General features: G+C 72.5%; 52 protein-coding genes (1 of these 52 cut by a window edge). 33 read left to right on the top strand and 19 right to left on the bottom strand.

Annotation, left to right across the window (positions count from 1 at the left end; genetic code table 11):
* The 3 genes from ACY34K_RS28660 to ACY34K_RS28650 all read left to right on the top strand — a co-directional run.
* Nucleotides 1-126 carry the end of an ABC transporter permease gene (locus ACY34K_RS28660; RefSeq protein WP_462752212.1) on the top strand. Its footprint begins 612 nt before the window's first position, so the window shows 126 of its 738 coding nt (coding positions 613-738); its start codon lies off the left edge, out of view; the stop codon is at nt 124-126.
* 5 nt (nt 127-131) lie between these two features.
* Nucleotides 132-1,109 (top strand): ABC transporter substrate-binding protein, encoded by a 978-nt coding sequence (locus ACY34K_RS28655; RefSeq protein WP_462752210.1) that lies wholly within the window; start codon nt 132-134, stop codon nt 1,107-1,109.
* A 96-nt stretch (nt 1,110-1,205) separates the two neighbouring features.
* The gene (locus ACY34K_RS28650) at nt 1,206-2,258 is read left to right on the top strand and encodes a hypothetical protein (RefSeq protein ID WP_462752208.1); all 1,053 of its coding nucleotides are present in this window, start codon (nt 1,206-1,208) and stop codon (nt 2,256-2,258) included.
* A 19-nt stretch (nt 2,259-2,277) separates the two neighbouring features.
* On the opposite strand, the gene ACY34K_RS28645 is transcribed toward ACY34K_RS28650, so the two are convergent.
* A complete protein-coding gene (locus ACY34K_RS28645; RefSeq protein ID WP_462752206.1) occupies nt 2,278-3,444 on the bottom strand; it encodes an NADH-quinone oxidoreductase subunit D in 1,167 nt (388 codons plus the stop codon).
* Nucleotides 3,441-4,727 carry an SAM-dependent methyltransferase gene (locus ACY34K_RS28640; protein ID WP_462752205.1) on the bottom strand — a complete coding sequence of 429 codons (1,287 nt, stop codon included), beginning with the start codon at nt 4,725-4,727 and terminating at the stop codon, nt 3,441-3,443. The genes ACY34K_RS28645 and ACY34K_RS28640 overlap by 4 nt, the downstream gene beginning before the upstream one ends.
* 96 nt (nt 4,728-4,823) lie before the next feature.
* On the opposite strand from ACY34K_RS28640, the gene ACY34K_RS28635 reads away from it, so the two are divergent.
* The 3 genes from ACY34K_RS28635 to ACY34K_RS28625 are packed head-to-tail and all read left to right on the top strand — an operon-like array spanning nt 4,824 to nt 7,325.
* Nucleotides 4,824-6,023, top strand: coding sequence for a sensor histidine kinase (locus tag ACY34K_RS28635; RefSeq protein ID WP_462752203.1), 1,200 nt, complete (start codon nt 4,824-4,826; stop codon nt 6,021-6,023).
* Between the two features lie 15 nt (nt 6,024-6,038).
* A complete protein-coding gene (locus ACY34K_RS28630) occupies nt 6,039-6,716 on the top strand; it encodes a response regulator transcription factor (protein WP_462752201.1) in 678 nt (225 codons plus the stop codon).
* Between the two features lie 3 nt (nt 6,717-6,719).
* A complete protein-coding gene (locus ACY34K_RS28625) occupies nt 6,720-7,325 on the top strand; it encodes an AAA family ATPase (protein ID WP_462752199.1) in 606 nt (201 codons plus the stop codon).
* A 313-nt stretch (nt 7,326-7,638) separates the two neighbouring features.
* Here the strand turns inward: ACY34K_RS28625 and ACY34K_RS28620 are convergent, their stop codons facing one another.
* On the bottom strand, nt 7,639-8,739 hold the full coding sequence (locus ACY34K_RS28620; protein WP_462752224.1) for a DUF5937 family protein: 1,101 nt from the start codon (nt 8,737-8,739) through the stop codon (nt 7,639-7,641).
* Nucleotides 8,740-8,844: 105 nt separating this feature from the next.
* On the opposite strand from ACY34K_RS28620, the gene ACY34K_RS28615 reads away from it, so the two are divergent.
* From ACY34K_RS28615 to ACY34K_RS28565, 11 genes are all read left to right on the top strand, one after another.
* Nucleotides 8,845-9,024, top strand: coding sequence for a hypothetical protein (locus ACY34K_RS28615; protein ID WP_462752197.1), 180 nt, complete (start codon nt 8,845-8,847; stop codon nt 9,022-9,024).
* Between the two features lie 197 nt (nt 9,025-9,221).
* Entirely contained in the window at nt 9,222-10,115 is an 894-nt protein-coding gene (locus tag ACY34K_RS28610) for a Rossmann-like and DUF2520 domain-containing protein (protein WP_462752195.1), read from the top strand.
* Nucleotides 10,115-11,125 (top strand): pantoate--beta-alanine ligase, encoded by a 1,011-nt coding sequence (gene panC, locus ACY34K_RS28605; protein ID WP_462752193.1) that lies wholly within the window; start codon nt 10,115-10,117, stop codon nt 11,123-11,125. The genes ACY34K_RS28610 and panC overlap by 1 nt, the downstream gene beginning before the upstream one ends.
* Nucleotides 11,122-12,831, top strand: a complete 1,710-nt coding sequence (locus ACY34K_RS28600; protein WP_462752192.1) for an L-aspartate oxidase — start codon at nt 11,122-11,124, stop codon at nt 12,829-12,831. Before panC ends, ACY34K_RS28600 begins: the two co-directional genes overlap by 4 nt.
* 2 nt (nt 12,832-12,833) lie before the next feature.
* Nucleotides 12,834-13,850 carry a carboxylating nicotinate-nucleotide diphosphorylase gene (gene nadC / locus ACY34K_RS28595; RefSeq protein WP_462752190.1) on the top strand — a complete coding sequence of 339 codons (1,017 nt, stop codon included), beginning with the start codon at nt 12,834-12,836 and terminating at the stop codon, nt 13,848-13,850.
* A complete protein-coding gene (locus tag ACY34K_RS28590; RefSeq protein WP_462752188.1) occupies nt 13,850-14,656 on the top strand; it encodes a type III pantothenate kinase in 807 nt (268 codons plus the stop codon). Before nadC ends, ACY34K_RS28590 begins: the two co-directional genes overlap by 1 nt.
* A 499-nt stretch (nt 14,657-15,155) precedes the next feature.
* Nucleotides 15,156-15,749, top strand: a complete 594-nt coding sequence (locus ACY34K_RS28585; protein WP_462752222.1) for a hypothetical protein — start codon at nt 15,156-15,158, stop codon at nt 15,747-15,749.
* A 65-nt stretch (nt 15,750-15,814) separates the two neighbouring features.
* Nucleotides 15,815-16,003, top strand: coding sequence for a hypothetical protein (locus ACY34K_RS28580; RefSeq protein ID WP_462752186.1), 189 nt, complete (start codon nt 15,815-15,817; stop codon nt 16,001-16,003).
* Nucleotides 16,004-16,136: 133 nt separating this feature from the next.
* Nucleotides 16,137-16,658 carry a BlaI/MecI/CopY family transcriptional regulator gene (locus ACY34K_RS28575; protein ID WP_462752184.1) on the top strand — a complete coding sequence of 174 codons (522 nt, stop codon included), beginning with the start codon at nt 16,137-16,139 and terminating at the stop codon, nt 16,656-16,658.
* A gap of 9 nt (nt 16,659-16,667) precedes the next feature.
* Nucleotides 16,668-17,216: an amino-acid N-acetyltransferase gene (locus tag ACY34K_RS28570; RefSeq protein WP_462752183.1), complete on the top strand. Its 549-nt coding sequence runs from the start codon at nt 16,668-16,670 to the stop codon at nt 17,214-17,216.
* Between the two features lie 145 nt (nt 17,217-17,361).
* A complete protein-coding gene (locus ACY34K_RS28565) occupies nt 17,362-17,697 on the top strand; it encodes a histone-like nucleoid-structuring protein Lsr2 (RefSeq protein WP_462752181.1) in 336 nt (111 codons plus the stop codon).
* On the opposite strand, the gene ACY34K_RS28560 is transcribed toward ACY34K_RS28565, so the two are convergent.
* Nucleotides 17,676-18,245, bottom strand: coding sequence for an SCO3374 family protein (locus ACY34K_RS28560; protein ID WP_462752179.1), 570 nt, complete (start codon nt 18,243-18,245; stop codon nt 17,676-17,678). The two genes, ACY34K_RS28565 and ACY34K_RS28560, sit on opposite strands and share 22 nt — an antisense overlap.
* 429 nt (nt 18,246-18,674) lie before the next feature.
* Between ACY34K_RS28560 and ACY34K_RS28555 the strand changes: the two genes are divergently transcribed.
* Complete coding sequence (locus ACY34K_RS28555; RefSeq protein WP_462752177.1) at nt 18,675-21,200, top strand: ATP-dependent Clp protease ATP-binding subunit; 2,526 nt, start codon at nt 18,675-18,677, stop codon at nt 21,198-21,200.
* Nucleotides 21,201-21,298: 98 nt separating this feature from the next.
* On the opposite strand, the gene dacB is transcribed toward ACY34K_RS28555, so the two are convergent.
* Together dacB and ACY34K_RS28545 are read right to left on the bottom strand one after the other, a co-directional pair.
* A complete protein-coding gene (gene dacB / locus ACY34K_RS28550) occupies nt 21,299-22,876 on the bottom strand; it encodes a D-alanyl-D-alanine carboxypeptidase/D-alanyl-D-alanine endopeptidase (RefSeq protein ID WP_462752175.1) in 1,578 nt (525 codons plus the stop codon).
* A 53-nt stretch (nt 22,877-22,929) separates the two neighbouring features.
* Nucleotides 22,930-25,965 carry an NACHT domain-containing protein gene (locus ACY34K_RS28545; protein ID WP_462752173.1) on the bottom strand — a complete coding sequence of 1,012 codons (3,036 nt, stop codon included), beginning with the start codon at nt 25,963-25,965 and terminating at the stop codon, nt 22,930-22,932.
* Nucleotides 25,966-26,474: 509 nt separating this feature from the next.
* On the opposite strand from ACY34K_RS28545, the gene ACY34K_RS28540 reads away from it, so the two are divergent.
* Entirely contained in the window at nt 26,475-27,167 is a 693-nt protein-coding gene (locus tag ACY34K_RS28540; RefSeq protein WP_462752172.1) for a M23 family metallopeptidase, read from the top strand.
* 8 nt (nt 27,168-27,175) lie between these two features.
* Here ACY34K_RS28540 and ACY34K_RS28535 read toward each other — a convergent pair whose 3' ends face one another.
* Complete coding sequence (locus ACY34K_RS28535; protein ID WP_462752171.1) at nt 27,176-27,736, bottom strand: TetR/AcrR family transcriptional regulator; 561 nt, start codon at nt 27,734-27,736, stop codon at nt 27,176-27,178.
* 106 nt (nt 27,737-27,842) lie between these two features.
* On the opposite strand from ACY34K_RS28535, the gene ACY34K_RS28530 reads away from it, so the two are divergent.
* A complete protein-coding gene (locus tag ACY34K_RS28530; RefSeq protein WP_462752169.1) occupies nt 27,843-29,390 on the top strand; it encodes an MDR family MFS transporter in 1,548 nt (515 codons plus the stop codon).
* A 772-nt stretch (nt 29,391-30,162) separates the two neighbouring features.
* Here the strand turns inward: ACY34K_RS28530 and cseC are convergent.
* The 6 genes from cseC to ACY34K_RS28500 form a co-directional block, all read right to left on the bottom strand.
* The gene (gene cseC, locus ACY34K_RS28525) at nt 30,163-31,485 is read right to left on the bottom strand and encodes a two-component system sensor histidine kinase CseC (protein WP_462752167.1); all 1,323 of its coding nucleotides are present in this window, start codon (nt 31,483-31,485) and stop codon (nt 30,163-30,165) included.
* Nucleotides 31,482-32,186, bottom strand: coding sequence for a two-component system response regulator CseB (cseB, locus tag ACY34K_RS28520; RefSeq protein ID WP_462752165.1), 705 nt, complete (start codon nt 32,184-32,186; stop codon nt 31,482-31,484). Before cseB ends, cseC begins: the two co-directional genes overlap by 4 nt.
* 12 nt (nt 32,187-32,198) lie before the next feature.
* Nucleotides 32,199-32,936: a hypothetical protein gene (locus ACY34K_RS28515; RefSeq protein WP_462752163.1), complete on the bottom strand. Its 738-nt coding sequence runs from the start codon at nt 32,934-32,936 to the stop codon at nt 32,199-32,201.
* A complete protein-coding gene (locus tag ACY34K_RS28510) occupies nt 32,924-33,502 on the bottom strand; it encodes a SigE family RNA polymerase sigma factor (protein WP_462752161.1) in 579 nt (192 codons plus the stop codon). Before ACY34K_RS28510 ends, ACY34K_RS28515 begins: the two co-directional genes overlap by 13 nt.
* A 203-nt stretch (nt 33,503-33,705) precedes the next feature.
* Nucleotides 33,706-34,617 carry an HhH-GPD family protein gene (locus tag ACY34K_RS28505; RefSeq protein WP_462752159.1) on the bottom strand — a complete coding sequence of 304 codons (912 nt, stop codon included), beginning with the start codon at nt 34,615-34,617 and terminating at the stop codon, nt 33,706-33,708.
* A gap of 25 nt (nt 34,618-34,642) precedes the next feature.
* Nucleotides 34,643-35,287 carry a phosphatase PAP2 family protein gene (locus tag ACY34K_RS28500; RefSeq protein WP_462752157.1) on the bottom strand — a complete coding sequence of 215 codons (645 nt, stop codon included), beginning with the start codon at nt 35,285-35,287 and terminating at the stop codon, nt 34,643-34,645.
* A 180-nt stretch (nt 35,288-35,467) separates the two neighbouring features.
* Here ACY34K_RS28500 and ACY34K_RS28495 point away from each other — a divergent pair, with 180 nt between their 5' ends.
* Nucleotides 35,468-36,292 (top strand): hypothetical protein, encoded by an 825-nt coding sequence (locus ACY34K_RS28495; RefSeq protein ID WP_462752155.1) that lies wholly within the window; start codon nt 35,468-35,470, stop codon nt 36,290-36,292.
* Nucleotides 36,293-36,512: 220 nt separating this feature from the next.
* Here ACY34K_RS28495 and disA read toward each other — a convergent pair whose 3' ends face one another.
* Nucleotides 36,513-37,637, bottom strand: a complete 1,125-nt coding sequence (gene disA / locus ACY34K_RS28490) for a DNA integrity scanning diadenylate cyclase DisA (RefSeq protein ID WP_462752153.1) — start codon at nt 37,635-37,637, stop codon at nt 36,513-36,515.
* 799 nt (nt 37,638-38,436) lie between these two features.
* The gene (gene radA / locus ACY34K_RS28485) at nt 38,437-39,834 is read right to left on the bottom strand and encodes a DNA repair protein RadA (protein ID WP_462752151.1); all 1,398 of its coding nucleotides are present in this window, start codon (nt 39,832-39,834) and stop codon (nt 38,437-38,439) included.
* Between the two features lie 165 nt (nt 39,835-39,999).
* On the opposite strand from radA, the gene ACY34K_RS28480 reads away from it, so the two are divergent.
* Complete coding sequence (locus tag ACY34K_RS28480) at nt 40,000-41,730, top strand: BACON domain-containing protein (RefSeq protein WP_462752149.1); 1,731 nt, start codon at nt 40,000-40,002, stop codon at nt 41,728-41,730.
* Here ACY34K_RS28480 and ACY34K_RS28475 read toward each other — a convergent pair.
* A complete protein-coding gene (locus tag ACY34K_RS28475; protein WP_462752147.1) occupies nt 41,727-42,569 on the bottom strand; it encodes a hypothetical protein in 843 nt (280 codons plus the stop codon). The two genes, ACY34K_RS28480 and ACY34K_RS28475, sit on opposite strands and share 4 nt — an antisense overlap.
* Nucleotides 42,570-42,608: 39 nt before the next feature.
* Here ACY34K_RS28475 and ACY34K_RS28470 point away from each other — a divergent pair, with 39 nt between their 5' ends.
* From ACY34K_RS28470 to ilvD, 4 genes are all read left to right on the top strand, one after another.
* On the top strand, nt 42,609-43,541 hold the full coding sequence (locus ACY34K_RS28470) for a Ppx/GppA family phosphatase (protein WP_462752145.1): 933 nt from the start codon (nt 42,609-42,611) through the stop codon (nt 43,539-43,541).
* 23 nt (nt 43,542-43,564) lie between these two features.
* Nucleotides 43,565-44,383 carry a sugar phosphate isomerase/epimerase family protein gene (locus tag ACY34K_RS28465; protein ID WP_462752143.1) on the top strand — a complete coding sequence of 273 codons (819 nt, stop codon included), beginning with the start codon at nt 43,565-43,567 and terminating at the stop codon, nt 44,381-44,383.
* Entirely contained in the window at nt 44,380-44,985 is a 606-nt protein-coding gene (locus ACY34K_RS28460) for a TetR/AcrR family transcriptional regulator (RefSeq protein WP_462752141.1), read from the top strand. The genes ACY34K_RS28465 and ACY34K_RS28460 overlap by 4 nt, the downstream gene beginning before the upstream one ends.
* A 101-nt stretch (nt 44,986-45,086) precedes the next feature.
* Nucleotides 45,087-46,940, top strand: coding sequence for a dihydroxy-acid dehydratase (gene ilvD / locus ACY34K_RS28455; protein ID WP_462752139.1), 1,854 nt, complete (start codon nt 45,087-45,089; stop codon nt 46,938-46,940).
* 40 nt (nt 46,941-46,980) lie between these two features.
* Here ilvD and ACY34K_RS28450 read toward each other — a convergent pair whose 3' ends face one another.
* Nucleotides 46,981-49,137: a protein kinase domain-containing protein gene (locus tag ACY34K_RS28450; RefSeq protein WP_462752137.1), complete on the bottom strand. Its 2,157-nt coding sequence runs from the start codon at nt 49,135-49,137 to the stop codon at nt 46,981-46,983.
* 144 nt (nt 49,138-49,281) lie between these two features.
* Between ACY34K_RS28450 and ACY34K_RS28445 the strand changes: the two genes are divergently transcribed.
* From ACY34K_RS28445 to proC, 6 genes are all read left to right on the top strand, one after another.
* Nucleotides 49,282-49,617, top strand: a complete 336-nt coding sequence (locus tag ACY34K_RS28445) for an SH3 domain-containing protein (protein WP_462752135.1) — start codon at nt 49,282-49,284, stop codon at nt 49,615-49,617.
* Between the two features lie 53 nt (nt 49,618-49,670).
* Entirely contained in the window at nt 49,671-50,180 is a 510-nt protein-coding gene (locus tag ACY34K_RS28440; protein WP_462752133.1) for a hypothetical protein, read from the top strand.
* Between the two features lie 716 nt (nt 50,181-50,896).
* Nucleotides 50,897-51,688: an ABC transporter ATP-binding protein gene (locus ACY34K_RS28435; RefSeq protein WP_462752131.1), complete on the top strand. Its 792-nt coding sequence runs from the start codon at nt 50,897-50,899 to the stop codon at nt 51,686-51,688.
* Nucleotides 51,685-52,422, top strand: a complete 738-nt coding sequence (locus ACY34K_RS28430; protein ID WP_462752129.1) for an ABC transporter permease — start codon at nt 51,685-51,687, stop codon at nt 52,420-52,422. The genes ACY34K_RS28435 and ACY34K_RS28430 overlap by 4 nt, the downstream gene beginning before the upstream one ends.
* A gap of 62 nt (nt 52,423-52,484) precedes the next feature.
* Nucleotides 52,485-52,970 carry a GNAT family N-acetyltransferase gene (locus ACY34K_RS28425; protein WP_462752128.1) on the top strand — a complete coding sequence of 162 codons (486 nt, stop codon included), beginning with the start codon at nt 52,485-52,487 and terminating at the stop codon, nt 52,968-52,970.
* A gap of 105 nt (nt 52,971-53,075) precedes the next feature.
* Entirely contained in the window at nt 53,076-53,885 is an 810-nt protein-coding gene (proC, locus tag ACY34K_RS28420) for a pyrroline-5-carboxylate reductase (RefSeq protein ID WP_462752126.1), read from the top strand.
* A 9-nt stretch (nt 53,886-53,894) separates the two neighbouring features.
* On the opposite strand, the gene ACY34K_RS28415 is transcribed toward proC, so the two are convergent.
* The gene (locus ACY34K_RS28415) at nt 53,895-54,485 is read right to left on the bottom strand and encodes a cysteine hydrolase family protein (RefSeq protein WP_462752124.1); all 591 of its coding nucleotides are present in this window, start codon (nt 54,483-54,485) and stop codon (nt 53,895-53,897) included.
* Between the two features lie 75 nt (nt 54,486-54,560).
* On the opposite strand from ACY34K_RS28415, the gene ACY34K_RS28410 reads away from it, so the two are divergent.
* Nucleotides 54,561-55,559, top strand: a complete 999-nt coding sequence (locus tag ACY34K_RS28410) for a GlxA family transcriptional regulator (RefSeq protein WP_462752122.1) — start codon at nt 54,561-54,563, stop codon at nt 55,557-55,559.
* Here the strand turns inward: ACY34K_RS28410 and trpS are convergent.
* Entirely contained in the window at nt 55,526-56,524 is a 999-nt protein-coding gene (gene trpS, locus ACY34K_RS28405; protein WP_462752120.1) for a tryptophan--tRNA ligase, read from the bottom strand. The two genes, ACY34K_RS28410 and trpS, sit on opposite strands and share 34 nt — an antisense overlap.
* Between the last annotated feature and the right edge of the window lie 441 nt (nt 56,525-56,965).

Here is a 56,965-nt window from a genome sequence, read left to right as displayed (position 1 = left end):
GAAGGCGCGCTGGCGGTGGCGGCCCGGCTCTGCGACCCGGGTCGGCGCAGGCCCGCCCCCGATCCGGCCCGCAACCCGCCCCCCGAACAGAAGACTCCCGGACCCAGGACACGGAAGACGTGGTGATCGTGATGAGCAGGACCTCGCGCAGGGCGGGTGCGGTAGTGGGTGTGCTGGCCGTGGCCGGCGGTCTCGCCGCGTGCGGCGGCGAAAGTCTGGAGCAGAAGGGCGGCGGTGGCGGCGCGCCGGCAGGCGGTGGCGCGAAGGGCACCCTGGTCGTCGGATCCGCGGGCTTCACGGAGGCCAATGTGCTGGCGGAGCTGTACGCACAGGTGCTGCGCGACGCCGGATACGGCACTTCCGTCAAGACCGTGGAGAACCGGGAGCTGTACGAACCGTCTCTGGAGAAGGGCGAGATCGACGTCGTACCGGAATATGCGGCTACGCTTGCGGAATTCCTGAACGCGAAGGTGAACGGATCGAAGGCGCCCACCGAAAAGCCGGTCGCTTCCAGCGATGTGACCGCCACGGTCGCGGCCCTGGAGAAGCTGGCCGGCCCGCGTGGACTGAAGGTGCTCCCGGCCGGAGAGGCGGTCGATCAGAACGCGTTCGCGGTGACCGCCGAATTCGCCGCGAAGAACAACCTCAGGACTCTTTCCGACCTGGGCGCCTCGAAGCTGAAGGTGAGGATCGCCGCCGGTGACGAGTGCGAGATCCGGCCGTTCTGCGCACCGGGTCTGAAGAAGACCTACGGCATCGACGTCGCGGGCATCGACCCCAAGGGCGTCGGGACGCCGCAGGCCAAGCAGGCGGTGAAGGACGGCATCGACCAGCTCGTGCTGACGACCACGACCGACGCCACGCTGGACAACTTCGGACTGGTGCTGCTGGCGGACGACAAGAAGCTGCAGAACGCCGACAATGTGCTGCCGGTCGTCAATGCGAAGGACGCGGGTTCGGCGGAGATCGCGGCCGCTCTGAACAAGATCACCGAGGTTCTCACCACGGCCGATCTCACCGAGTTGAACAGGAAGGTCGACGCCGAGCGGGCAAAGCCGGCCGACGCGGCGAAGGCTTACCTGGAGTCCAAGGGTCTGATCAAGAAGTAAGCCTCGCGGAGGGGGAGTCGGCCGTCGGCATCACAGTGGCAAAACATTGCCGGGCCGACACCCCACAGGGCACCTACGCACGGTAAATTTCAGGCCATGCCACGTGGACGCCACCGCCATTCCCCACCCTTGCACCGGCTTCTGCCGCCCTCCGCGGTCGCCGGAGCGGCCGTCCTCTGCGCCGGAGGCGCCTGGCTCCTCGCGGATCCGCTGGTCCTGCGCGTCCTGACCGCCGCCGCTGCCGCCGCCGCGGTCACCGGCTCGGTCATGATGCGCAGTTGGGACCGCGCGGCGGGCCGCCGCGTCGCCGAGCTGACCCGGGCCCGGGCCGGCGACCAGTGGAAGACCGAGGAGCGGATAGCCGAGCTGGAGACCGACATCGAGGAGTCCCGCGAGCTGCGTGCCAAGCTCGACGCCAAACTGCGCGCCAAGCGCGTGGAACTGGCCGGGCTGCGCAGCGAGCACGCCGAGCTGCTGCGCCGGTACGCCACGGCGGAGACCGAGCGGGCGAGCGCGCTGGAGGGCCGCCGGCAGCTGGCCCTGGAGGCCGCGACCCCGGCCAAGGAGCTGCCCGCCGCGGGCGGCACGCCCACACCGGCGGCCTACGCCCGGGCGGCCAGGGCGCTGGAGAACCTCACGCGCAACGCCGCCGCCCAGGAGGCCAGGCGCACCACGGAGGAGGCGCGCCGCCGGGATCTGGCCGAGCGCGCCCGGGAGGCGGACGAGCCACAGGGGAAGCACGCGGCGGCCGCCGGGACCGCGCGGCAGGAGCGCCCGTCGTCCGCCACCCTCGCGCGGCGCCCGGTCCCCGCGGCGGCCGCGATCGTCCCGTACACCGCACAGCGCCGCCCGGCCCCCCGGCTGGAGGGCGGGTTCGACTTCTTTGGCACGCAGAGCGCGCAGAGCACGCAAAGTGCGCAGAGCGGGCCGGGCACCCAGAGCGTGTCGAGCACCGGCAAGAAGGCGGTGGCCGCCATCGAGGCCGTGCAGAACGAGGACTTGGCGGACGTGGTGGGCGAGGAGGCCCTCGCCGCGCACCGGAAGACCGGCCCGTCCCCGGAGCGCGCCGTCGGTCAGGTCATCGACCTGACCGCGCACGACGAGACCGAGCAGCTGGACATGGCGCAGCTGCGCGACGCGGTCTCCTGAAGCGCGGTGTCGTCGGCGGCTACTTGTCGATGTCGCCGACGACGAAGAAGAACGAGCCCAGGATCGCCACCATGTCGGCGACCAGGGTGCCGGGCAGCAGCTCCGTGAGGGCCTGGATGTTGTTGTACGACGCCGAGCGGAGCTTGAGCCGGTACGGCGTCTTCTCGCCCTTGGAGACCAGGTAGTAGCCGTTGATGCCGAGGGGGTTCTCGGTCCAGGCGTAGGTGTGGCCCTCAGGTGCCTTCAGGACCTTCGGCAGCCGCTGGTTGATCGGACCGGGCGGCAGCTCGGCGATCCGGTCGAGGCAGGCGTCGGCGAGGTCCAGCGCGTTGTGCGTCTGCGCCAGCAGCACCTCGAAGCGGGCCAGGCAGTCGCCGTCGTCCCGGGTGACGACCTCCAGTGTGTCCTGGAGCTCGCCGTAGGCGAGGTACGGCTCGTCGCGGCGCAGGTCGAAGTCGACGCCGGACGCCCGGGCGATCGGCCCGCTCACGCCGTACGCGTGCACGATCTCCGGCGACAGGACGCCGACGCCCCTGGTGCGGCCGCGGAAGATCTCGTTGCCGAGGACGAGACGGTCGTACACGTCCATGCGGGAGCGGACCTCCGCCACGGCGGCCCGGGTCCGGCCGAGCCAGCCGGCCGGAAGGTCCTCCTTCAGGCCGCCGACCCGGTTGAACATGTAGTGCATCCGGCCGCCGGAGACCTCCTCCATCACGTGCTGGAGATCCTCCCGCTCCCGGAAGGCGTGGAAGATCGGGGTGATCCCGCCCAGTTCGAGGGGGTAGGAGCCGAGGAACATCAGATGGTTGAGGACCCGGTTCAGCTCGGCGAGGAGCGTACGCGTCCACACGGCCCGCTCCGGGACCTCCATGCCGAGCATCCGCTCGACGGCCATGACGACGCCCAGTTCGTTGGAGAACGCCGACAGCCAGTCGTGCCGGTTGGCCAGCATGATGATCTGGCGGTAGTCCCGCGCCTCGAACAGCTTCTCCGCGCCGCGGTGCATGTAGCCCACGACCGGCTCGGCGTGCTGGATCAGCTCACCGTCCAGCACCAGCCGGAGACGGAGGACACCATGGGTGGACGGGTGCTGAGGGCCGATGTTCAGCACCATGTCGGTGCTCTCCGCGGCACCGCCGACGCCGACCGTGGTCTCCATGGGCTGCCTCGTCTCCCTCGCCGTCATGGCGGACAGTATCCCTCGCCGGGCACCCGCTGGAGCAGCCAGGTGAAGTCCCCGAGTCCGCCCCGGGCGGTCAGCTCGGCCGCCTCACCGGCGACGGCGAGAGCGCGTACGTACGCCGCGGGGTCGCTCGACGCCAGGGCGAGCGGCGGCCGGGCGCCGTCCACCCCGAGCCGCCGCAGCACCTCCCGCTGGGACAGCAGCTCGGCACCGCCGCCCGGGTACCACGGCAGACCGGTGCCCTCACCGTCGGCACCGCCGGCGGGTGCCCCGGCCGCCCCTCCCGCCTCCGTGCCCGCCCCTCCCGGCTCCGCGTCCGGTCTCCGCGCGGCCCGCGCCCCGGCGGGGCGGGCGGCCGGAGCCTCAGGACCGGGGGCGGTGGCCCGTCCGCCGGGGGCGGGCGCGGGCTGCCGGTCCGTGGGACCGGAAGGGGGTCCCGGCGTCCGGGCGGCGGCGCGGGCGCCCGCGTCCGCGCAGGCGTCCAGGGCGACGTGTGCGGTGATGTCGCAGCTGCCGTCCGGCGCCGGCGGCACCTCGCGCCCGGCGCGGAAGCCGGTCAGCGTGCCGAACGGTGGCCGGGCCTCCCGCCGGTGCGCGTAGTCGACCGCCACCGCGAGGCCCGCCGACAGCGACGCCACCGCCCGCGCCCACGCCTCGTCGCGCGGGCGGCCGATCTCCGCCCGCTCGCCCGGCTCCCGCAGGGGCCACCAGCGGGCCAGCCACACCGCGTCGGCCCCCGCCACGGGCGGGCCCAGCCGCTCGGTGCCGTCCGCGCGGACCTCGACGTACCGGGGCGTGCCCGACTCGTCGGCCTGTGCCACCTCCACCGGGACGTTGTCCAGCCACTCGTTCGCGAAGAGCAGTCCGCGCACCCCCGCCGGGGGCCGCTCCAGCCACGCCACGCGCGGGTCCAGCCCGGCCGGCCGGGGGGCGCGCTCCACGGCGTGCGCCCGTACGCGAAGACCGGCCGGAGCCGCCGCGAGGACCCCCGTCAACAGCTCACCGCGACCCGCCCCCACATCCACCAGCGCGACCTCGTCCGTGCCGAGGTCGTTCGCGACCCGCGTCAGCAGGCGGGCCACCGCGGAGGCGAACAGCGGGGAGGCGTGCACGGACGTGCGGAAGTGGCCGGCCGGGCCCTCGGGCCGCAGGTAGAAGCCGCCGGGCCCGTACAGCGCCGCCTCCGCGGCGGCCCGCCAGCCGGTCCAGCCGTCGCCCCCGGCCCCGGCGGAAGCGGACGGCGGGCCGTCTCCCGGCGCGCCGTGTTGACACGTCTCATCCGTCACGGGCACCAGTCTCCACCTTCCGGAGTAGCTTCCCGTGCCACGGATCGGACCTCCGGTTGACCCCTGCACCTATCGGGTTTCCCTACGCTGGGTTACGTGCAGCGCCTCTACGACTTCATCCGCAGACACCCCACGGGCGTCGACAGCTTCTGGGCTGTGATGCTCTTCGGGTTCGCGATGCTGTGGGTGGCCCAGGATCCGGAAGGCGCCGAGCCCCGCCTCGCGGCCGCCGTGATCGTCCTCCTCCTCTGCCTCGCCATCGCGCTGCGCCGCCGCGCGCCCGAGAAGATGCTGGTGCTCGTCGCCGCGATCGGCGTGGCCCAACTGGCACTGGGGATCGATCCCAACGTCGCGGACTTCGCGATGCTGGTGGTGATCTACACGGTCGCCGCGCACGACGGCCCCCGCTGGGCCTCGCGGCTCGCGCTGGTCGGCGGGTTGTCCGCGGCGCCGCTGTCGCAGTTGCGCTGGCCGGAGGAGAACATCTCCATGCCCGGCAAGATCTTCTTCACCGTCGTGATGACGGTGCCGTTCGTCCTCGCCTGGGTCCTCGGCGACTCGATCCGCACCCGCCGCGCGTACTTCGCGCAACTGGAGGAGCGTGCCTCCCGGCTGGAGAAGGAGCGCGAGGCGCAGGCCAAGGTCGCCGTCGCCGCCGAACGCGCCCGTATCGCCCGCGAACTGCACGACGTCGTCGCCCACAACGTCTCGGTCATGGTGGTCCAGGCCGACGGCGCCGCGTACGTCCTGGACTCCTCGCCCGACCAGGCCAAGCAGGCCCTGGAGACCATCTCGACCACCGGTCGCCAGGCCCTCGCCGAGATGCGCCGGCTCCTCGGCATCCTGCGAACCGGCGAGCACCAGGAGGCCGGCGAGTACGTGCCGCAGCCCGACGTCCAGCAGATCGAGGAACTGGTCGAACAGGTCCGCACCGCCGGCCTGACCGTCGACTTCAGGATCGAAGGCACCCCGCGCCCCCTGCCGAGGGGCGTCGAGCTCACCGCCTACCGCATCGTCCAGGAGGCGCTGACCAACACCCGCAAGCACGGCGGACCGAACGCCGGGGCGAGTGTGCGGGTGGTCTACTTCGACGACGGAATCGGCCTGCTGGTCGAGGACGACGGCCGGGGAGCGGCGCACGAGCTGTACGAGGACGGCGGAGCCGACGGGCAGGGCCACGGACTGATCGGCATGCGCGAGCGCGTCGGTATGGTCGGCGGCACCCTCGACGCGGGGCCGCGCCCGGGCGGCGGCTTCCGGATCAGCGCCCTGCTTCCCCTCAAGCCCGCCCACTGAACCGAAGGACCCCTTATGCCGATCCGCGTGATGCTCGTCGACGACCAGGTGCTGCTGCGCACCGGCTTCCGCATGGTGCTCGCCGCCCAGCCGGACATGGAGGTCGTGGCCGAGGCGGGCGACGGGGCCGAGGCCATCGAGACCCTGCGGTCCACCGCCGTGGACGTGGTGCTGATGGACGTCCGGATGCCGAGGCTCGACGGCGTCGAGGCGACCCGGCGCATCTGCGGCCGGCCCGACGCGCCCAAGGTCCTCATCCTCACCACCTTCGACCTGGACGAGTACGCCTTCTCCGGGCTCAAGGCGGGCGCCAGCGGCTTCATGCTCAAGGATGTGCCGCCCGGCGAACTGCTGGGCGCGATCCGCTCGGTGCACAGCGGCGACGCGGTCGTCGCGCCGTCCACCACCCGGCGCCTGCTGGACCGTTTCTCCCCGATGCTGCCGTCCACCGGCAAGGAGCCCGGGAACGCGGCCCTGGAGAAGCTGACGGACCGTGAGCGCGAGGTCATGATGCTGGTCGCCCAGGGTCTGTCGAACGGCGAGATCGCCGCCCGGCTCGTGCTCTCCGAGGCCACGGTCAAGACCCACGTCGGCCGCATCCTCACCAAGCTGTCCCTGCGCGATCGCGTCCAGGTGGTGGTGCTGGCCTACGAGACGGGCCTGGTGCGTGCCGGCGGCGGCGCGGCGGGCTGACCCGTGCTGCTGTGGATCAACGGTCCCTTCGGCGGGGGCAAGACACAGACCGCGTACGAGCTGCACCGGCGGCTGCCCGGCAGCGTGGTGTGCGACCCCGAGCACGTGGGCTTCGGACTGCACCGGATGACGCCGCCCGCGCTCCGGGGGGACTTCCAGGACCTGCCCGCCTGGCGGCAGGGGGTGTACGAAGTGCTGGACCTCGTGCTGCGGAGGCACGACGGCGGGCCGGTCATCGCGCCCATGACACTGGTCGATCCGGTGTACTTCGAAGAGATCATCGGCAGGCTCGGGGCACGGGGTCACGACGTCCGCCACTTCGCGCTGCTCGCCGAGCGCGCGACCGTACTGCGGCGGCTGACCGAGCGGGGACTCGGTCGCGGGCTCAAGCGGGAGAGCTTCGCCGTGGCCGGACTGGACCTGTGCCTGGAGAGGCTGTCCGCACCCGCTTTCGGGGAGCACATCCGTACGGACCGGCTGACCGTGCCCCAGGTCGCGGACCGGGTGGCGGCCTCGGCGGGGCTGCGCCTCCGGCCGAACACGGACGGGCAACTGCGGCACCGGCTGCGACGCATCGGCGTGGGCCTCCGGCACATCCGCTTCGACTAGGGCGTGTTTCGCAAGGAGCGTCGTCCGCCCGGAGGGCGGGGCCCCTGTCAGACGGGACTCTCGGAACACGCCCCTGGAACGCGCCCGCCGGAGTGGCGGCGGCCCCGGCCCGCGGGGCGGCTCCGCCGGCATGCGGTGCCCCGGGTTCCTTCCGGTGCCCGAAGGGCTACGGAGACATGGAGGACCGGCGGCGACGGCACGGCTCCCACCCCGGCGAGCCCCGGGGGTTGCGCACTCGGCCCTCGTCGGGCGGACGGGCCCGCGCGGACCGGTCCGCAGCCCCACCGGCCGGCCCGCTACGCGCCGCGACCGCTCAGCGCAGCACCGTCTCCAGGAAGTCGCTGCCGATCCGGGCGACCGCCGCCACGTCCAGCTGGTGCAGGACGTACCGGCCGCGGCGCCGCGTCGTGATCAGCTGTGCCTTCTTCAGGACCGCCAGGTGGCGCGAGACCTCGGGCGAGGTGATGCCGTACGCGTCCGCCAGCTCTCCCGTCGTGTACGCGGCGCGCGCCAGCTGTCGGCACAGGCGCATCCGCATCGGGTGGGCCAGCGCGTCCATCCGCCGCTGGAGGAGCTCGACGGAGGCCGGACCGGACAGCTCCGGGTCGCCCACCGGGTAATGGACGACGGGCCGCCAGCCGGGGGCGTGCAGGACCCACAGGTGGGGCCAGCCGAAGCTGGAGGGCACGAACGACACCCCGGTGCCCGCCGGGCCCGCCGCGGTGGCGGTCGTCCGCCCGTCCGTCAGCTTGTCCACCTCGATGCGCTGCCCGCCGCCCTCCTCGCCGAGCGTCACGGCGGGCGACACCGCGCGCAGCGTCTCGGCGAGGCCCTTGCGGCGCAGCAACTCGGTCTTGTGCCGGGCGTCGGCGGCCAGCCGCGGCTGGACCCGGCGCCAGGTGTCGGCGAAGAACGCCTCGTCGCAGTCCTCGAACAGCCTGCGCAGCCAGGTGCGCACACGCGCCGGGTCGTCGAGCAGCCTGCGGGTGAACTCCAGCTGCTTGGGCCCCCGGTTGGCGGCGAGCTCCAGGGCGCGCTCGGGCCGGACCGGGACGCCGGTGGCGTACTGGGAGCAGGTGAACTCCAGCGCGGCGGTGATGAACCGCTCCTCGTCCAGCCGGTCCATCATGTCCAGTTCCTCGGCGAGCGTGGCGCCGGTGCGGCCGTCGCCGTCCCTGATGCCGGCGAAGGGCATCAGCACGTCGGAGAACGCGGTCGTCCACAGGAAGTTCGCCTCGTGCAGCCGGTCGGCCAGGTCCGGCTTGAGGCCGGCCGCGGTGGCGGTCGCCCAGCCGTGCAGTCCGGGGTGGTGCCCGGGTTCGGACAGGGCGTGCAGTGCCACGCCCAGCTCGGCGAGGGGCGAGATGTCGAAGACGATGCGCTCGGCGGGCAGGCCGGTGATGTCGATGGTCACGGTCACGCACCCCATGGTGAGGGGTGCCGGTCGGGTCCTCGCGCCGATTGACGGGCCTCGTCAATCGGCGCGGCGCCGCCCGCCCGGCGGGCGCAGCCTGGCGTAATGAACGCCCTGCAGCAGCACATGATCGACCTGTACCGTTCGGCCCAGCACGGCCGGCCGCTCCCGCCTCCCCCGGGCCGCGACGACCGCGACGTCCTGGCCGCGGTCCTCGGCCGCCGCCGCTCCACCACGTCCGCGACGGGACGTCTCGCGCGCCGCCGGGCCCGCCGGGCGAAGTAGCGCCGAGGCCCGTGTTCGCCGGGCGCAGCAGCCCGCCGGGGCCTGTCCAGGGCCCGCGGACCGGCTCGTTCGCACCGGGGCGGACCCCTCTGTGCCCACAGGCTGTGGACAGGGACAGGACTCCCCGTAACGCTGGCGTAGCATGACGAGAAATCGTCCGGTACCCCCCGCGGACTGGAACGGAAGGCCGTCGCCGCGTGAACGCAATCGAACACCGCCCCGCCCGGCTCACCGTCGGCGTCGTAGGCGCCGGACGGGTCGGGCCCGCCCTCGCCGCATCCCTGCGGCTCGCCGGGCACCGCCCCGTCGCCGCGTCCGGGGTGTCCGACGCGTCCCTGCGCCGCGCCGCCGAGCTGCTCCCCGGCGTCCCCGTGGTCCCGCCCGCGCAGGTGCTGGAGCGCGCCGAGCTTGTCCTGCTGACCGTCCCCGACGACGCCCTGCCGGGCCTGGTCGAAGGCCTCGCGGAGACCGGGGCGGTGCGCCCCGGCCAGCTCCTGGTGCACACCTCGGGCCGGTACGGCGTGGGGGTGCTCGACCCGGCCCGCCGCGCCGGCGCCCTCCCGCTCGCCCTGCACCCCGCCATGACGTTCACCGGCACCGCCGTCGACGTCCAGCGGCTGGCCGGCTGCTCCTTCGGGGTCACCGCCCCCGAGGAACTGCGGCTGGCCGCGGAGGCGCTGGTCATCGAGATGGGCGGCGAGCCCGAGTGGATCGAGGAGTCGGCCCGCCCGCTCTACCACGCGGCCCTCGCCCTGGGCGCGAACCACCTGGTCACCCTGGTCGCCCAGTCGATGGAGCTGCTGCGCACGGCGGGCGTGGCCGCCCCGGACCGGATGCTCGGCCCCCTCCTCGGCGCCGCCCTGGACAACGCGCTGCGGTCGGGCGACGCCGCGCTCACCGGCCCGGTCGCGCGCGGGGACGCCGGGACCGTCGCCGCGCACGTCGCCGAGCTGCGCAAGCACGCCCCCGCCACCGTCGCCGGGTATCTCGCCATGGCGCGTATGACCGCCGACCGGGCACTCGCCCACGGACTGCTGAAGCCGGAGCTCGCCGAGGACCTGCTCGGCGTGCTCGCCGAGGGAGACAAGTGATGGGCCACGCCTTCGAGCTCGTTCCCACCCGCGACGACCTGGAGTACGTCCTGGAGCACCACGCGCCACGCGGCCGCACCGCCGTGGTCATGACCATGGGCGCGCTCCACGACGGCCACGCCACGCTGATCCGCACCGCGCGTGAGCACGTCGGCCGCAAGGGCTTCGTCGTCGTCACCGTCTTCGTCAACCCCCTGCAGTTCGGCGCGGGCGAGGACCTCGACCGCTACCCCCGCACCCTGGAGGCCGACCTCAAGACCGCCGAGCAGGCCGGCGCGGACGTCGTGTTCGCCCCGTCCGCCGACGAGGTCTACCCCGGCGGGGAGCCCCAGGTCCGGATCACGGCCGGCCCCATGGGCGAGCGGCTCGAAGGGGCCTCCCGCCCCGGCCACTTCGACGGCATGCTCACGGTCGTCGCCAAGCTGCTCCACCTGACCCGCCCCGACGTGGCGTTCTTCGGCCAGAAGGACGCCCAGCAGCTGGCGCTGATCCGCCGCATGGCCCGCGACCTGAACTTCCCCACCGAGATCGTCGGTGTCCCCACCGTGCGGGAGCCGGACGGGCTGGCGCTCTCCAGCCGCAACCGCTACCTCTCGCACGCCGAGCGCCGCACCGCCCTCGCCCTGTCGGGCGCGCTGTTCGCCGCCCGCGACCGGCTCGCCGCCCAGCAGGCCCTGCGCGCCCGCGCCGCGACGCTGCCGACGTCGGAGAGCCGCGCGGAGGCGCTGTCCCGGCTCGGCGAGTCCCGGGCGGCGGCCGACGCGCACGCCGTCGCCCAGGCGGGCCCGGGTGTCGCGGACGCGGTTCGGGCGGCGGCCCGCGCGGTACTCGCGGAGGCGGAGAAGGCCGACCCGCCGCTGCGGCTCGACTACCTTGCGCTGGTGGACCCGGCCGACTTCACCGAGGTCCCCGACGACCACACCGGTGAGGCGATCCTCGCCGTCGCCGCGAAGGTCGGCACGACGCGGCTGATCGACAACCTTCCCCTCACCTTCGGAGCCCCCGCATGACCGGCATACGACTCCAGGCGCCCGCTCCCGGCTGGGCCATCGACGCGGACGTGGTCGTGGTCGGCTCGGGCGTCGCCGGGCTGACCGCGGCCCTGCGCTGCACGGCCGCCGGGCTGCGCACCGTGGTCGTCACCAAGGCCCGTCTGGACGACGGCTCCACCCGCTGGGCCCAGGGCGGCATCGCCGCGGCGCTGGGCGAGGGCGACACCCCCGAGCAGCACCTGGACGACACCCTCGTCGCCGGCGCGGGCCTGTGCGACGAGGAGGCCGTGCGGACCCTGGTCACCGAGGGACCGGACGCCGTACGCCGGCTGATCGCCACCGGCGCCCGTTTCGACACCGACGACGCCGGGGCCATCGAGCTCACCCGGGAGGGCGGCCACCACCGGCGCCGCATCGCGCACGCCGGCGGCGACGCCACGGGCGCCGAGATTTCCCGCGCCCTGGTCGACGCGGTCCGCGACAGGGCCGTACGCACCATCGAGAACGCCCTGGTCCTGGATCTGCTGACGGACGCCGACGGCCGTACGGCGGGTGTCACCCTGCACGTCATGGGCGAGGGCCAGCACGACGGCGTCGGCGCCGTCCACGCCCCGGCCGTCGTCCTCGCCACCGGCGGCATGGGCCAGGTCTTCTCCGCGACCACCAACCCCGCGGTCTCCACCGGCGACGGCGTCGCGCTCGCGCTGCGGGCCGGCGCCGAGGTGAGCGACCTGGAGTTCGTGCAGTTCCACCCCACGGTCCTGTTCCTCGGCTCGGACGCCGAGGGCCAGCAGCCGCTGGTCTCCGAGGCGGTACGGGGCGAGGGCGCCCACCTCGTCGACGCCGACGGCGTGCGCTTCATGACCGGACAGCACGAGCTGGCCGAGCTCGCGCCCCGCGACATCGTCGCCAAGGGCATCATGCGCCGGATGCGGGAGCAGGGCACCGAGCACATGTACCTGGACGCCCGGCACTTCGGCGCCGAGATGTGGGCCTCCCGCTTCCCGACGATCCTCGCCGCCTGCCGCGCGCACGGCATCGACCCGGTGACCGAACCCGTCCCGGTCGCGCCCGCCGCCCACTACGCCTCGGGCGGCATCCGCACCGACCTCCACGGCCGCACCACCGTGCCGGGTCTCTACGCGTGCGGAGAGGTGGCCTGCACCGGCGTCCACGGCGCGAACCGGCTGGCGTCCAACTCGCTCCTGGAGGGGCTGGTCTTCGCCGAGCGCATCGCCGACGACATCGCGGCCGCCGCGGCCCGGTCGGACGCGCCGGTGCCCCAACCCGCGCCCGTGCCCCACCCCGCGCCCGTCGTCCTGCCGCTGCTCGACCCGGCGGCCCGCACCCGCATCCAGCAGATCATGACCGCCGGTGCCGGAGTGCTGCGGTCCGCCGAGAGCCTCGCGGAGGCCGCCGAGCGGCTGGACGCCGTGCACGCCGACGCCGCGGCCGGCGCCGAGGAGCGCAAGGCCGCCGAGCCCGGCGTCGAGTCCTGGGAGACCACCAACCTGCTGTGCGTCGCCCGCGTGCTGGTCGCCGCGGCCCGCCGCCGAGAGGAGACCCGCGGCTGCCACTGGCGCGAGGACCACCCCGGCCGCGACGACGCCGCCTGGCGTCGCCATCTCGTCGTCACCCTCACCCCGGACCGGGCCCTGGACGTCCGCAGTACCGAGACCCAAGACTTCCCCCCGATCGCCGCCGACGCCCCCATGGAGCCGTAACCGTGAGCACGCCCGAAGAACGCCCGCAGCCCGTGGACGTACCCCTGATCCAGATCGGTGCCCCCGCCGCCCAGGCGGGCGGCTGCGGCGACGGCTGCGGCTGCGGTGACGAAGAGGTGTACGAGTGCGGGCTCGACCCGGCGCTCGCCGCGCTCCTCGCCGACGCCGGGCTCGACCCCGTCCTCGTCGAGGACGTCGCCTACCGCGCCATCGAGGAGGACCTGGACGGCGGGGTCGACGTGACGACCGCCGCGACCGTCCCCGAGGACGCCGTCGCCACCGCCGACTTCACCGCCCGCGAGGCCGGCACCGTCGCCGGCATCCAGATCGCCGAAGCGGTGCTCTCCGTCGTCTGCACCGAGGCGTTCGAGGTCGAGCGGCACGTCCAGGACGGCGACCGCGTCGAGGCCGGCCAGAAGCTGCTCTCCGTCACCACCCGCACCCGCGACCTGCTGACCGGCGAGCGCAGCGCGCTGAACATCATGTGCCGGCTGTCCGGCATCGCCACCGCCACGCGCGCGTGGGCCGACGCGCTGGAGGGCCACAAGGCCAAGGTCCGCGACACCCGCAAGACCACGCCGGGCCTGCGCGCCCTGGAGAAGTACGCGGTGCGCTGCGGCGGCGGCGTCAACCACCGCATGTCGCTCTCCGACGCGGCCCTGGTCAAGGACAACCACGTGGTCGCCGCGGGGGGCGTGGCCGAGGCGTTCAAGGCCGTGCGCGAGACCTTCCCCGACGTACCGATCGAGGTCGAGGTGGACACCCTCCACCAGGTGCGCGAGGTGCTGGACGCCGGCGCCGACCTGATCCTGCTGGACAACTTCACGCCGGCGGAGACGGAGGAGGCCGTCACGCTCGTCGCCGGCCGCGCGGTCCTGGAGTCCTCCGGCCGTCTGACGCTGGAGAACGCCGCGGCCTACGCGGCGACCGGTGTCGACTACCTCGCGGTGGGCGCCCTGACGCACTCGTCCCCGATCCTCGACATCGGCCTGGACCTGCGAGAGGCGGAGCAGGGCTGATGCTGCTCACGATCGACGTCGGCAACACCCACACCGTCCTCGGCCTCTTCGACGGCGAGGAGATCGTCGAGCACTGGCGCATCTCCACCGACGCCCGCCGCACCGCGGACGAGCTCGCCGTGCTGCTGCAGGGCCTGATGGGCATGCACCCGCTGCTCGGCGACGAACTGGGCGACGGCATCGAGGGCATCGCCATCTGCGCGACGGTCCCGTCGGTCCTGCACGAACTGCGCGAGGTGACCCGGCGGTACTACGGCGACGTGCCCGCCGTCCTGGTCGAGCCCGGCATCAAGACGGGCGTGCCGATCCTCATGGACAACCCCAAGGAGGTCGGCGCGGACCGCATCATCAACGCGGTCGCCGCGGTCGAGCTGTACGGCGGCCCGGCGATCGTCGTCGACTTCGGCACGGCGACGACGTACGACGCGGTCAGCGCCCGCGGCGAGTACACGGGCGGTGTCATCGCCCCGGGCATCGAGATCTCGGTCGAGGCCCTCGGGGTGCGCGGCGCCCAGCTCCGCAAGATCGAGCTGGCCCGCCCGCGCAGCGTGATCGGCAAGAACACGGTCGAGGCGATGCAGTCGGGCATCGTGTACGGCTTCGCCGGCCAGGTCGACGGCGTGGTCCACCGCATGAAGCGCGAGCTGGCCGGCCCCTCGGGCGACCCGTCGGAGGTGACGGTGATCGCCACGGGCGGTCTGGCGCCGATGGTCCTGGGCGAGGCGGAGAGCATCGACGAGCACGAGCCGTGGCTGACCCTGATCGGGCTGCGCCTGGTCTACGAACGCAACGTCTCCCGCATGTGACCCCTGGGGTGGTCCCGGGGTCGCTCGTCGCCGGGCGGCGGCCACCGGGCCTTCGGCTGACGGTGCCCCCGACACTCGTCCACCCCCGGGTGGCCTTGGGACGCTGGTGGCCGGGCAGCGACCACCGGGCCTCCGGCTCACGGTGCCCACGACGCAGGGTCACCCCCGGGTGGTCCCGGGGTCGCTCGTCGCCGGGCGTCGGCCACCGGGCCTCCGGCTGACGGTGCCCCCGACACTCGTCCACCCCCGGGTGGCCTTGGGACGCTGGTGGCCGGGCGTCGGCCACCGGGCCTTCGGCTGACGGTGCCCCCGACACTCGTCCTCCCCCGGGTGGCCTTGGGACGCTGGTGGCCGGGCAGCGACCACCGAGTCTCCGGCTCACGGTGCCCACGACGCAGGGTCACCCCCCGCCGCGCCCACCGGCTCACCGTTAAACAAATTTTGTCCGATTAGCGCGTATTGTCGGTCCATGCCCACGCCATACGGATCCCGCGGCGGCCTGGCGTTCGGCGCAGACGAGCTGCGAGTGCTCCGACGCGCCCTCGCCCACGCCCTCCACCCGACCCCGCTCGACGACGAGGACGTCCAGGACTGTCATCGGCTCGCCGGCTCCGTGGACGAGGCCGTCCGCGAGGCCGGCCGGCTGAGGGCCTTCGTCCTCGCCGACCTGGCCCGCTACCGGGACGCGCTCCCCGGCTCGGCCAGTGGCTATCTGGAGCTCCTCCAGGACGCCCTGGCCGCCGGGTACGACCCGCGCCCCGAGGACCTCGCCGCACTGCGCACGCTTCGCACCTCGCCGGCCGGTGCCGCTCTCCTGGCCCACTGCCACATGCTGGCCGAACGGGCCGTACGGTCCCGGCTCACCGGACCCCGTACCGCCCCGGCCCCGCGCACGCCGCTGCTGGCGCTCCCCGGCGGCCGTGCGGCCGCCGACCGGCCGAAGCCGAAACCCACGCCGGCCAAGCCGACCCCCAGTACCAAGCCGGGCGCCGCTCCGGCGCCGCACGAGCGTCCGGTGCCCAAGCCCTCCGAGGTCTTCCCGCCACGGCGCCGCCCGGCCCCGCCGCCGTCCGAGCAGCGCGCCGCCGGATAGGGCGCGGGCCGGACAGGGCGTGGCCGGTCCGCCCGGCCGGGGAGGGCCTCGCTACCCTGGACGCCATGGACTACGTATCCGCGCTCCTTCCCCCCGTGGTGATGGCCGCCTTCTTCATCGGCGTCGTCGTGACGATCGTCAAGAGCCAGGGCGGTCCCAACAAGGCCAAGGAGGACGCGGCCGTGGACGCGGCGCTCGCCCGCGCCGAGGCCGCCCGTCAGGCGGACGGCACCGCCACCCCCGGCCAGGCCTGACCTCCGGGCGCCGCCGGCGCCGCGCTCCGGCTCGTTCCCGGAACGCACCGAGGACGCACGACAGCCCCTGTCGTGCGTCCTTTTTGCTACGTCAATAGCTGGTCACTCCGGCTTCTCCCACTATGGTGGCAATGTGCCCCGTCAATTGGGAGAGCTCGAAGACGCCGTCATGACTCGCGTCTGGCAATGGAACCGCCCTGTCACCGTCCGGGAAGTCCTCGAGGATCTCCAGCAGGAACGGTCCATCGCCTACACCACGGTCATGACGGTAATGGACAATCTCCATCAGAAGGGCTGGGTGCGACGGGAAGTCGCCGGCCGCGCCTATCGATATACCGCGGTCTCCACCCGTGCCGCCTACTCGGCCGCACTGATGAACGAAGCCTGGTCGAAGAGTGACAACCCCGCGGCCGCTCTCGTCGCCTTCTTCGGCATGATGTCCGCCGAGCAGCGCGAAGCGCTGAACGACGCGGTTCGGATCGTGCAACGCGACACGCCGGAAGATCCCGCGTCCGAAGGGCCGGAAGGAGAACCCGGACGGGAACGCGAAGTCGCACGCCGGGCGGAACCCGAAGTCGAACCCGGCGCCGAACGGGAAGAAGCCGAACCAGAAGCCCGCCGGGGTGCCGACGGCGGGGCCGCCGCAGGGCGATAGCGTCCAGCCATGTCCTCCTCCGCGCTTCCGCCCACGCCGCCCAATCCCGCCGCAAAAGCCGTGACCGTCCGGCGGGCCAGGACCAGCGATGTGCAGGCGGTCCGACGGCTCGTGGATCCCTACGTCACACAAGGCATCCTGCTCGACAAAGCGACCGTGACGCTTTACGAGGACATCCAGGAGTTCTGGGTCGCGGAACGCGACGAGGACGGTGCCGTCGTCGGCTGCGGCGCACTCCATGTGATGTGGGAAGACCTTGCCGAAGTGCGCACTCTCGCGGTCGACCCCCAGTTCAAGGGCGGCGGCGTCGGCCATCAAGTGCTGGACAAGTTGCTGCACACCGCCCGCTGGCTCGGTGTGCGCCGGGTATTCTGCCTGACCTTCGAAGTCGACTTCTTCGCGAAGCACGGCTTCGTCGAGATCGGGGAGACTCCGGTCGACGGAGATGTCTACCGCGAGCTCCTGCGTTCCTATGACGAGGGCGTCGCCGAGTTCCTGGGTCTCGAACGAGTGAAGCCGAACACCTTGGGCAACAGCCGGATGCTTCTGCACCTGTGATTCGCGCCAGCGAACCGGATCCCTATGTCCGAATCGCGCACGTTTCCCGCGTTCTCGCGGATCTGAACCTCTCCCAGGGGTTTGTGTTTTCCAGGGAAAAGCGGTTTCCTTTCCGCGTACTGCATTTTCGATGAAAGGAAATCCGGTGGCACAGAAGGTTCAGGTCCTTCTTGTCGACGACCTCGACGGCGGCGAGGCGGACGAGACCGTGACGTTCGCGCTGGACGGCAAGACCTACGAGATCGACCTCACCACCGCCAACGCGGACAAGCTCCGTGGTCTGCTCGAGCCGTACACCAAGAGCGGGCGCCGCACCGGCGGCCGTGCCGCGGCCGGCCGCGGCAAGGGACGGGTGGCCGCCGGCGGCAGCCCCGACACCGCGAAGATCCGCGCGTGGGCCAAGGAGAACGGTTACAACGTGAACGACCGCGGCCGCGTCCCCGCCGACATCAAGCAGGCCTACGAGGACGCCAACCGCTGAGTGCCCCCGGCACCCAGCAGCCGGACCCGGTGACATTCCGATGCCGCCGCGTCCACGAGCCGTACGAGACCGGGGGCGCCGGCGCCGCCCCCCACGGCCGGCAGGGCCGGGAGCGTCGGCTCCACCTCGCGCCCGGGCTCGGGAGGGCGCAGCCACACGGCGGCGTCGGGCGCACCGGATCCGCTCCATCCTGGGGGAATCGGAGCGGCCATCCGGCCGCCCGGGCCCCAGGCGGCCAGATCCAGGGTGATGCCGCCCCACTCGAGCCAGTCGAGCAGCCCGGGCACTTCCTCCGCGCCGCCCGCGGCCACCAGCATCCGCATCCTGCGCCCCACGAGGGCGACCGGCCATGTGCCGCCCAGTCGCCGCAGCACGGCGAACCCGGCCGCGGCGGGCAGCTCCAGGACGTCGAAGCGGAGCCCGGTGAGCAGCTGTACCGGCGGACCCTCGGTGGTCGCCCAGCCCAGCCGGTGTTCGTACCACCACGTGTACCCGTCCTGCTGCGGCGTGCGTGGCGACGGGAGCTGAACAGGGGCGGTGAAGGCCATACCCCGGGAACTCTTCGAACCCCCTGATGGTTACGCAGTGTCAATCACTGATTGCGCTCCGTATTCAGAATGGGGGCGTGAAGGCGCGCGAAGAGGCGCAAGTGTGTTCGCCCGTAGCTGAGGGAACCGGGGTGCGCCGCATGGAGTGTCAGTCCTTACGGGTAAGACATTCCTAGTGGGGAGGGGCGACACGCAGGATCTGGCGTCTCACGTTCGCCATCGGCGTACTACTGGTGAGGGTAAGTGCCTGGCCTGCGGGAACATCGTCTCGCACCATCGGGTTGGAGCATTTGTCGGCGTTCGGGTCAGGAGGCCAGAGACGGGTGTCGGCAGTTGGAATGAGCGGTCCCCGCTTGCGGGACTAAGCTGCGGAAGGACAGGGAGGGGACCGACCCCTTACTGCCTGACCGCTCTGAGGAGCGATTAACGATGTTCGAGAGGTTCACCGACCGCGCGCGGCGGGTTGTCGTCCTGGCTCAGGAAGAAGCCCGGATGCTCAACCACAACTACATCGGCACCGAGCACATCCTCCTGGGCCTTATCCACGAGGGTGAGGGTGTCGCCGCTAAGGCCCTGGAGAGCCTCGGGATTTCGCTCGAGGCGGTCCGCCAGCAGGTGGAGGAGATCATCGGCCAGGGCCAGCAGGCGCCCTCCGGCCACATCCCCTTCACGCCCCGTGCCAAGAAGGTCCTGGAGCTGTCGCTCCGCGAGGCCCTTCAGCTCGGCCACAACTACATCGGCACCGAGCACATCCTGCTCGGCCTGATCCGCGAGGGCGAGGGCGTCGCCGCCCAGGTCCTCGTGAAGCTGGGCGCCGATCTCAACCGGGTGCGGCAGCAGGTCATCCAGCTGCTCTCCGGCTACCAGGGCAAGGAAGCCGCCACCGCCGGTGGTCCTGCCGAGGGCACGCCCTCGACGTCCCTGGTCCTCGACCAGTTCGGCCGGAACCTCACCCAGGCCGCTCGTGAGTCCAAGCTCGACCCGGTCATCGGGCGCGAGAAGGAGATCGAGCGGGTCATGCAGGTGCTGTCCCGCCGTACCAAGAACAACCCGGTCCTCATCGGCGAGCCCGGCGTCGGCAAGACGGCGGTCGTCGAGGGCCTGGCGCAGGCCATCGTCAAGGGCGAGGTGCCCGAGACCCTCAAGGACAAGCACCTCTACACCCTGGACCTGGGCGCGCTGGTCGCCGGCTCCCGGTACCGCGGTGACTTCGAGGAGCGCCTGAAGAAGGTGCTCAAGGAGATCCGCACCCGCGGCGACATCATCCTGTTCATCGACGAGCTCCACACCCTGGTGGGTGCGGGTGCCGCCGAGGGCGCCATCGACGCGGCGTCCATCCTGAAGCCGATGCTCGCCCGAGGCGAGCTCCAGACCATCGGCGCCACGACGCTCGACGAGTACCGCAAGTACCTGGAGAAGGACGCCGCGCTGGAGCGCCGCTTCCAGCCCATCCAGGTCGCGGAGCCGTCGCTGCCGCACACCATCGAGATCCTCAAGGGTCTGCGCGACCGGTACGAGGCCCACCACCGGGTCTCCATCACGGACGAGGCCCTCGTCCAGGCCGCGACGCTGGCCGACCGGTACATCTCGGACCGCTTCCTGCCGGACAAGGCGATCGACCTGATCGACGAGGCCGGCTCCCGGATGCGCATCCGCCGGATGACCGCGCCGCCGGACCTCCGCGAGTTCGACGAGAAGATCGCCGGTGTCCGCCGCGACAAGGAGTCCGCGATCGACTCCCAGGACTTCGAGAAGGCAGCCTCCCTCCGCGACAAGGAGAAGCAGCTGCTGGCGGCGAAGGCCAAGCGGGAGAAGGAATGGAAGGCCGGCGACATGGACGTCGTCGCCGAGGTCGACGGCGAGCTGATCGCCGAGGTCCTCGCGACCGCCACCGGCATCCCGGTCTTCAAGCTGACCGAGGAGGAGTCCTCGCGACTGCTCCGCATGGAGGACGAGCTGCACAAGCGCGTCATCGGTCAGAAGGACGCCATCAAGGCCCTCTCGCAGGCGATCCGCCGTACGCGCGCCGGCCTGAAGGACCCGAAGCGCCCGGGTGGCTCGTTCATCTTCGCCGGTCCGTCCGGTGTCGGTAAGACCGAGCTGTCCAAGACGCTCGCCGAATTCCTCTTCGGCGACGAGGACGCGATGATCTCCCTCGACATGTCGGAGTTCAGCGAGAAGCACACGGTTTCCCGTCTCTTCGGTTCCCCGCCCGGATACGTGGGTTACGAAGAGGGCGGCCAGCTCACCGAGAAGGTGCGCCGGAAGCCGTTCTCCGTCGTCCTCTTCGACGAGGTCGAGAAGGCCCACCCCGATATCTTCAATTCCCTTCTCCAGATCCTGGAGGACGGTCGCCTGACCGACTCCCAGGGCCGGGTCGTGGACTTCAAGAACACGGTCATCATCATGACGACCAACCTCGGGACCCGGGACATCTCGAAGGGCTTCAACCTGGGCTTCGCGGCACAGGGCGACGTCAAGACCGGCTACGACCGGATGAAGGCGAAGGTCAACGAAGAGCTGAAGCAGCACTTCCGGCCCGAGTTCCTCAACCGTGTCGACGACACGGTCGTCTTCCACCAGCTCAGCCAGGAAGACATCATCCAGATCGTCGACCTGATGATCGCCAAGGTGGACGAGCGCCTGAAGGACCGCGACATGGGCATCGAGCTCAGCGGTTCCGCCAAGGAGCTCCTCGCCAAGCACGGCTACGACCCCGTGATGGGCGCCCGGCCGCTGCGCCGGACGATCCAGCGCGAGATCGAGGACGTGCTGTCGGAGAAGATCCTCTTCGGCGAGCTGCGCCCCGGTCACATCGTGGTCGTGGACACCGAGGGCGAGGGTGAGGAGAAGAAGTTCACCTTCCGCGGCGAGGAGAAGTCGGCTCTGCCGGACGTTCCGCCGATCGAGCAGGCGGCCGGCGGTGCCGGGCCGAACCTGTCGAAGGACGCGTGACGCTCACGCCGAGCTGAACGGCTGAAGGGGCTGCCCCGGACCGTGCGAACGGTCCGGGGCAGCCCCTTTTCCGCACCCTCTTCCCGCTTCCGTGCTTGTCAGCAGGACTTCGGCTTCTGCCAGGAGCACTCCAGACCGGTGGGGAGCTCGCCGGTCCGTGCGCCGCGCGGGGTCACCGCGCTGATCGTGCCCCGGGCGGTGTCGGACGTGGCGAGGGTGACCACGATGGCGTCCTCGATGCTCTTCACGGACGACGCGAGGTAGTGGTTGAGGACGACGGAGTAGACGAGGTGGCGGCCCGCGGCGTCCGTGACGTAGCCCGACAGGGCCGACGCGCCCGTCAGCGAACCGGTCTTCGCCCGGGTGTTGAGCGCGGCGGGGGTGTTGCACATCCGGGTGCGCAGGGTGCCGCCGACCGCCCGGTCGGGGTGGCAGGCGACGGGGAGGGACGCGTACCAGTCGGTGAACCAGGGGGCGTCCTGGACGGCCACCAGCAGCCGGGCCAGCTGTTCGGCGGGGAAGAGGTTCATCCGGGACAGGCCCGAGCCGTCGACCTGGCGGATCGTGCCCGTCTCGACGCCCTCCGTCTTCAGGTACGCGGCGACGGCGGTGAGGCCCGCGCTCCAGGATCCCCGGCCCGATGTCTCGTGCCCGATCGTCTTGGTGAGCGCCTCGGCGTGCATGTTGTTGGACAGCTTCATGAAGGGGCGCATCAGCTCCTTCAGCGGCATGGAGGTGTGGACGGCCAGCACGCGCGCGGCGGCCGGTGTCGCCCCACCGAGCCGGGGAGGCGCCGCGACGCGCACCCCATGGGCAGCGAGGGCGTCGCCGAACACGGCGGCGGCATAGCCGGTCGGCTCCCAGACGGTGATCCACTCCTTGGTGGCGGAGCCCCGGAGGGGGACGGCACCGGTGAGGCGGATGGTGTTGGTGCCGTGGACCCGCTCGACGGTGAGGGTGTCGGGCTGCCCGGCGGCGACGGTGGTGGCGCGGTTGTCGATGCGTACGTACGCCGTCGCGGGGGTGACGGTCACGCCCGGTCTGCCGCCCACCCCGCCGGCCGGGGTGGCCTCGACGACGACCGTGCCGGAGTCGTAGTCGGTGTCCGGGGCGACCGTGAGCGGGGAGATCTGCGCGGAGTAGTACGACGACTCGTCGTCGGCCGCCCAGGAGCGGCCCAGTCGCTGGGTGTCGAAGCGGGTGTCGTCGGCGACGATCCGGCCGGTGACCCGTTTGATGCCGGCCGCGGCGACCTCGGCGGCGAGGCCGTCGTAGTCCTTGGCGAGGGTGGTGGGGTCGCCGGTGCCGCGCAGATAGAGGTCCCCGTGGAGCACCCCGGCCCTGGGCCGTGCCGTGGCCAGCACCTCGGTGCGGAAGCGGTGGTCGGGGCCGAGCAGCGCCATGGCCGCGAGGGACGTGGCGATCTTGGTGTTGGAGGCGGGCATCAGCCGGTCGCCCCCGTCGCGCTGGTACAGCGTGTCCCCGGTGGTCGCGTCGGCGACCACGACGCTCACGGCGCCGCCGTCGAGCCGGGGGTCGGTGAGGATCGTGTCGATGGCGCCCTTGAGCCCGGTGTCGGACGGCCCGGCACCGGCGGGCGGTGAGCCGAGGGTGCTCCCCGCGAGCAGGGCGGCGAGTCCGAGGGCCAGGGCGGTCACGCGCGTCACGTGTCTCATGGGGAGGAGGATGACGGAGCCGGATGGGGCTGGGAAGAAGGCCTGCCGTGGAGTCAGGGAGTGACCTGGACGGTGGGCGGCAAGTGTTCCGTGCCCGTGACGCCGGCGTCGCAGTGGAGCCACTCGAGGTGGCGCAGAGCCGCGAAGGGCGTCGCGTCCAGCGCGTGCCCGGAGGGGCCGCTCTCGACGATCAGTTCCTCGACCCGGGGGAAGGTGCGGACCACCTGCTCAGTCGGCACAGGGGCCCGGTCTTGGCCGAGGGCGAGCCAGGTGATGCGGGGAAGGCGCAGGGAGGCCGGGGCCGAGGCGAGTGCCGTCGCGGTGCAGCGGAGGGCGTTGAGCTCCGGCAGTTCCTCGATCACCTGCCAATCACCGGCCGACAGCGCGCCGACCCCTTCCAGCCCGAGCAGACCGAGCGCAGGGCGTCGGCGCAGCCCGCCCAGCCCCTCGGCGGGGAGGGGAGTCATCCCGAGGGCGGCCAGAGGCGCGTCGGCGGGCAGCGAGTCGAGGTGCCAGGTCGCCCACTGCTCGAGGACGAGATCCAGTGCGGTGAGCCGGTTCAGGGCACCGAGGGCGCTCAGGTCCGGTCCCGGCCCGGAGCGCCGCAGGGAGAGCGAGGCCGGGTCGCAGTGCGTGAGCAGCTCGGCGAGCCGGGTGTCGGAGACCTTCTCGCGGATCTCCAGCCGGGACGGCCGCAGGTCCCGCCGGAGCAGCTCCGTGACCTGGTCGTCGGAGGTGACCGTGAAACGGAGACGGTCCTGGCGCAGCCGCGCCACGATCTCCTCGGCGTAGGCCGCCGTCTCGAAGCGTGACCAGCCCCACATGAGTTGGGAGCGCACGCGCAGCGAGGCGTGGTCGACGAAGCGGGCGAGATAGGGGAGGGCCGCGTCGGCCTGGATGTGGGTGGCCGTGATGACGGCCGCCAGCGCCTGCTCCTCGTCCAGGCTCTCCGGCCCGGGCAAGAGGTCGAGCACCACCGGTCCGACCGCCGCCAGCTGCCGTGCCTCCTCCGCCGTGCGGGGCGGGACGACGTCCGCCGTGCGGTCCAGGATCGCGCGCCGGACGTCCGGGTCGAGCTCCGTCGCGTGGTCCAGGGCCGCCGCCGCGACCATCAGGACACGCAGCCGGGTGCGCCGGTCCGCCACCCTGTCCGCGGCGGCGAGCAACTCCGTGAAGATCTCGGCGCATTCACGGGGCCGCGCATGGGCCACCGCCATACGGATCACGTCCTCCCACTGGTCGTCGGCCGCGTGGTCGGTGAGGACGCCGATGTGCCAGTCGTCCACGAGAGCCTTGGCGGCCAGGTAGTCCTGGAAGGTCCGGTGGACGAAGTCGACGGTGCCCGGCCCCGGTTCGCGCAGCAGGCCGCTGCGCTGGAGCAGGTGTGCGAAGACCCTTTCCGGCTTGCCGGCGGCGGCCGCCTCCGGAATGGCGGGGATCGCGTCGAGGACGATCGCCTCGGCGCGCGAACGATCGATCTCCGTACGGCCGTTGACGGTCAGCCAGTACGCGAGCCGCTGTATGAGCCGGATCTGCGGCGCTTCGCCGAGTCCGACGCCCGTCGTGTCGCCCATGTCCCGCTCGCGGTCGCGGCGGGCGAGCAGCATGGACAGGGCGGCGTCGTACAGGGCGGCCCGGCCGCGGGGGAGGAAGCCGCGCCGGTCGCGGTGCAGGGCGCAGACCAGTCCGCACATCAGCGGGTTGGTGGCGAGCCGGGCGAGGTCCTGCTGGGTGCGCAGGGCGTCGAGGAGCGGCTGTTCGTACGTCGCGGCCGCCGGCCCGGCGGCCACGTGCCAGCGGCGCACGAAGGAGGCCACCTCCGTGCGGTTCATGGGGGAGAGGGCGAGCTCGGCGAAACCGTCCGCGGTCAGCCAGTCGTCGCGGACGGCCGACGGCCGGGAAGTGACGAGCCAGCGGTTGCCCCCGTCGTACGTGACCAGCAGGTCCCGCAGCCAGCGGCGGGTGCGCTCGCGTTCCGCCTCCGGGACCTCGTCCACACCGTCCACCAGGATCAGGCCGCGTCCGGCCGTGAGGACGCGGTCGACCCAGCCGTCGGGCGGGCCGAGCGGGCAGCCGACGGCGGAGAGGAAGCGATCGGGTGCCGGGAGCCGCTCCCCGTGCCGGGTGAGGGTGCGCAGCGGCAGGACGAAGGGGACGCGGTCCCGCAGATACGCCATCCGGTCGTCCAGGTCGGGCCGGGAGGCCGACACCGCGAGCCATTGGACGAGGGTGGTCTTGCCGGAGCCGGCCACACCGCGCAGCAGTACCCGTTCCGCCCGTGCGAGCGCCTGGTCGGCGGAGGTGCGACGCTCCGGAAGGTCACGGACGGCCGTTGCGCCCTCCTCCGACCGGTCCGGGAGGCGCTCCGTGACCCGGGCGTCCGGCTCGCTCGCCTCCAGCGACAGGTATGCCGCGTCCAGCGCCCACGCGTCGGGTGTGTTGTGCAGATCGATGCCGTAGATCGTCAGGTTGCCGTGCTTCTTGGCGATGTGGGCGTGGTAGCGCCGCTCGAAGGCCGCGTCGCGGGCGTCGGGCCGGGGCGTACGGGAGATCAGCTGGTCGATCTTGGCGATCAGCTCGGCCTGGGTCCGGCTCTGCTCGACCAGGGTGCGGGCGACGAACGTGGAGCGCTGGCTGAAGAAGTGCAGGATGTGCAGGCAGGCCCATGCGGTGACCGAGTCGAGGAAGTGCGCCGCGTCGGCGGAGAGCCCGTCCGGTCCGGGTCCGGCGGCCCTCAGGCGCCGGGCCAGCTCGTGGTGGCCGAGGCGGACCGCTTGTACGTCGTCCATGTCGAGGTCGCCGAGGGCGAGGAGCGTGCGGGCCAGGGTGTCGGTGACGGCTTCCGCCTCGTCGTGCGGGAAGGGCGGCTCGGCGGGGACGGCGAGCGCGTCCGCGACGAGCCTGCCGGCCAGCTTGCGCACGTCCCGCTCGCCGAGCGTCCGCTGCTCCCCCCGGAAGGAGACCAGCCGGGACAGCCGCACGCTCCGTTCGGTGAGGCCGGCACCGGGACCCTCCTGCACGAACAGCTTCTTGATCAGCGGTGTGATCGCTCCCGAAGCGAGACGCGTGCCGATGAGTGCTGGATCCACGTGGGTCCCCCCGGAGCCGTGCGGTAGCCGTGGTCGCGAGCCGTGGCCGGGTGGGCCGCAGCATGATCGGCGACGTGCCGAGCGTATCCGTGGTCGCGGACCGCGGTCCCGGAAACGGCCGCCGAGGGGCCCTGGGCCGTGACAAGGCGCACAGGCGTTTCGGGCGGTACTACGCGGAATAGTGCATCAGCGGCCTGATCGGGCGGCTTCGGGGCGGTGCCGGGGCCGGTCGGTGGGCACCGGTCACCGGATGGGCCGGGTGGGCCTGCCGGAAAGCCGCAGGCGGCACCCATGGGCGGCGGAGCAAACCTTACTTTCTAAGGACATTTCGGGCGCTAAGCCTTGGATGGTGGCCGGCGTCAAGCGGTCAGCTCACACCGGCTCCACTACGACCAGATGTCGTAGTTGGGGGGTTTGAGGCGAGATGGGTGCACGGGTTACCAAGGATGAGCCCACCGCCCGGCGCGCCACTCGCGCCGGGTCCGCTCTTGTCCGGAGGTCTTCCCCGTATGTCGAAGCGCACCCACTCCACCCGCAACGCCGTCGTCGCCCTGGCCGCCGTCGGCATGGGAGCGTCGATGGTGTTCGGAGGCGGTGCCGCCTTCGCCGCCGAGAGCAAGACGACTCCCGTCGCCGGCACCGCCGCCGCCGTCGCCGCCCAGGCCGACGCGCAGGCCAAGGCCGCCCAGCAGATCGCCGCCGCCCAGAAGGCCGCCGCCGCGAAGAAGGCCGCGGCCGCCCAGAAGGCCGCTGCCGCGAAGAAGGCGGCCGCGAAGAAGGCGGCCTCCTGGGTCAAGCCGGTGCTCGGCTACACCCTGACCGCCAGCTTCAACCAGGGCGGCGCCATGTGGACGAACAAGCACTCCGGCCAGGACTTCGCCGTGCCGGTCGGCACCCCGGTCAAGGCCGTGCACTCCGGCATCGTCGTGAAGGCCGGCCCGAACGGCGCCGGTGACGGTCCCGCGTACGGCAACGCCGTCGTGATCAAGCACGCCAACGGCAAGTACTCCCAGTACGCACACCTGTCGAAGATCAACGTCGGCATCGGTGAGACCGTGCGGACCGGCGAGCTCATCGCCCGGTCCGGCAACACCGGCAACTCCTCCGGCCCGCACCTGCACTTCGAGATCCGTACGACCCCGAACTACGGCTCGGCGCTCAACCCGTCGAAGTTCCTGCGTGCCGAGGGTGTCACCATCTGACCTCCGCGTTACGGACGGCCCTGATGGGCCTGTGTCACCAGATCGATGGCGACCTCCAGGACGGCTTCACGCTTCTCCTCGGGGTCGCCTTCGACGTGCTGCATGAAGAACATCCCGGCGTGCATGGTGAACAGCGCGCTGATGCAGCGCACCCGGTCCGCCATGCTGAACTCCGGCTCCTGCACCAGCCGCGTCAAGGTCACCATGCGCTCCTTGAACGTCTCGCCGATGGCGAGGTCGCGCACCGTGGCCTGGTTCTCCTGCATGAAGCGGAACAACGGGGCCGCGCCCAGAAGTGCCCGGTGGTAGCGGCGCAGGATCTCCTGCTTGGTCTCCAGGGTCCGCGGTTGGCCGCCCGCCCAGTCGATGAGCTCGTCGATGGGCCGCGTCAGGTCCTGGAAGAGGCTGATGACGATGTCTTCCTTGGTCTTGAAGTGGTAGTACAGCGCCGCCTTCGTGACCCCGAGCCGCTCGGCGATCTCACGCAGAGAGGTCTTCTCGTAGCCCTGCTCCGCGAAGAGTTCCAGGGCCACGTCCTGAATGCGCTGGCGTGTGTTGCCTCGGGCCATGGTCCTCAGGTCCTCTCAGAAACTTACTTGACGCCCGGCTAGTGACGGGTCTACGGTCCCCAGTGTAGTGAACTAGCCGGGCGGCAAGTAAGTGTGGAGTGGAGAAATGACCGACACGGGGAAACCGCAGCGGAGCGTACGGGTGGTGTTGCTCGCGCTGATGATCGCGATGCTGCTCGCGATGCTCGACAACATGATCATCGGGACCGCGATGCCGACGATCGTCGGCGAGCTCGGCGGCCTGGAACACCTGTCGTGGGTCGTCACCGCATACACGCTGGCCACCGCCGCCTCCACTCCCATCTGGGGCAAGCTCGGCGACCTCTACGGCCGCAAGGGAATCTTCCTCACCGCGATCGTGATCTTCCTGCTCGGCTCGGCGCTCAGTGGCATGGCCCAGGACATGGGCCAGCTGATCGGCTTCCGTACCGTCCAGGGCCTGGGAGCCGGCGGCCTGATGGTCGGCGTCATGGCGATCATCGGTGACCTCATACCGCCCCGGGAGCGCGGCAAGTACCAGGGCATGATGGCCGGCGTCATGGCGCTCGCCATGATCGGCGGCCCGCTCGTCGGCGGCACCATCACCGACCACTGGGGCTGGCGCTGGTCCTTCTACATCAACCTGCCGCTCGGCGCGGTCGCGCTGGCCATGGTCACCGTCGTCCTGCAGCTGCCGAAGCGGGAGCGCACCGGACGGACCCGCATCGACTTCCTCGGCGCCGGCCTGCTGACCCTCGGCATCACCTCGATCGTGCTGGTCACCACCTGGGGCGGCACCGAGTACGCCTGGGCATCCGCCCAGATCCTCGGCCTGACCGCGGTCGGCGTCGCCGCGCTCCTCGCCTTCCTGTACGTGGAGACGCGCGCGGCCGAACCGATCATGCCGCTGCACATCTTCCGCAGCCGCAACTTCACCCTCATGTCGGTGATCGGCTTCTTCACCGGCTTCGTGATGTTCGGGGCCGTCCTCTTCCTGCCGCTGTTCCAGCAGTCCGTGCAGGGCGCGTCCGCGACCAACTCGGGCCTCCTCCTGCTGCCGATGCTGCTCTCGATGATGGTCGTCTCACTCATCGCCGGCCGGGTGACCACCAACAGCGGCAAGTACAAGATCTTCCCGATCGCCGGCGGCGCGCTGATGGTCGCCGGACTGTTCCTGCTCGCCCAGATGGACACCGGCACGTCGCGGCTCGTCTCCGGCCTCTACATGGCCGTGCTCGGCGCGGGCATGGGCTTCCTCATGCAGATCACCATGCTCGTCGCGCAGAACAGCGTCGAGATGAAGGACATGGGCGTCGCCTCCTCCTCGACCACCCTCTTCCGCACGCTCGGCTCCTCGTTCGGTGTCGCGATCATGGGCGCGCTGTTCACGGACCGGGTCCAGGACGAGATGGCGGCCCGCGGCGGCGGCGCGGCCACCCAGCAGTCCGCGCAGCTCGACGCGGCGAGCCTGGCGAAGCTGCCGGACCCGCTGCGCGAGGCGTACGAGTTCGCCGTGGCGTCCGGGACACACGCGGCGTTCCTGGTCGGCGCGGGGGTTGCGGTGATCGCCTTCGTCGCGGCGTTCTTCGTCAAGGAGGTGCCGCTGAAGGGTGCGGGGCCGAAGACTCCGGCGTCCCGCGACGCCGAGACCGAACTGGCCGGCGCCCCCGCCTGACCCCGGGGCTCCGCCCCGGACCCGCGGCACCGCACCCGCAGAGTGCGGGCCACCCCCGGGGCTCCGCCCCCGGTCCCGCAGTACCGCACCCCCACGGTGCGGGCCCACCCCCGGGGCTCCGCCCCGGACCCCTGTTCGTCTTCGGCCCGGTGGTCCCGTTGTGCCCACCCGTTCCGCCCTGCGGAACGACTGCCCACAACGGGTCGGCCCCGGAGGGCGCCCACCCTCCCCAAGGCTCTCGGCTCCGCTCGAGCAGGGGGACCCCCATCGCCCTGCGGAGCGACTGCCCGCAACGGGTCCGCCCCGGAGGGCGCCCAACCCCAAGCTGCCCACAACGGGGTGCACCCGGACCGCCAACCGAAGTGGCGGGCCCCAACCACACACGAGCCGCACCTGACCGTCGGCGCTGGGGTGGGGCCGTGCAGGGTCGTCCCCGCAGGGGATGGCGGCCGGGAAACGGCTCCCCTACAGAGGGGGCACCCCCACGGGGCCGGCGGCGGGGAGAGTCGAGCCCGGAGGGGCCACACCCCCACCCACCGGCAGCCACCACACCCGCACCCGGGAAAGGGCAGACCCGCCCACCGGGTCGGCACCGGGCCCGCACCCGGGAAAGGGCAGACCCGCCCACCGGGTCGGCACCGGGCCCGCACCCGGGAAAGGGCAGACCCGCCCACCGGGCCGGTACCGCACCCGCACCCGCATCCGCACCCGCAGGGCCCCGCACCCGGGAAGAGGCAGGGGCAACCGCCCATCGGGACGGCACCCCGTCCCTTCAGTGCGTGTCCGGGAACTGGATCATCGGGAAGCTGCCCGTCGCCGTCGGCGCGTGCTCCGGCAGCCACAGCACCGCGATCGCCCCGCCCGTTCCCGGCGCGGTGCCCTCCGGCGCCGCGTTGCGGAACGTCAGCCTGGCCCCCAGCACCCGTGCCTGACCGGCCGCGATCGTCAGCCCGAGACCGTGTCCCTGGCCCGCGCGGTCGCTCGCGCCCGTGCGGAACCGGCTCGGCCCTTCGCGCAGCAGTTCCTCGGGGAAGCCGGGCCCGTGATCGCGGACGCGCAGCACGCGGCCCTCGACGGTGACCTCGACCGGCCCCTTGCCGTGTTTGGCGGCGTTGGCGAGGAGGTTGCCCAGGATCCGCTCCAGCCGGCGCGGATCGGTGTTGACCCACGATTCGTGCACGACCCGCACGATCACCTCCGGGTCGAGCACGCGGACCCGGCGGCTGACGAACTCGCCCAGCGCGATCTCCTGGAGTTCGGCGCGTTCCGATGCGCTGTCCAGGCGGGCCACCTCCAGCACGTCCTCGACCAGCGTGCGCATCGCCTGCGCGCGGTCCCGCACGAGTTCGGTGGGGCGGCCGGGCGGCAGCAGTTCGGCCGCGGTGAGCAGTCCGGTCACCGGGGTGCGCAGTTCGTGCGCGATGTCCGCGGTGACGCGCCGTTCGGCCTCGATGCGCTCGCCGAGCGCGTCGGTCAGGGCGTCCACGGCCCGCGCCAGTTCGTCGGTCTCGTCGCGTACGACACCGCCGATGGCGTCGCGTACGCGCACCTCCGTGTTGCCCTGGGCGACCTTCCCGGCCGCGGTCGCGGCTTTGCGCAGCCGACGGGACAGCTGTCCGCCGATGAGCACGCCGAGGGCGCAGCCACCGAAGACCACGGAGACCGAGCCGACGACCAGGGCCTCGTCCAGGTCCTTCATGATCGTCGTACTGCGGCTGGCGAACTGGGTGTGGAGGGACAGCACGTCGCCGTTGGCCAGGGGCACCGCGGCCCACACGTCCGGGGCTCCGGTGGGGTGTTCCTGGACGTACGTCCCGCGCCGTCGCTCCCGCATCAGCTCGTCGAGCTCGGGGGGCAGCGCCGGGTCGTTGACCTTCGTGCCGAGCCGGGGCTCCTTGGGCGGCTTCTGCGACTCGTACATCCGCTGCGCGAACAGCAGGCGCTCCATCTGCACCTCGCGCGCGTTGTCGAGCATCGACACCCGGGCGGCGTTGTGGACGACGAGGCTCAGCGCGACCGCGATGAGCGCGCCCACGGCCGCGATGGCGATGGAGATCTTCCAGCGAACCCCGGTGCGCAGGGCGAAACGCTTCATGCCTTGAGCTTGTAGCCGAAGCCGCGGACCGTCTCGATCCGGTCCTGGCCGATCTTGGTGCGCAGGCGCTGGACGTGCACGTCCACGACCCGGGTGTCACCGCCCCACCCGTAGTCCCAGACCCGCTCCAGCAGCTTGTCGCGCGACAGGACGGTGCCCGGCGCGGACGAGAACTCCAGCAGCAGCCGCATCTCGGTGGGGGTCAGCGCCACCGGCGTACCGCCCCTGCGCACTTCCATGCCCTCGGTGTCGACCTCCAGGTCGCCGAAGACCAGCACACCGTGCTGCTCGTCCTCCGCGTCCGCGTCGGCGCCGCCGGCCGGCCCGCCGGCGTGCCCGAAGCGGCGCAGCACGGCGCGGATGCGGGCCATCAGCACCGCGCCGTCGAACGGCTTGGTGACGTAGTCGTCGGCCCCGGCCTCCAGGCCCAGCACGACGTCGATGGAGTCGGCACGCGCCGACAGCATGATCACCGGCACGGTCGACTCGTCGCGGATGCGCCGGCACAGGCTCACGCCGTCCATACCGGGAAGCATGACGTCCAGCAGCGCGATGTCGGGCTGCCGCGCGCGGAAGGCCTCCAGGCCGGACAGCCCGTCCGGCATGGCGGTCACGGCGAAGCCGTCCCGCTCCAGTGCCAGCTGCGTGGCCTCGCGGATGACGTCGTCGTCCTCGACGAACAGCACATGGGTCTCGGCCATCGACGTGATCTCTCAGTTCTCGCTCGGCGCGCTCGGCTCGTCGGGGCCGTCGATGCCCCCGTCGCCGACCGCCTTGCTGTACTCGTTGTGCACCCGGTCGTGCTCCGTGAACTTGTTCCCCATCCAGCGGTACGTGATCACGTCCTCGCCGGACGGGTATGCCACCGGATCGCCCTTCGCGTACATCTGCTGCGTGACGATCAGATCGCCACGGTCGATCGCGGAGTACACGGCCGGCTCCTCGAAGGCGAACACATTCTCGTACTTCTGGTCCTGGAACCGGTACACGTAGGTGCCGATCCCCACGGCGTCGGCACACGTCAGCACATTCACCACGACGTCGGGCGTGCCGGTGTTGGTCAGGTTCCCGTACGACGTGTCGACGGGGTAGTCGTCCGCGGTGCAGGGCCGGAGGTCGTCCTTGACCTGGGCGCTGACCTTCGGGTCGCTCTTGAGCAGCTCGACCGCGTTGATCTTCTTCATCGGCGGGGTGGAGGACGAGGCGGTCGGCGCCGGAGAGGGGGCACCCTGGTCCGTGCGGGCCGCGCCCTCGTCCCGGGTGCCCGTGCCGCCGGTGGAGCACCCGGCCGTGAGCAGGCCGATGGCGGCGAGCACGGCCGTTGCCGTAGTGCCCGCCGCCCGGATCCTCTGCCCGCCGGCCGTGCCGGCGGTTCTGGTCGTACCGGTTGTGCCAGTGGTGCTGGTATCGCTCAGGTGACCGCTGTCGTGTCTGGCGCTCAGGCCGCGCACCGCTCCCGCCCCCGTTCGTGACCGCGTCCGACCGTACGCGCCGCACGGTCCGTACGCTCCAGGGCACGGGCGTCGATGTCCCGGCTCTCCAGCTCCTGGCGGAGCCGCGCGAGCGCCCGGTGAAGCGTGCTCTTCACCGTACCGGTCGACATGCCGAGTGCGGCGGCGGTCTCCTCGGTGCTCATCTGCTCCCAGTGCCGCAGCACGACGACGCTGCGCTGCTTGGGGGCGAGCACCTTGAGTATGTCCATCAGCAGGGCGCGGTCGGCGTGCTGCTCGGTGGCGTCGTCGACGGAGGCGTCCGGCAGCTGCTCGGTGGGCACCTCTTCGAGCTTGCGGGCACGCCACCACTCGGTACGCGTGTTGATCATCACCCGGCGGAGGTAGGCGTCGGCCAGCGCCTTGTCCGCTATCCCGTCCCAGCGGCCGAAGGTCCGGGCCAGCGCGGTCTGCAGCAGGTCCTGGGCGTCGACCGGGTCCGGGACGAGACGCCTCGCGCTGCGCAGCAGGGCGTCCTGCCGAGTGCGTACGTACTCCTCGAATTCGAGCACCTCGCCGTGCGACATCCCGAACCGCCTCCGTTCCCCGTGAGTGACACATCCCCGTGGTGAGCAGTGCGTTCACGCAGTGCTCTGCTTTACGTCGAAGACGCTACGGAGCTCTTGTCACGGGGTTGTCCGAGGCAGCCGTCGGCGGATGCACGGCTGTCCATCGGTTGTGTAACAGCGATGCTGTAACAGCGGTGGGTGACAGTGTCGTGACAGGGACCTCAGCCCAGCGGAAGGCGGTACAGGCCGCCCTCCAGCGGCTCCACCAGGCCGTCGGCGACCAGTCCGTCCAGCGCCCGGGCGCGCTGCACCGGCTCGTCCCACACCGCGTCCAGCACCGCCTGTTCCACCGGCGCCACCGCGTCGCGCAGCACGGCGAGGAGCTTGCCCCGCACCTGGCGGTCCGTCCCGGCATAGGTCTGGCCGCGCCGCGGCGGGCCGTCGTGCGCCGGCTTGCCGGCCAGCCGCCAGGCGCAGCTACGGGCGATCGGGCAGCGCGCGCAGTCCTCGTTCTTCGCCGTGCACACCAGCGCGCCCAGCTCCATGGAGGCCGCGGCCCAGCGGGCCGCCCGGGCCTCCTCGGCCGGCAGCAGCTCCCGCGCCAGCCTCCGCTCGGCGGCGGTGGTGGCGTTCGGCGGGTACTGCACCCCCGTCACCGAACGGGCCAGCACCCGCCGCACATTGGTGTCCAGCACGGCGTGGCGCTGCCCGTACGCGAACGAGGCCACCGCGGCGGCCGTGTACTCCCCGATGCCCGGCAGCGCGAGCAGCAGGGTGTGATCGTCCGGTACGACGCCCTCGTGCCGCTCGGTGATGGCGACCGCCGCCCCGTGCAGCCGCAGCGCACGGCGCGGGTAACCCAGCCGGCCCCAGGCGCGGACCGCCTCACCGGGCGCCTCGGCGGCCAGATCGGCGGGGCGCGGCCAGCGGGCCAGCCACTGCTCGTACACCGGCAGCACCCGGCTGACCGGTGTCTGCTGCAGCATGAACTCGCTGACCATCACGCCCCACGCACCCGCCTCGGGGCGGCGCCAGGGCAGGTCGCGGGCGTGCTGGTCGAACCAGGCGAGGACGGGGGCGTGCAGCTCCTCGGCGGCGGGGCCGCCCGGGGCGGGGGTGTCGGTCGCAGTCATGGCACCCCCGATCCTGGCACGTTCCTCAGGAGCGGCGGTGCATCGGTTCCCGCCGCCGCTGCGGCACGGGTACGGCCGGACCGGGCCCGGCCAGCCAGTTCGCGGCTCCCGACCTGCTCAGACGCATCGTCTCGACCAGCGACCGGGTCGGCCGGGTCAGCAGCGTGACGAAGACGGTAGCGGCGACGGCGCCCAGCACCAGCCCGGTCGCCACGTCGTGCGGGTAGTGCACCCCGACGAACACCCGCGAGAACGCCATCAGCAACGCCATCGGCACGGTCAGCCATCCGATCCCGCGCCACGCCAGCACCAGCGCGATCGCCGCGGCACCCGCGATGGCCGAGTGGTTGCTCGGGAAGGACCAGTCGCCGTACGGCGGGCACTCCACCAGCGAGGGGGCCGCGCCCGCGACCGCCCGGCACGGACGCTCCTCGTCCACCACCGACTTCAGCAATTCACTGACCACGTACCCGAAAGCCGTGCCGAGCGGCGCGAGGACGGCCAGCGCCACCGCCTTGGAACCGGAGGGCCGCGCCCGCCACCAGGCGACGAGGAACAGCACACCGAACAGCAGCAGACCGGCCTCGGTCCACACTTCGGCGAGGAGCTGCACCCACCCCGGGGTGTCGTGGGCGAAATCGGTGATGTCGCGATAGAGGTCCTGACTCATGGTTACGGACGGTACCTGGCCGCCGGAAGCGGCCCTCCGCCGCGTCGCCCGTACCGGAGGACGGCGGGGGTGCATCCTGTGGGCTGTTCGATGCACCACAGGATGTGATCATCGGCAAAATTGGTGTACAGGCGGCGGGTGGGGCGGGAGTTGGCGCGGATCTCTCGTACAGTTCGGTCCGTGGGATCTCTGCGCAATCCGGTCGGGCCGCTTCCCTCCTCCATCTACTGGCGACGGAGGGCAGTCGCGGCGAGTCTGGTCGCGCTGCTCGCGCTGCTGATCGTATGGGTCGTCAGTTCGGGTGACGGCAGCGGCAAGAAGGGGAGCGACAGCTCCAACGGGTCCACACCCGCGCCCTCCATCACGCCGGGGGACGACCCTTCCGGCCCGGCGATCAGCGAACAGCCGGGCGGTCGCGACGAACCGGGCACGCCCGGAGGGAGCGGCGAGGCCGGCACCGGCGGCGGTGGCGCGGACGCGGGGGCGGACTCCGGCAAGAACGGCGACAGCACGTCCGCAGGCGGTGCGGGCGACGCCGGAACGGGGGGCGGCGGCAGCGGGAGCGGCGCGAACTCCGGCCAGCAGGTGCCGGCCAACTCGCCCCTCCCTAACTGCGGACCCGGCGACCTCCAGTTGACCCTGCGCAGCGTGCGGAACGCGTACGCGCCCGGCGAGAAGCCACGGTTCCAGCTCGTCGCCAAGAACACCTCCACCACCACCTGCAAGGCGGACTTCGGGCCCAAGGCGGCCGTACTGACCATCAAGGACGACGAGGCCGACCAGGTCTGGTCGTCGAAGGACTGCCCGCGCGACGCCGCCGCCCTGCTGCTGCGCGTCCCGGCCGGTGGGACGATCACGCACACCGTCGAGTGGGACCGCAGGCCCAGCGCCCCGCAGTGCGCGACGCCGCCCGCGGCCGCCTCGGGAGCCGGCACCTATCTGGTGGAGGCCACCGTGCCGGGCGCGAAGGTGCTGCCGGCGTCGTTCCAGCTGACCAAGGACTGACGGACTGGCCGACCGGCGGGCTGATCGGCCGGCGGGCCGGCCACCGGCTGGCTGATCGACGCGCGGCTGGCCGCCCGGCTGGCTGACGGCTGACGGACCTCGGCCTGGGACCGACGGGCTGACGGCAGACCCACTGGCGGATCGGCCGACCGACGGGCCGACCGGGCGGACGGGCTGACGGACCTCGGCCCGGGACCGAGGGGTCCCGGTATCCGGAGGATCAGACGTAGCGCTCCAGGATCGACGACTCGGCGAGCCGCGACAGGCCCTCGCGGACACTGCGGGCACGCGCCTCGCCGACACCGTCGACGGTCTGCAGGTCGTCGACGCTCGCCGCGAGCAGCTTCTGCAGCCCGCCGAAGTGCTCCACCAGCCGCTCGATGATCGCGCCGGGCAGCCGCGGCACCTTCGCCAGCAGCCGGTACCCGCGCGGCGAGACCGCCGAGTCCAGCGTCTCCGGCGAGCCGCTGTACCCCAGGGCACGGGCCACGATGGGCAGCTCCAGCAGCTCGGCGTGGCTGAGCGCGTCCAGCTCCGTCAGCGCCTCGGGGACCGTACGGGAACGCTTGGCCGTCGGCTCCGGCACGTAGTCCCGGATCACCAGCTCGCGCTCCGGCTCGACACCCGCGATCAGCTCGTCGAGCTGCAGGGCGAGCAGCCGGCCGTCAGTACCGAGCTCCACCACGTACTCGGCGATCTCGGTGGCGATCCGGCGGACCATTTCGAGGCGCTGGGCCACGGCCGTCACGTCCCGGACCGTCACCAGGTCCTCGATCTCCAGCGCGGAGAGCGTGCCCGCCACCTCGTCGAGACGGAGCTTGTACCGCTCCAGGGTCGCCAGCGCCTGGTTGGCTCGCGACAGGATCGCGGCCGACTCCTCCAGGACACGGCGCTCGCCGTCGACGTACAGCGCGATCAGCCGCATGGACTGGGAGACCGACACGACCGGGAAGCCGCACTGCTTGGACACGCGGTCCGCCGTGCGGTGGCGGGTACCGGTCTCCTCGGTGGGGATCGACGCGTCCGGCACCAGCTGCACGCCGGCCCGGAGGATCTTGGTGATGTCCTTGTCGAGGATCAGCGCGCCGTCGAGCTTGCACAGCTCGCGGAGCCGGGTCGCGGTGAACTCCACGTCCAGCACGAACCCGCCCGTGCACATCGACTCGACGGTCTTGTCCATGCCGAGGACGATCAGACCACCGGTGTTTCCGCGGAGGATGCGCTCCAGGCCGTCCCGCAGGGACGTGCCGGGCGCGACCGCGCTCAGCGAAGCGCGCATCAGTGCTTCATTGCCGGAGCCTCCGCCGGACTTTCCGGGTGCTGCTGCCCGGTCGTTGGCTGCCACTGCACTCCTCCGGCTCGTACGGATGGGCGAGACCAGGGCAAAGTCTAGCGACCGATGCCCCGCGCCGGGCGGCCCAGCGCCCATGCCGTCCCTCACGCCGCCGCGCGGGGCGCACGCGCGGCGCCCCGCGGGTGCACGGGGTGCGGTGGCTGCCAGTGGGTGGGGCCGGCCGTTTCCGGGTGAGGGTGCGGTGGCTGCCGGTGGGTGGGGCTGGCCGTTTCCGGGTGGGGGTGCGGCGCCTGCCAGTGGGTGGGCCCAGCCCGTTCCGGGTGCGGGTGTGCGGCCTGCCGGTGGGTGGGGGGTGCGGCCCCTCCGGGCTCGACTCTCCCCCAGAGGGGGCACCCCCACGGGGCCGGCGGCCCGAGGTCACTTGGTGAGGGAGCCGTTTCCCGGCCGCCATCCCCTGCGGGGACGACCCTGCACGGCCCCACCCCTGCGCCGGATGCCGACTGCGGATCGGTGCGGGCCGGGGCCCGTCGCTCCGGTGGGCGGCCGGGGTGCACCTGTTGTGGCCCGCTGATCCGGTTGTCGGCCCGGGTGCACCTGTTGTGGGCAGTCGTTCCGCGGGGTGGTGAGGGTCTCCCCCTGATCGAGCGGGAGCCGAGAGCTTGGGGGAGGGTGGGCACAACGGGCCCGTCCGCAGACAGCCGGGCCGGGTCCGGGGCGGAGCCCCGGGTTCGGGAAGGGACGGGGTGGGGGGACAGGCCGGCCACAGGCGGGGCCGGGTCCGGGGCGGAGCCCCGGTTCGGTGGGGGGCCGCGCCGCGGGGTGCGGGGCGTCGGGCCGGGACCGGCGGACGTCAGGACTGCGGCGCCTCCGCCTTGCGCCGCGAGCGAGGCAGCACCCTCAGCGCCTCCCCCATGTCCGCCACCTCCGTGACCCTCATCCCCGCCGGCACCTTCCCCGGATCCCCCGGCACCAGCGCGTGGGTGAACCCCAGCCGGTGCGCCTCGGCCAGGCGCCGCTGTACGCCTGTGACCCGCCGTACCTCGCCCGCGAGCCCCACTTCGCCGATGGCGACGAGGTTCTTCGGCAGCGGGGTGTCACTCGCCGCGGAGGCGAGGGCCAGCGCGATCGCCAGGTCCGCGGCCGGCTCGGAGAGCTTCACCCCGCCGACCGTCGCGGAGTAGATGTCCCGCTTGCCGAGCGCGCTGATCCGGCCCCGCTGCTCCAGTACGGCCAGCATCATCGAGACGCGGGACGTCTCCAGGCCCGAGGTGGTGCGGCGGGGGGAAGGGATCTGGGAGTCGACGGTGAGTGCCTGGACCTCGGCGACCAGTGGGCGGCGGCCTTCGAGGGTGACGGTCAGGCAGGTGCCGGGCACGGGCTCGGCGCGGCGGGTGAGGAAGAGCCCCGACGGGTCGGCGAGGCCGGTGATGCCCTCGTCGTGCAGTTCGAAGCAGCCGACCTCGTCGGTGGCGCCGTATCTGTTCTTCACGCCGCGGACCAGGCGCAGACGGGCGTGCCGGTCGCCCTCGAAATGCAGGACGACGTCCACGAGGTGTTCCAGGAGGCGGGGGCCCGCGATCGCGCCGTCCTTGGTGACGTGGCCCACGAGGAGTGTGGACATGCCGCGCTCCTTGGAGGCGCGGATCAGGGCGCCCGCGACCTCCCGCACCTGGGCCATGCCGCCCGGCGCGCCCTCGATCTCGGGGGAGGCGACGGTCTGGACGGAGTCCAGGATCAGCAAGGAGGGCTTGACCTCGTCGAGGTGGCCGAGGACGGCGGACAGGTCCGTCTCGGCCGCGAGGTAGAGGTGGTCGTTGAGCGCGTTGATCCGGTCGGCGCGCAACCGGACCTGGCTCGCGGACTCCTCGCCGGTCACATAGAGGGTGCGGTGCTCGTCGTTCGCCGCCTTCGCCGCGACGTCGAGCAGCAGGGTCGACTTGCCGACACCGGGCTCACCGGCGAGCAGGACGACGGCGCCCGGGACCAGTCCGCCGCCGAGGACGCGGTCCAGCTCGTCGACGCCGGTGCTGCGGGCGGTGGCCTGCCGGCCGTCGACCTGGCCGATGGGCAGCGCGGAGGTGGTGACCCGGCCCACGGCGGTGGTGCGGACGGCGGGTGCGCCGTACTCCTCGACCGTCCCCCAGGCCTGGCACTCGGGACAGCGGCCGAGCCATTTGGCGGTCGTCCAGCCGCACTCGGTGCAGCGGTAGGACGGCCGGTCCTTGGAGGATTTCGTACGGGCAGCCATGCGCAAACCGTAGCGGTCCCCACTGACAACGCGGTTCGCCCCTATCGCCCTTCCTTCTGCGGAAGCAAAACCTCCTGTCCCCTTTTGAGGGATACGTTCACCCGTAGGGATTAAAAGAGCCGAATGGGTGCGAAGAGTGTGCCTTCACCTGCCTACGGTCGCCGGGTGACGAGCAGCAGGCTGGAGCCCCCCACGCACACGACCGGCGCACACCGGGCGCAGGGACGCGCGCCCCGGAGCGGATCCGGGACCCTGGCGCAGCGCCCGCCCGCGCGTTACGAGCCCTACCTGGACGGACTGTTCACGTACTGCCTGTCGGTCCTCTGCGACCACGACCGCGCCACCGCGGCCCTCGGCGAGGTCCTGGCCATCTCCGAGCGGCAGTTCGGGCGATGTCCGGGCGGCGACGAGCAGCGCAAGGCCTGGCTGTACGCGCTGGCCCGCTGGGCCTGCCTGCGCGAGCTGGCCGAGCAACGGCGCCGGCGGCAGGGGGCGCACGCGGGGCGCACACCCGTCCGGGAGACCGCGCCGCGCGTGCCCGCCGAGACCGCCGAGCGCCACCGTCGCGAGCTGTCCCTGCTCGCCTGGCCGGAGGCCGCCGGCACCACCCCGGAGCAGCGCGAGGCGCTGGAGCTGGCCGTCCGGCACGATCTGACACCGGGCCAGGTCGCCGCCGTCCTCGGCATGGAGCAGGTCACCGCGCGCGAGTTGCTGTCCGCCGCCGCCTGCGAGGTGGAGCGCACCCGCGCGGCCCTCGCCGTGGTGGAGACGGGCACCTGCCCGTCGATCGCCCGGCTCACCGGCGATCACCAGGTGCTGCTCTCCGCCGCACTGCGCCGCGAGCTCGTCCGGCACGTCGACGACTGCCCCCGCTGCAGGCGGACGGCGGAGCGCGCCGGCGCGGTCGGGCCGTGGCCCGGTTCGTCCGTCACCCCGGCGAGGCTGCCGCTCGTCGAGGCGCCGGGGGCCGCCGCGCACACGGCGATGCTGCGCGTGCCGCGCGCCCGGGCGGCCGGGCCCCGGTTCGGGCGCGACGGGTTCCCCGTGGACCCCAAGGACCACGCGGCGCGGCGCGACCGGCTGCGGGCCCGGGCGGTGACGACGACGGTGGTCGCCACCGTGATCGCGGCGCCCGTCCTGGCGCTGTGGGCGGCGTACCGCGGCGCGCCGCTGACCGGGGAGGCCCACGACACCTCGTCGGTCGCCGTGAGCGACGTGGACGAGCAGGGCGTCCGGGAGGAGCCGCGTGAGGGGCACTACGAGAACGCGGGCAACGCGCGGATCGACCCCGGCCCCCCGTTCAAGTCGGGCCGCGGCGCCTCCGACGTCTCGGTGGAGGTGATCAGTGCGGGCGCGCCCGCGCCGTCGGCCCCTCCCGGGCGGCCCGGTCCCGGCCGCATCACCGTCGAGGCCCAGCCGGCCGGCGGCGGCCGGACGGTGCTCACCCTTACGGCCTCCGGCGGCGGCCCGGTCCAGTGGTCGCTCTGGACGGACGCGCCCTGGCTGTACGCGAGCCGCACCTCGGGCACGCTCGATCCCGGCCGGTCCGTGACGGTGTCCGTCTCCGTCGACCGCGCCCGTCAGCCGAACGGGCCGTGGTCCGCGCGCGTCGGGGTCGACCCGGCCGGCGCGGTGATCGCGATCGACGGGCACGGTCCGGCCCGGCCGCCGTCGCACGACCCGCGCCCCACGACCCCGGCCCCGCACCCGCCGGCCCCGCCGAGTCAGGACCCGGACCCGACGCCGCCGTCCCAGGGTCCGGACCCGGACCCGACGACCCCGCCGCCGAGTCAGGACCCGACGCCGCCGCCGTCCCAGGACCCGCCGCCCGCGGAGCCGCCCGCCGAGCAGCCCCCGGCGACGGGCCCGGCCGCGGATCCGGTGCCGAGTCCCTAGTTCCGCGGGTCCGCGGGGTGTGGGGCCACCAGCGGCAGCTGCGAGGCCAGCCGCGCCTCGCACAGCTCCACCAGCACGTCGTAGGCCTCCTTGCCCATGAGCTCCGTGAGCTCGGGCCGGTAGGTCACGTAGACGGGCTCGCCGGCACCGTGCGCGGAGGTCGCCGAGGTGCACCACCAGTGCAGGTCGTGTCCGCCCGGGCCCCAGCCCCGGCGGTCGTACTCACCGATCGACACCTGGAGGACCCGCGTGTCGTCCGGCCGGTCGATCCAGTCGTAGGTGCGCCGCACCGGAAGCTGCCAGCACACGTCGGGCTTGGTCTCCAGCGGCTCCTTGCCCTCCCGCAGGGCCAGGATGTGCAGCGAGCAGCCCGCGCCGCCCGCGAAGCCCGGGCGGTTCTGGAAGATGCACGAGCCCTTCCAGCGCCGGGTCTGGCGCTCGCCGTCCTCGTCGAGCTGCACCCAGCCCGACTCGGTCCCGACGTCGTGGAACTGCCACAGCTCCGGGGTGAGCCGGTCCACGTACGAGGCGACGCGCTGCTCGTCCTCCTCGTCCGAGAAGTGGGCGCCCAGCGTGCAGCAGCCGTCGTCCGCCCGGCCCGCCTGAATGCCCTGGCAGCCGCTGCCGAAGACGCAGGTCCAGCGTGACGTCAGCCACGTCAGGTCGCAGCGGAAGACCTGCTCCTCGTCGGCCGGGTCCGGGAACTCGACCCACGCCCGGGGGAAGTCCAGGCCCTTTTCATCAGGTACGTCCGGCTTCGATGGGGTGACGAGGATCTTGTTGTGCTTCTTGTCGGCCTTGGGCGTGTCGCCCGGCTTCGCCTTCTTCGTCTTTGGCACACACCAAGCGTATGCGCCGGGCGCAGTAGCGTTCGGTCCATGAGACTCGGAGTCCTCGACGTCGGTTCGAACACGGTGCACCTGCTGGTGGTGGACGCCCACCCGGGCGCCCGGCCGCTGCCCGCCCACTCGCACAAGGCGGAACTGCGCCTCGCCGAACTCCTCGATCCCGACGGTTCCATCGGCAACGGCGGCATCGAGCGGCTCGTCACGATCATCGGCGACGCCCTGCACACCGCCGAGGACAAGGGCTGCGAGGCGGTCCTGCCGTTCGCCACCTCCGCCATCCGTGACGCCGGCAACGCCGACCTGGTCCTCAAGCGCGTCAAGGACGAGACCGGCGTCGACCTGCAGGTCCTCACCGGCGAGGAGGAGGCCCGGCTCACCTTCCTGGCCGCCCGCCGCTGGTTCGGCTGGTCCTCGGGCAAACTGCTGCTCCTCGACATCGGCGGCGGCTCCCTGGAGATCGCCTACGGCATGGACGAGGAGCCCGACGCCGCGGTGTCCCTGCCGCTCGGCGCCGGACGGCTGACCGCCGGCTGGCTGCCGGGCGATCCGGCGGACCCGGCCGACGTGAAGGCGCTGCGCCGCCATGTGCGCGCCGAGATCGCCCGTACGGTCGGCGAATTCGCCCGGTTCGGCCGTCCCGACCATGTCGTCGCCACTTCCAAGACGTTCAAGCAGCTGGCCCGGATAGCCGGTGCGCCCGGCTCGGGCGAGGGCCTCTACGCGGAGCGCGTGCTGAGTCGAACGTCACTCGAAGAATGGGTTCCGCGGCTCGCCGTCATGACCGTCAGGGAGCGCTGCGGACTGCCCGGCGTGTCCGAGGGCCGCGCCCCGCAGCTGCTGGCGGGAGCGCTGGTCGCGGAGGGTGCGATGGACCTCTTCGGCATCGACGAACTGGAGATCTGCCCCTGGGCGCTGCGCGAGGGCGTCATCCTGCGACGGCTGGACCACCTCCCTCCCGAGTAGCCCGGGCCCGTACTCTGTCCCTCGTGGCAGAACCAGTCGTGCGCATCCCGGATGCGAAGGTCGCGCTGTCCACGGCCTCGGTCTATCCCGAGTCGACGGCGACGGCCTTCGAGGTCGCTGCCCGCCTGGGCTACGACGGCGTCGAGGTCATGGTGTGGACCGACCCGGTCAGCCAGGACCTCGAGGCGCTGCGGCGCCTCTCCGACTACCACGAGGTGCCGATCCTCGCGGTCCACGCGCCCTGTCTGCTGATCACCCAGCGCGTCTGGTCGACCGACCCCTGGGTGAAGCTGCAGCGCGCCCAGGCCGCCGCCGAGAAGCTCGGCGCGACCACGGTCGTCGTCCACCCGCCGTTCCGCTGGCAGCGCCAGTACGCCCGTGACTTCGTCTCCGGCATCTGGCGGATGGCCGACGAGACGGATGTGCGCTTCGCCGTGGAGAACATGTACCCGTGGCGCTACAGGGACCGCGAGATGCTCGCGTACGCGCCCGAGTGGGACGTCACCAAGGACGACTACCGCCACTACACGATCGACCTCTCGCACACCGCGACCGCCCGCACCGAGGCCCTGGACATGGCCGTCCGCATGGGCGACCGGCTCGGGCACGTCCACCTCGCCGACGGCCGGGGATCGGCCAAGGACGAGCACCTGGTGCCCGGCCGCGGCACCCAGCCGTGCGCCGAGCTGCTGGAGCACCTGGCGCGCACCGGCTTCGACGGGCACGTGGTCATCGAGGTCAACACCCGGCGTGCCATGTCCGCGGCGGAGCGCGAGGCCGACCTGGCGGAGGCGCTGGCCTTCACCCGGCTGCACCTGGCGTCGGCCGCCCGGATCCCATGACCGAGCCCCGCAGAGGCCGCGGCCGCCCGCCCCGGGCCGCCGCGGAGGGCCCCGGCGCCCGTGAGCGCATCCTCCGGGCCGCCCGCGACGAGTTCGCCGAGCGCGGCTACGACAAGACCTCGGTGCGCGGCATCGCCAAGGCGGCCGGTGTCGACGCCGCCCTCGTCCACCACTACTTCGGCACGAAGGACGAGGTCTTCGCCGCGGCCATCGAGGTCTCCTTCGAGCCCGCGATGGTCATCCCCGCGGTCATCGGCGAGTCCCCCGAGGGCGTCGGTGAGCGACTCGCCCGCTATTTCATCGGGGTCTGGGAGAACCCGGCGACACGCGCGCCCCTGCTGGCGATCATCCGATCGGCGCTGACGCACGAGGCGGCGGCGAAAGTGCTGCGCGGCTTCGTGCTGCGGCGGCTGCTGGAGCGGGTCGCCGGAGACCTGCACGTACCGGACCCGAAGTTCCGGGCGGAGCTGGCGGCCTCCCACATGATCGGGATCGCGATCATGCGCTACGTCATCCGGGTGGAACCGCTGGCCTCGGCGGACCCGGAGGAGATCATCGAACTGGTCGCCCCCACGCTCCAGCGGTATCTGACCGAGGCGTGAGCCGCGCGTCCCGCTATCCGGACACCATGTCCAGATCTTGGAGCCGGGGCGTACGCTCGAAGAAGACATCTCCCTGTCCCACCTTCGAGGAGCGAGCGACGATGCCCGAGCTCAGGTCCCGCACCGTCACCCACGGCCGCAACATGGCGGGCGCCCGCGCCCTTATGCGCGCCTCCGGTGTACCGGGCGCGGACATCGGGCGGAAGCCGATCATCGCCGTCGCCAACTCCTTCACCGAGTTCGTCCCCGGCCACACCCACCTGGCCCCGGTCGGCCGGATCGTCTCCGAGGCGATCACGGAGGCCGGCGGCATCGCGCGGGAGTTCAACACCATCGCCGTCGACGACGGCATCGCGATGGGCCACGGCGGCATGCTCTACAGCCTGCCCTCCCGCGACCTGATCGCGGACAGCGTGGAGTACATGGTCGAGGCGCACTGCGCCGACGCCCTGATCTGCATCTCCAACTGCGACAAGATCACCCCGGGCATGCTGATGGCCGCCCTGCGCCTCAACATCCCCACGGTCTTCGTCTCCGGCGGCCCGATGGAGGCCGGCAAGGCCACCCTCGTCGACGGCACGGTCCGCACGCTCGACCTGGTCGACGCGATCTCCGACGCCGTCAACGACAAGATCTCGGACGAGGACATCCTCCGCATCGAGGAAAACGCCTGTCCGACCTGCGGCTCCTGTTCCGGCATGTTCACCGCCAACTCGATGAACTGCCTGACCGAGGCCATCGGCCTGTCCCTGCCCGGCAACGGCTCCACCCTGGCCACCCACACCGCCCGCCGCGCCCTGTACGAGAACGCCGCGCGCACCGTCGTGGAGCTGACCGACCGCTACTACGGCCGGGGCGACGAGTCGGTCCTGCCGCGCAACATCGCCACCTTCGCGGCCTTCGAGAACGCCATGGCCCTCGACATCGCCATGGGCGGCTCCACCAACACGATCCTGCACCTGCTGGCCGCCGCCCAGGAGGCGGGCGTCCCGTTCGGCCTGGCGGAGATCGACGCCGTCTCGCGGCGCGTCCCCTGCCTGGCCAAGGTCGCGCCGAACGTCGCCAAGGACCGCACGTACTACATGGAGGACGTGCACCGCGCGGGCGGCATCCCCGCCCTGCTCGGGGAGCTGCACCGCGCGGGTCTCCTCAACGAGGACGTCCACTCCGTCCACAGCCCGACACTCGCCGACTGGCTCAAGACCTGGGACGTGCGCGGCGGCTCCCCGTCCCCCGAGGCCGTCGAGCTGTGGCACGCGGCCCCCGGGTGCAAGCGCTCCGCCGAGGCTTTCTCCCAGTCCGAGCGGTGGGAATCCCTCGACCAGGACGCCGAGGGCGGGTGCATCCGCTCGGCCGAGCACGCCTACTCCAAGGACGGCGGCCTCGCCGTCCTGAAGGGCAACCTCGCCGTGGACGGCTGTGTCGTGAAGACCGCCGGCGTCGACGAGTCGATCTGGACCTTCGAGGGCCCGGCCGTCGTCTGCGAGTCGCAGGACGAGGCCGTCGACAAGATCCTCCGCAAGGAGATCACGCACGGCGACGTCGTCGTCATCCGCTACGAGGGCCCCAAGGGCGGCCCCGGCATGCAGGAGATGCTCTACCCGACGTCCTTCCTGAAGGGCCGGGGCCTGGGCAAGACCTGCGCGCTGATCACCGACGGCCGCTTCTCGGGCGGCACGTCCGGCCTGTCGATCGGCCACGCGTCCCCGGAGGCGGCGAGCGGCGGCACGATCGCGCTGGTCGAGGACGGCGACCGCATCCGTATCGACATCCCGAACCGCTCCATCGAGCTGCTCGTCGACGACGCCACGCTGGCCGCCCGGCGTGAGGCGCTGAACGGCGCCTACGCGCCCAAGGCCCGCGACCGCAAGGTCTCGGCCGCCCTGCGGGCGTACGCGGCGATGGCCACGAGCGCGGACAAGGGCGCGGTCCGGGACGTCACCAAGCTCGGCTGACGCCCCGCTTCCTCCTCCGGAGCCCAGGGCCCGGCGTGGTTCACCACCGCGCCGGGTCCTTCGCGTCCACGGCGAAGACCGACCCGTCCGGCGCGCTCGCCACGACCCGGCCGCCGGCCACGACGGGCGCGGGCAACGAGGCCGCGTAGCCGAGCCTGCCGCCGCGCAGCCGTGGTCCCGTCTGGCCGAGCAGCGCCCCGCGGGCGGTGTCGACGGCCAGCAGCCTGCCGTCCGCGGCCGAGAAGTAGAGCCGGTCGTCCCCGGCCACCACCGGCCGCGACACCCTTCCGGTGGCCGTCTCCAGCCGCCACAGCTCCTTGCCCGCCCGGCCCGCGCCCGTGTCGACCGCCAGCAGCGTCCCGTTGCGCGCCAGCAGGTACGCGACCTCGCCGCGCAGCGCCACCTGCGGCTCCGACAGCGGGAACGGCAGCGGCACCCGGCGGGCCTCGCGTTTGTCCGGGTCGTACCGCACGAGTGCGTCGACCTGTGAGTTGGCGTCGTGAGAGGTCAGCTGCAGCACACCGGAGCCGGTCGCCCCCACCGGGGTCAGATCGCCGTCCAGGCGCCGCTGCCAGGCGATGTCGCCGGTCGCCGGCCGTACCGCGCTGACGAGCGTCGTGCCCGTGCCCGAGCTCTCGAATGCGTACACAAGTCCTGTCGCCACGTTGTACGGGCCGAAGCGCGGAAAGCCGTGCCCGCGCAGGGCGTGCCGCCAGCGCATCTCGCCCGTCGCCCCGTCCACGCCCTTGACCTGGCCCGACTCGGCCGCCAGCAGCACGGTGTCCCCGGCGTGGTGGACGTCGCCCCGGTACGCGGAGACGTCGGCGCTCCACCCGGGCGTGCCGTCGCCGGGCCGGTACGCGCGGACGGTGCCCTGCGTGACCGTGTGCACCAGGCCGCCGGAGGCCACCGGCTCGGAGATCTCACCGGCCTTGCGCGACCACAGCACCCGTCCGTCCGAAGGGTCGACCCGCGCCAGGTCGCCGCCCGGCGACGAGCAGACGAGCGCGCCGCCGTCGTAGGCGCAGAACGGCGCCCCCGTGCCGGCGGAGGTGCCCGGCGAGGTCTGCCACGGAGTGACCGCCACCGCCCCGGCGGCCGTACGGGAGCCGCCGGGAGACTCCGGGCCGTCGCCCGTGCCCCAGGCCGCGATCCCGCCGGCCACACCCAGCGCCAGGACAGCGGCGGCGGTGGCCAGGACCCGGCGCGGCCGGCGTGGCGGGCGGGACGGTCGTCGCGGCTCCCGCTCCGGCCCGGCGTCGTGGTGGTGGCTGTCGGGACGGTCGTCCGGGCTCTCCGGGCGGTGTCCGGGGTGTTCCCTCCGTGGTCCGCCGGATCGCCGCTGGGCCGGTATGAACGCCTCGGCGTCGTACGAGGGCGGGCGCAGCGCGGCCATCACCTCGTCCGGTGTCGGCCGGTCCCCGGGTTCCTTGGCCAGGCACCGGGTGATCAGCGGGAGGAGGTCCTCCGGCACCTCCGACAGGTCCGGCTCGTCGTGCACCACCTGGTACGCCACGATGTACGGGCTGCCGGAGTCGAACGGGCCCCGGCCGGTGGCCGCGTGCACCAGCACCGAGCCCAGCGCGAACACATCGGCGGCCGGGCCGACTTCCCGAGGTCGCTGGAACTGCTCGGGCGCCATGTACGGGGGCGAGCCGATCAGCTTGCCCGTCTCGGTGCGCAGATCGCTGTCCACGGGCCGTGAGATGCCGAAGTCGATGACCTTCGGGCCGGTGTCCGTCAGCAGGACGTTGCCCGGCTTCAGATCGCGGTGCACCACACCCGCGCGGTGGATGTCGCGCAGGGCCTCGGCGAGCCCGGCCGTCAGCCGGCGCAGCTCCGCGGGGGTCATCGGGCCGTTCCGCTTGATCTGCTCGGCGAGGGTGGGACCGGGCACGTACAGGGTGGCCATCCAGGGCCGCCCGGCGTCCGGGTCGGCGTCCACGACCGGTGCCGTGAAGGCGCCGCTCACCCGGCGGGCGGCGGCCACCTCCTGCCGGAAACGCGCCCTGAACTCTGGATCGGCGGCGTACTGTTCGTGCACGACCTTCACCGCGAGGCGCAGGCCGGACGCGGAGGTCGCGAGGTGGACGACGCCCATGCCGCCCGCGCCGAGGCATGCCTCCAGACGGTACCGGCCGGCGTATCCCGGATCTTCCGCTTCCGGGCCGGTGCCCGCCCTCCGCAGCGGCGGCATCGCCCACCCCCGTAGGTCCCGCGTCGTTTTTCGGCCGCGCACGCGACGCACGGAGCCTAGTCGATGGTGCGGCCGTTGACGGTGGGGCTTGCTAGCCTGCGCGCGTCGCACACAGTGAAGCTCAGCGCAACGGGGGAGGGCTCCATGGCCACGGAGGAAATCAGCGAGAGCGCCGGCACGGCGGGCGAGGACACGGCCGCCGCGCGCACGGCGACGCAGGCCGCGGCGGACGTCGTCCGCTACCCGGTCGCACCCGGCTACCGGGTCAACGTCCGCTCGGGTCCCGGCACGCAGTACCGGCTGATCCGCACGCTCGCCTACAACGTCAAGGTTCCGGTCTACTGCCAGAAGCCGGGCGAGCGCATCACCGGCCCGTACGGCACGACGGCCCTCTGGGACAACATCGCCGACGGCGAGTTCGTCTCGGACGCGTACGTGAGGACCGGGAGCGACGGATACGTCGCGCCGCGCTGCTCCTGACGGCGATCCGGCCGCGCCGGGGACAACCGGCCGCGCCGGGGATAATCGGTCCCGTGAGCGACGACCAGACCAGGACCACCGGGACGCCCGCCGGACCGCAGCCCGAAGCCATCCGTTTCTTCGGCACCACATGGGTCGAGCACGACGGGAACTACGGGCTGCGGCGCGCGGGCGTCGCCGTCGGTGCGCTGGCGGCGGCCGTCGCCGGCGCGTTCGTGCTCCGATTCGCCTACCAGGGCCTTCGGATCGCCGCGGTCGGCGGGTTCGTCAACGTCCTCGTCGTGATCATGTTCGCCGTCTGCACGGCCATCGCCTTCCGCAGGACCTGGGACGGCTTCACCCGCCGGCCCGCCGACCCGGCCCACGAGGACGCCCTGCGCGGTCTGAAGGCGATCGGCTTCCTCGGCTCGCTCCTCGCCTACTTCTGCCGCGCGCTGACGGAGGCGCCCGGTGAGAAGCTGCGCCGCGCGGAGTACGAGACGGCCCGCGCCAAGTACGACAAGCGCCGCGCCGCCCGAACGGGCAACCCGGCCGCCCGCGGCGGGAACCCCAAGCGCACGTAGACCGCGGCACCCCGCACCGGCCCGCTCCGTGGCCGGGCCCGACGCGGCTGTCACGTCTCCTCCGCACGACGAGGAACGCAAGCACGCGAGACCGCGCTCCCACCGGCCCGATGACGGCCCTTCGCCCCGTCCGCACACCCGGACCCCGCTCGTCGCCCCGGCGGTCCGAACCCGAGGCGCCCCGACCGACGTCGCCTTCCAGGCCCGCCGTGCCGCTGCCGGCCGCGGCGGAGACAGCTACGGCGGCAGGGCAAGCGGCGCCCTTTGAGCGCCCGTCCGCCCGTGCCCGCCCAACCAGGGCCGCGCCCCTCATCGAGCTGTCCGTCCTTCCGCGACGGCGGCCGACGGCCCGGTCGGCCTCGTCCGCCCGGGTCCGCGGTGCGCTCGCGACCGTGCCCGCCGCTCCGGATCCAGCCGCTCCTCGCCCAGCACGTTGTCGTGGCCTTGGGGACGCCTTTGCACGGCCCGATCCAAGCGACCCTGTTCCGCACCGCTGACTCGCTGCCCGGTCGGCGTGGCCGAACTCCGCCGCTGTTCGCTGTCCGCCGTCCGTCGTGGCCTGAGGTCCCGCCGCAGCCCGCCGTCCAGCGCGGCCGGCGGCCACTCGCTGCCGCGGGCCCCCTGGCCCCGCTCGCCCCGGCACGCGCCGTCCGCCGCGTCCGGACGCTTGGTCCGGACGCTTGACGCGCCGTACCCCCCGGAGGATTATTCATCGCATGATGAATAATCCTCCGGCAGGCGCCGAGGACGTCGCGAACACCGCCATCCACGCCCGCGGACTCACCGTCGTGCGCGGCGAACGCACCGTCCTGCGCGCGCTCGACTTCGCCGTGCCCCGCGGGCAGATCACCGGTCTCCTCGGACCCTCCGGCTGCGGCAAGACCACCCTCATGCGGGCAGTCGTCGGCACCCAGGCCAAGGTCGCCGGTTCCCTCACCGTCCTCGGCCGCCCCGCCGGGGACGCCTCCCTGCGCGCCCGCATCGGCTATGTCACCCAGGCCCCCTCCGTCTACGACGACCTGACCGTCCGCCAGAACCTCGCGTACTTCGCCGCCGTCCTCCGACCGGGCCGCCACCAGCGCGAGGCCCGCGCCGAAACCGTCACGCGCGCCATCGCCGACGTCGACCTCACCTCGCACGCCGACGCCCTCGCCCGCAACCTCTCCGGCGGCCAGCGCAGCCGCGTCTCCCTCGCGGTCGCCCTGCTCGGCGCACCCGAACTGCTCGTCCTCGACGAACCGACCGTCGGCCTCGACCCCGTCCTCCGCCGCGACCTGTGGACCCTCTTCCACCGCATCGCCGCCGACCGGGGCGCCACGATCCTCGTCTCCTCGCACGTCATGGACGAGGCCGAGCGCTGCCACCGGCTGCTGCTCATGCGCGAGGGCGAGATCCTCGCCGACGACACCCCCGAGGCGCTGCGCCGCCGCAACGACACCGCCACCGTCGAGGACGCCTTCCTCCACCTCGTCGACACGGCAGACGCCCTCCAGGAGGCCCGCCGGTGAACGGCTCCCGCACCCTCGCCACCGCAGCCCGCGTCCTGCGCCAGCTGCGCCACGACCCACGCTCGATCGCCCTGATGATCCTCGTGCCGTGCCTGATGCTCCTGCTGCTCCGGTACGTCTTCGACGGCAGCCCCCGGACCTTCGACTCCATCGGCGCCTCGCTGCTCGGCATCTTCCCGCTGATCACGATGTTCCTGGTGACCTCCATCGCGACCCTGCGCGAACGCACCTCCGGCACCCTCGAACGACTCCTCGCCATGCCTCTCGGCAAGGCCGACCTCATCGCCGGCTACGCCCTCGCCTTCGGCCTGCTCGCCGTCGTCCAGTCGGCCCTCGCCACCGGCCTCGCGCTCTGGGTCCTCGGACTGGACGTCATCGGCTCACCCTGGCTGCTGCTCCTGGTCGCCCTGCTCGACGCCCTGCTCGGCACCGCACTCGGCCTGTTCGTCTCGGCCTTCGCCGCCTCCGAATTCCAGGCCGTCCAGTTCATGCCCGCCGTGATCTTCCCCCAGCTGCTGCTGTGCGGCCTGTTCACCCCGCGCGACCAGATGCAGCCCGTCCTCGAAGGCATCTCCAACGCCCTGCCCATGTCGTACGCCGTCGACGGCATGACCGAGGTCCTGCACCACACCGACATGACCGCCGACTTCATCCGCGACGTCCTGGTCGTCGCCGGCTGCGCGGTCTTCGTCCTCGCCCTCGGCGCCGCCACCCTCCGCCGCCGCACCCCCTAGACGCCCCCGAGGAGCCGCCAAATTCGATAGCGCGGCCCAGGACCTGCCCATAGCCTGCGCCCATGATCGATTCCGGGCTCCACGACGCCACCGGCCGCAAGATCACCCTGCGCGAGATCGGCGACGACAACTGGCGCGCCGTCGCCGACGTCGCCCCCCTCGACCACCAGCGCGACCACATCGCCGCCCTCGGCGCCCGCTACCTGCTGCTCTCCCTCCGCGAAGGCGTATGGAACTCCCTCGCCGTCCACGCCGACGACACCGTCGTGGGACACGTCATGTGGGCCCGCGACGACGACGGCTCCCGCTGGATCGGTGGCATGCTCGTCGACGGACCCGAACAGGGCCGGGGCATCGGCCGCGCCACCGTCCGCACCCTCACCCGGTGGCTCGCGGCCGAGGAGCCGGACAGCCCCATCCGTCTCTCCTACCACCCCGACAACATCCCTGCCGGAAAGCTCTACGAGTCCCTGGGCTTCGTCCCCACCCCGCGCACGGAAGGCGACGAGATCGTGGCCGAGCTCCCACCCGCCCGCACACGCGACTGACCGCCGCGCCGCCCGCGTACCGCCCCTCGGACAGTCCACCCCGCCACACCCACCCGGTGCGAGGATGGCGGTACGTAACCCCACGCGGCGAGGTGAACAGCAGCCATGACCCAGACAGTCGCAGTCCTCGGCACCGGCAAGATCGGCGAAGCCCTGCTCAGCGGCATGATCCGCGCCGGCTGGCCGGCCGGCCACCTCCTCGTCACCACCCGCCGCGCCGATCGCGCCGAGGAGCTGCGCGCCCGTTACGGCGTCGAGCCCGTCTCCAACGCCGACGCCGCCAAGCGCGCCGACACCCTCATCCTGGCGGTCAAGCCCCAGGACATGGGCAAGCTCCTCGACGAACTCGGCCCCCACGTCGCCCCCGACCGCCTCGTCGTCAGCGCCGCCGCCGGCATCACCACCGCCTTCATCGAGGAGCGGCTCGCCCCCGACACCCCCGTCATCCGTGTCATGCCCAACACCCCCGTCCTCGTCGACGAAGGCATGTCCGTCATCTCCGCCGGCAGCCATGCCACCAGCGAGCACCTCGCCCACACCGAGGAGATCTTCGGCGGCGTCGGCAAGACCCTGCGCGTGCCCGAGTCCCAGCAGGACGCCGCCACCGCCCTCTCCGGCTCCGGCCCGGCCTACTTCTACTTCCTCGTCGAAGCCATGACCGACGCCGGCATCCTCCTCGGCCTGCCCCGCGCCCAGGCCCACGACCTGATCGTGCAGGCCGCGATCGGCGCCGCCGTCATGCTCCGCGACAGCGGCGAACACCCCGTCAAGCTCCGCGAAGCCGTCACCTCCCCGGCCGGCACCACCATCAGCGCCATCCGGGAGCTGGAGAACCACGGCGTACGGGCCGCCCTGATCGCCGCACTGGAGGCGGCCCGCGACCGCAGCCGCGAGCTCGCCTCCGGCAACGGCTGACCGGCCGAGTCACCCCCGGGCCGCACCCTTCAGCACGCCCTCCGTGGTCACGACCCGGGCGAACCGCCCACCGTGCAGCGACACCGCAGTCGCCCGGGTCAGCTCCTCCGCCGTCAGCGTCCACCCGAACGGCCCGGCCAGGTCGAAGGTGTGCATCGCGTCCAGCGGGAACACCACGTCGTACCCCAGGTTGCCGCCCATCCGCGCGGTCGTCTCGTTGCACATGTTCGTCTGGATCCCCGCGATCACGATCTGCTCCACGCCGGCGCCCCGCAGCCACCGGTCCAGATCCGGCTCGCCGTAGAACGCCGAATTCACCGACTTCGTCACCAGCAGCTCCGGCCCGGGGCCCTTCCCCCGCCGCGCCTCGACGAAGTCCTTGAACGCGTTGCCCACGTACCCCTTCCGCAGCGGCGACCGAGGACTCTCCGTCGAGTCGTGCCGCACGAACACCACCGGCCGCCCCGTCCGCTGCCACAGATCGATCAGCGCGGCGATGTTCTCCTCCGCCGCCGGGTTGTCGCGCCTCCCCCAGAACTCCTCGTCGAACCCCTTCTGCACATCGATGACCACCAGCGCCGCGTTCTCGTTGATCTCCATGCCCACGATCCTGGAGCCCGCGCCCTCCGCACCCCAGAGGCGGAAAAGCCGGTGATCGATGGTTTACTGCCAGCCATGGCAGCCGCCCAGCGCATCGCCCTCCTCGCTTTCCCCGGCATCCGCGCCTTCGACGTCTCCGTCATCAACGAGGTCTGGGGCACCGACCGGCGCCCCCGCGGCGTCCCGCCCTTCGAACTCCGCCGCGCCGCCGCGGACCCGGCCACCCCCGTCACCCTTCGCGGCGGCCTCGGCCTCACCCCCGACCGCCCGCTCGACTGGCTCGACGACCTCACCCCCACCGATCTCGTCGTCGTCCCCGGCATCGAGGACCCCGACGAGGACATCCCCGCACCCGTCCTCGACGCCCTGCGCCGCGCCCACACCACCGGCGTCCCCGTCGCCTCCCTCTGCGCCGGCGCCTTCGTCCTCGCCCGCGCCGGCCTGCTCGACGGACGCCGCGCGGTCACCCACTGGTACCTGGCGCGGACCCTCGCCGACCGCCACCCCGCCGTCACCGTCGAACCCGACGCGCTCTTCGTCGAGGACTCCGGCGTCTGGACCTCCGCCGGCACCGCCGCAGGCATCGACCTCTGCCTCCACCTCGTCCGCATCACCCACGGCGCCGAAGCCGCCGCCACCATCGCCCGCGCGATGGTCACCGCCCCCTTCCGCACGGGCACCCAGGCCCAGTTCATCGAACGCCCCACCCCCCGCGCCGACCGGGACGCGGACGCGCTCGCCGCCGTACGCGACTACGCCCTCGCCCACATCGACGAACCCCACACCGTCGCCACCCTCGCCGCCCGCGCCGGCATGTCCCCCCGCTCCTTCGCCCGCCACTTCCAGGCCACCACCGGCACCACCCCGCTCCACTGGCTCATCACCCAGCGTGTCGCCGCCGCCCAGAAACTCCTCGAACGCACCGACCACCCCCTCCCCGAAGTGGCCCGCCGCGCGGGCTTCGGAAGTGAGGTCACCATGCGGCAGCACTTCGCCACCCATCTCTCCACCAGCCCGCGCGACTACCGGTCCGCCTTCCGTCACCCCGCCGGCAACAGCCCCACCGCCCGATAGGCCCGGTCCACCACCGGCCGCGCGATCTCCCGGGCCCGCTCCGCCCCCGCCCTCAGCACCTTGTCCACGTACCCCGGATCGGCCACGAGCGCCGCATGCCGCTCCCGAAGCGGCCGCAACAGTTCCACCACCGCTTCCGCCGTGTCCTTCTTCAACGCGCCGTACGAGTCGTAGCCGCCCGCCAGCACCTCCGGATCACCACCCGTGGACGCCGCCAGCACATCGAGCAGATTCGCCACGCCGGGCCCGGACTCCCGGTCGTACTCGACCGCAGTCCCGCTGTCCGTCACCGCCCGCATGACCTTCCGCCGCACCACGTCCGGCTCGTCGAGCAGATAGACGATCCCGGCCCCGTTCTCGTGCGACTTCCCCATCTTCGACTTCGGGTCCTGCAGGTCCATGACCCGCGCCGCCACCTTGGGATGCGTCGCCCTGGGCACGGTGAAGGTGTGCCCGTACCGCTGGTTGAACCGCACCGCCAGATCCCGGGTGAGCTCCACATGCTGCGCCTGGTCGTCCCCCACGGGAACCTCGTCCGTCTCGTACGCCAGGATGTCCGCCGCCATCAGCACCGGATACGTCAGCAGTGACACCCGCACGCTCTCCCCGGACGCCCGCGCCCGCAGACTCTTCTCCTTGTACTGGATCATGCGTCGCAGCTCGCCGTCCGTGGCGGTGCACTCCAGCAGATAGGAGAGCCGGACGTGCTCGTCCACATGGCTCTGTACATAGAGGGTGCACAGCTCGGGATCGAGTCCCGCCGCCAGCAGCAGCGTCGCCGCCTGCCGGCTGAGCCGTCGCACCCGCGCGGGGTCGTGCTCGACCGTCAGTGCGTGCAGGTCCACCACGCTGAACAGCGCATCCGCCCGGTGCTGGTCCACCTCGACCCACTGCCGTACGGCCCCGAGGTAGTTGCCCAGCGTCAGATGGCCCGTCGGCTTGACCCCACTGAAGATCCGCGTCATCGCGCTCTCCGCTCCGTCTCCTGGTCGAGGCCGCCGCCACCCGCGGCCGGCCTCCCGGAGGGAGAAACACGAACGGCCGCCGAAGCGGCGGCCGTTGAGCGCATACGTGTCGAGTCGGCCGCCGTCAGGCGGCCCACCACCGAAGGGTGCACGCATGCGATGTCATGCCACCAGGGTAGCGGGACGGGCCGAGGTTGACACGGGTTTGCTCGGTACGTAGTGTTCTCCGAGTTGTCCGACGTGAGCGCCGACTCCGGTCGGTCCCCGGACAGCCATTCCGCAAGAACCACCTCAAGCGAGCGACGCACTGTCGTATCGTTTTCCGTGCGCTTTTGCGAAATGAGGAATCCACGTTCGAGAGGACGCGGCCCGATTGGCTTCGGGCCCCGGGATTCCGCTAAAGTCTCACTCGTCGGAACGGCCGAACAGCCGGGAAGACAC

The sequence above is a fragment of the Streptomyces sp. STAM6 genome, from assembly GCF_054963715.1.
The sequence above is the reverse complement of the archived record's forward strand: the minus strand, read 5'-3'. Positions and strand labels throughout refer to the sequence as shown.

Excerpts from the sequence above, each read along its gene's own strand:
- ACY34K_RS28560 (WP_462752179.1), bottom strand. The coding sequence starts at position 18,245 with ATGGCCTTCACCGCCCCTGTTCAGCTCCCGTCGCCACGCACGCCGCAG.
- ACY34K_RS28655 (WP_462752210.1), top strand. The coding sequence starts at position 132 with ATGAGCAGGACCTCGCGCAGGGCGGGTGCGGTAGTGGGTGTGCTGGCC.
- ACY34K_RS28500 (WP_462752157.1), bottom strand. The coding sequence starts at position 35,287 with ATGAGTCAGGACCTCTATCGCGACATCACCGATTTCGCCCACGACACC.
- ACY34K_RS28630 (WP_462752201.1), top strand. The coding sequence starts at position 6,039 with ATGCCGATCCGCGTGATGCTCGTCGACGACCAGGTGCTGCTGCGCACC.
- ilvD (WP_462752139.1), top strand. The coding sequence starts at position 45,087 with ATGCCCGAGCTCAGGTCCCGCACCGTCACCCACGGCCGCAACATGGCG.
- ACY34K_RS28470 (WP_462752145.1), top strand. The coding sequence starts at position 42,609 with ATGAGACTCGGAGTCCTCGACGTCGGTTCGAACACGGTGCACCTGCTG.
- ACY34K_RS28510 (WP_462752161.1), bottom strand. The coding sequence starts at position 33,502 with ATGTCGCACGGCGAGGTGCTCGAATTCGAGGAGTACGTACGCACTCGG.
- ACY34K_RS28650 (WP_462752208.1), top strand. The coding sequence starts at position 1,206 with ATGCCACGTGGACGCCACCGCCATTCCCCACCCTTGCACCGGCTTCTG.
- ACY34K_RS28590 (WP_462752188.1), top strand. The coding sequence starts at position 13,850 with ATGCTGCTCACGATCGACGTCGGCAACACCCACACCGTCCTCGGCCTC.
- ACY34K_RS28505 (WP_462752159.1), bottom strand. The coding sequence starts at position 34,617 with ATGACTGCGACCGACACCCCCGCCCCGGGCGGCCCCGCCGCCGAGGAG.
- ACY34K_RS28600 (WP_462752192.1), top strand. The coding sequence starts at position 11,122 with ATGACCGGCATACGACTCCAGGCGCCCGCTCCCGGCTGGGCCATCGAC.
- trpS (WP_462752120.1), bottom strand. The coding sequence starts at position 56,524 with ATGACGCGGATCTTCAGTGGGGTCAAGCCGACGGGCCATCTGACGCTG.
- ACY34K_RS28425 (WP_462752128.1), top strand. The coding sequence starts at position 52,485 with ATGATCGATTCCGGGCTCCACGACGCCACCGGCCGCAAGATCACCCTG.
- ACY34K_RS28615 (WP_462752197.1), top strand. The coding sequence starts at position 8,845 with ATGAACGCCCTGCAGCAGCACATGATCGACCTGTACCGTTCGGCCCAG.
- ACY34K_RS28535 (WP_462752171.1), bottom strand. The coding sequence starts at position 27,736 with ATGGCCCGAGGCAACACACGCCAGCGCATTCAGGACGTGGCCCTGGAA.
- ACY34K_RS28410 (WP_462752122.1), top strand. The coding sequence starts at position 54,561 with ATGGCAGCCGCCCAGCGCATCGCCCTCCTCGCTTTCCCCGGCATCCGC.
- cseB (WP_462752165.1), bottom strand. The coding sequence starts at position 32,186 with ATGGCCGAGACCCATGTGCTGTTCGTCGAGGACGACGACGTCATCCGC.
- ACY34K_RS28530 (WP_462752169.1), top strand. The coding sequence starts at position 27,843 with ATGACCGACACGGGGAAACCGCAGCGGAGCGTACGGGTGGTGTTGCTC.
- proC (WP_462752126.1), top strand. The coding sequence starts at position 53,076 with ATGACCCAGACAGTCGCAGTCCTCGGCACCGGCAAGATCGGCGAAGCC.
- ACY34K_RS28445 (WP_462752135.1), top strand. The coding sequence starts at position 49,282 with ATGGCCACGGAGGAAATCAGCGAGAGCGCCGGCACGGCGGGCGAGGAC.
- ACY34K_RS28435 (WP_462752131.1), top strand. The coding sequence starts at position 50,897 with ATGATGAATAATCCTCCGGCAGGCGCCGAGGACGTCGCGAACACCGCC.
- ACY34K_RS28460 (WP_462752141.1), top strand. The coding sequence starts at position 44,380 with ATGACCGAGCCCCGCAGAGGCCGCGGCCGCCCGCCCCGGGCCGCCGCG.
- ACY34K_RS28450 (WP_462752137.1), bottom strand. The coding sequence starts at position 49,137 with ATGCCGCCGCTGCGGAGGGCGGGCACCGGCCCGGAAGCGGAAGATCCG.
- cseC (WP_462752167.1), bottom strand. The coding sequence starts at position 31,485 with ATGAAGCGTTTCGCCCTGCGCACCGGGGTTCGCTGGAAGATCTCCATC.
- ACY34K_RS28645 (WP_462752206.1), bottom strand. The coding sequence starts at position 3,444 with ATGACGGCGAGGGAGACGAGGCAGCCCATGGAGACCACGGTCGGCGTC.
- radA (WP_462752151.1), bottom strand. The coding sequence starts at position 39,834 with ATGGCTGCCCGTACGAAATCCTCCAAGGACCGGCCGTCCTACCGCTGC.
- panC (WP_462752193.1), top strand. The coding sequence starts at position 10,115 with ATGGGCCACGCCTTCGAGCTCGTTCCCACCCGCGACGACCTGGAGTAC.
- ACY34K_RS28580 (WP_462752186.1), top strand. The coding sequence starts at position 15,815 with ATGGACTACGTATCCGCGCTCCTTCCCCCCGTGGTGATGGCCGCCTTC.
- dacB (WP_462752175.1), bottom strand. The coding sequence starts at position 22,876 with ATGAGACACGTGACGCGCGTGACCGCCCTGGCCCTCGGACTCGCCGCC.
- ACY34K_RS28415 (WP_462752124.1), bottom strand. The coding sequence starts at position 54,485 with ATGGAGATCAACGAGAACGCGGCGCTGGTGGTCATCGATGTGCAGAAG.
- ACY34K_RS28540 (WP_462752172.1), top strand. The coding sequence starts at position 26,475 with ATGTCGAAGCGCACCCACTCCACCCGCAACGCCGTCGTCGCCCTGGCC.
- ACY34K_RS28555 (WP_462752177.1), top strand. The coding sequence starts at position 18,675 with ATGTTCGAGAGGTTCACCGACCGCGCGCGGCGGGTTGTCGTCCTGGCT.
- ACY34K_RS28570 (WP_462752183.1), top strand. The coding sequence starts at position 16,668 with ATGTCCTCCTCCGCGCTTCCGCCCACGCCGCCCAATCCCGCCGCAAAA.